This window comes from Planctomycetota bacterium, assembly GCA_016235865.1.
In the GTDB taxonomy this organism is placed as follows: domain Bacteria; phylum Planctomycetota; class MHYJ01; order JACQXL01; family JACQXL01; genus JACRIK01.
The window spans coordinates 57,672-114,447 of sequence record JACRIK010000012.1; the positions used below are offsets into that span (position 1 = coordinate 57,672).

48 protein-coding genes and 5 tRNA genes (1 of these 53 running past the window's edge) are annotated in these 56,776 nt (G+C 49.9%); 25 read left to right on the top strand and 28 right to left on the bottom strand.

Annotated features, from left to right (window positions below; translation table 11 throughout):
* From HZA49_04375 to HZA49_04395, 5 genes are all read left to right on the top strand, one after another.
* Window positions 1-13,369, top strand: partial view of a hypothetical protein gene (locus tag HZA49_04375; GenBank protein MBI5778674.1) — the 3' portion only. It extends 13,346 nt beyond the left edge of the window; the window shows 13,369 of its 26,715 coding nt (coding positions 13,347-26,715); its start codon lies off the left edge, out of view; its stop codon occupies window positions 13,367-13,369.
* Window positions 13,370-13,414: 45 nt separating this feature from the next.
* A complete protein-coding gene (locus HZA49_04380) occupies window positions 13,415-13,660 on the top strand; it encodes a helix-turn-helix domain-containing protein (protein ID MBI5778675.1) in 246 nt (81 codons plus the stop codon).
* Window positions 13,661-14,100: 440 nt separating this feature from the next.
* Window positions 14,101-14,805 carry a hypothetical protein gene (locus HZA49_04385; protein ID MBI5778676.1) on the top strand — a complete coding sequence of 235 codons (705 nt, stop codon included), beginning with the start codon at window positions 14,101-14,103 and terminating at the stop codon, window positions 14,803-14,805.
* Window positions 14,806-14,895: 90 nt separating this feature from the next.
* Window positions 14,896-15,846 (top strand): DNA polymerase III subunit delta, encoded by a 951-nt coding sequence (holA, locus tag HZA49_04390; GenBank protein ID MBI5778677.1) that lies wholly within the window; start codon window positions 14,896-14,898, stop codon window positions 15,844-15,846.
* Window positions 15,847-15,850: 4 nt separating this feature from the next.
* Window positions 15,851-16,072 (top strand): hypothetical protein, encoded by a 222-nt coding sequence (locus HZA49_04395; protein MBI5778678.1) that lies wholly within the window; start codon window positions 15,851-15,853, stop codon window positions 16,070-16,072.
* A 131-nt stretch (window positions 16,073-16,203) separates the two neighbouring features.
* Here the strand turns inward: HZA49_04395 and HZA49_04400 are convergent, their stop codons facing one another.
* The 15 genes from HZA49_04400 to HZA49_04470 all read right to left on the bottom strand — a co-directional run bounded on the left by HZA49_04400 (window position 16,204) and on the right by HZA49_04470 (window position 24,182).
* The gene (locus tag HZA49_04400) at window positions 16,204-16,731 is read right to left on the bottom strand and encodes a 50S ribosomal protein L10 (GenBank protein MBI5778679.1); all 528 of its coding nucleotides are present in this window, start codon (window positions 16,729-16,731) and stop codon (window positions 16,204-16,206) included.
* Window positions 16,732-16,759: 28 nt separating this feature from the next.
* Window positions 16,760-17,491: a 50S ribosomal protein L1 gene (gene rplA / locus HZA49_04405; GenBank protein MBI5778680.1), complete on the bottom strand. Its 732-nt coding sequence runs from the start codon at window positions 17,489-17,491 to the stop codon at window positions 16,760-16,762.
* Entirely contained in the window at window positions 17,475-17,912 is a 438-nt protein-coding gene (gene rplK / locus HZA49_04410; GenBank protein ID MBI5778681.1) for a 50S ribosomal protein L11, read from the bottom strand. Before rplK ends, rplA begins: the two co-directional genes overlap by 17 nt.
* A 92-nt stretch (window positions 17,913-18,004) precedes the next feature.
* A complete protein-coding gene (locus tag HZA49_04415; GenBank protein MBI5778682.1) occupies window positions 18,005-19,069 on the bottom strand; it encodes a M42 family metallopeptidase in 1,065 nt (354 codons plus the stop codon).
* A gap of 21 nt (window positions 19,070-19,090) precedes the next feature.
* Window positions 19,091-19,624: a transcription termination/antitermination factor NusG gene (gene nusG / locus HZA49_04420; protein MBI5778683.1), complete on the bottom strand. Its 534-nt coding sequence runs from the start codon at window positions 19,622-19,624 to the stop codon at window positions 19,091-19,093.
* 112 nt (window positions 19,625-19,736) lie between these two features.
* Complete coding sequence (gene secE, locus HZA49_04425) at window positions 19,737-20,042, bottom strand: preprotein translocase subunit SecE (GenBank protein MBI5778684.1); 306 nt, start codon at window positions 20,040-20,042, stop codon at window positions 19,737-19,739.
* Window positions 20,043-20,273: 231 nt separating this feature from the next.
* Window positions 20,274-20,347: transfer RNA gene (locus HZA49_04430), tRNA-Trp, on the bottom strand.
* Between the two features lie 12 nt (window positions 20,348-20,359).
* A complete protein-coding gene (gene rpmG, locus HZA49_04435; protein MBI5778685.1) occupies window positions 20,360-20,509 on the bottom strand; it encodes a 50S ribosomal protein L33 in 150 nt (49 codons plus the stop codon).
* A gap of 128 nt (window positions 20,510-20,637) precedes the next feature.
* Window positions 20,638-21,846: an elongation factor Tu gene (gene tuf / locus HZA49_04440; protein ID MBI5778686.1), complete on the bottom strand. Its 1,209-nt coding sequence runs from the start codon at window positions 21,844-21,846 to the stop codon at window positions 20,638-20,640.
* A gap of 35 nt (window positions 21,847-21,881) precedes the next feature.
* Window positions 21,882-21,954 (bottom strand) — tRNA-Thr (locus tag HZA49_04445).
* A gap of 365 nt (window positions 21,955-22,319) precedes the next feature.
* Window positions 22,320-22,390: transfer RNA gene (locus HZA49_04450), tRNA-Gly, on the bottom strand.
* Between the two features lie 163 nt (window positions 22,391-22,553).
* Window positions 22,554-22,635, bottom strand: a tRNA-Tyr gene (locus HZA49_04455).
* 169 nt (window positions 22,636-22,804) lie between these two features.
* Window positions 22,805-22,876: transfer RNA gene (locus tag HZA49_04460), tRNA-Thr, on the bottom strand.
* A gap of 52 nt (window positions 22,877-22,928) precedes the next feature.
* Entirely contained in the window at window positions 22,929-23,885 is a 957-nt protein-coding gene (locus HZA49_04465) for a glycosyltransferase family 2 protein (GenBank protein ID MBI5778687.1), read from the bottom strand.
* Between the two features lie 93 nt (window positions 23,886-23,978).
* A complete protein-coding gene (locus tag HZA49_04470; GenBank protein ID MBI5778688.1) occupies window positions 23,979-24,182 on the bottom strand; it encodes a dodecin domain-containing protein in 204 nt (67 codons plus the stop codon).
* Between the two features lie 239 nt (window positions 24,183-24,421).
* Between HZA49_04470 and HZA49_04475 the strand changes: the two genes are divergently transcribed.
* Complete coding sequence (locus HZA49_04475) at window positions 24,422-24,991, top strand: hypothetical protein (protein MBI5778689.1); 570 nt, start codon at window positions 24,422-24,424, stop codon at window positions 24,989-24,991.
* Between the two features lie 64 nt (window positions 24,992-25,055).
* Here the strand turns inward: HZA49_04475 and HZA49_04480 are convergent, their stop codons facing one another.
* From HZA49_04480 to HZA49_04490, 3 genes are all read right to left on the bottom strand, one after another.
* Window positions 25,056-25,430 carry a hypothetical protein gene (locus HZA49_04480; protein ID MBI5778690.1) on the bottom strand — a complete coding sequence of 125 codons (375 nt, stop codon included), beginning with the start codon at window positions 25,428-25,430 and terminating at the stop codon, window positions 25,056-25,058.
* Window positions 25,431-25,661: 231 nt separating this feature from the next.
* Window positions 25,662-27,038 carry a phosphomannomutase/phosphoglucomutase gene (locus HZA49_04485; GenBank protein ID MBI5778691.1) on the bottom strand — a complete coding sequence of 459 codons (1,377 nt, stop codon included), beginning with the start codon at window positions 27,036-27,038 and terminating at the stop codon, window positions 25,662-25,664.
* Between the two features lies 1 nt (window position 27,039).
* Window positions 27,040-27,897 carry an NAD(+)/NADH kinase gene (locus HZA49_04490; protein ID MBI5778692.1) on the bottom strand — a complete coding sequence of 286 codons (858 nt, stop codon included), beginning with the start codon at window positions 27,895-27,897 and terminating at the stop codon, window positions 27,040-27,042.
* 160 nt (window positions 27,898-28,057) lie between these two features.
* Here HZA49_04490 and HZA49_04495 point away from each other — a divergent pair, with 160 nt between their 5' ends.
* The 3 genes from HZA49_04495 (at window position 28,058) to HZA49_04505 (ending at window position 31,561) form a co-directional block, all read left to right on the top strand.
* On the top strand, window positions 28,058-30,550 hold the full coding sequence (locus tag HZA49_04495) for a hypothetical protein (GenBank protein MBI5778693.1): 2,493 nt from the start codon (window positions 28,058-28,060) through the stop codon (window positions 30,548-30,550).
* Between the two features lie 178 nt (window positions 30,551-30,728).
* Entirely contained in the window at window positions 30,729-31,358 is a 630-nt protein-coding gene (locus HZA49_04500; GenBank protein MBI5778694.1) for a hypothetical protein, read from the top strand.
* 50 nt (window positions 31,359-31,408) lie between these two features.
* On the top strand, window positions 31,409-31,561 hold the full coding sequence (locus tag HZA49_04505; GenBank protein MBI5778695.1) for a hypothetical protein: 153 nt from the start codon (window positions 31,409-31,411) through the stop codon (window positions 31,559-31,561).
* Window positions 31,562-32,194: 633 nt separating this feature from the next.
* Here the strand turns inward: HZA49_04505 and HZA49_04510 are convergent.
* The 7 genes from HZA49_04510 to HZA49_04540 all read right to left on the bottom strand — a co-directional run bounded on the left by HZA49_04510 (window position 32,195) and on the right by HZA49_04540 (window position 41,000).
* Window positions 32,195-33,079: a lysophospholipid acyltransferase family protein gene (locus tag HZA49_04510; protein MBI5778696.1), complete on the bottom strand. Its 885-nt coding sequence runs from the start codon at window positions 33,077-33,079 to the stop codon at window positions 32,195-32,197.
* Between the two features lie 38 nt (window positions 33,080-33,117).
* Window positions 33,118-34,500, bottom strand: a complete 1,383-nt coding sequence (locus HZA49_04515) for a HEAT repeat domain-containing protein (GenBank protein ID MBI5778697.1) — start codon at window positions 34,498-34,500, stop codon at window positions 33,118-33,120.
* A gap of 62 nt (window positions 34,501-34,562) precedes the next feature.
* Window positions 34,563-35,714 carry a rod shape-determining protein RodA gene (gene rodA / locus HZA49_04520; protein ID MBI5778698.1) on the bottom strand — a complete coding sequence of 384 codons (1,152 nt, stop codon included), beginning with the start codon at window positions 35,712-35,714 and terminating at the stop codon, window positions 34,563-34,565.
* Window positions 35,715-35,930: 216 nt separating this feature from the next.
* Complete coding sequence (locus HZA49_04525; protein ID MBI5778699.1) at window positions 35,931-37,766, bottom strand: DUF4340 domain-containing protein; 1,836 nt, start codon at window positions 37,764-37,766, stop codon at window positions 35,931-35,933.
* A 66-nt stretch (window positions 37,767-37,832) separates the two neighbouring features.
* Window positions 37,833-39,344 (bottom strand): GldG family protein, encoded by a 1,512-nt coding sequence (locus HZA49_04530; GenBank protein MBI5778700.1) that lies wholly within the window; start codon window positions 39,342-39,344, stop codon window positions 37,833-37,835.
* 13 nt (window positions 39,345-39,357) lie between these two features.
* Entirely contained in the window at window positions 39,358-40,074 is a 717-nt protein-coding gene (locus tag HZA49_04535) for an ABC transporter permease subunit (GenBank protein MBI5778701.1), read from the bottom strand.
* An 8-nt stretch (window positions 40,075-40,082) separates the two neighbouring features.
* A complete protein-coding gene (locus tag HZA49_04540; GenBank protein MBI5778702.1) occupies window positions 40,083-41,000 on the bottom strand; it encodes an ABC transporter ATP-binding protein in 918 nt (305 codons plus the stop codon).
* 231 nt (window positions 41,001-41,231) lie between these two features.
* Between HZA49_04540 and rpsQ the strand changes: the two genes are divergently transcribed.
* The 7 genes from rpsQ to HZA49_04575 are packed head-to-tail and all read left to right on the top strand — an operon-like array spanning window position 41,232 to window position 44,076.
* Window positions 41,232-41,504, top strand: a complete 273-nt coding sequence (gene rpsQ, locus HZA49_04545; protein ID MBI5778703.1) for a 30S ribosomal protein S17 — start codon at window positions 41,232-41,234, stop codon at window positions 41,502-41,504.
* 51 nt (window positions 41,505-41,555) lie between these two features.
* Window positions 41,556-41,921, top strand: a complete 366-nt coding sequence (rplN, locus tag HZA49_04550) for a 50S ribosomal protein L14 (protein ID MBI5778704.1) — start codon at window positions 41,556-41,558, stop codon at window positions 41,919-41,921.
* A 3-nt stretch (window positions 41,922-41,924) separates the two neighbouring features.
* Window positions 41,925-42,245 (top strand): 50S ribosomal protein L24, encoded by a 321-nt coding sequence (locus HZA49_04555; protein ID MBI5778705.1) that lies wholly within the window; start codon window positions 41,925-41,927, stop codon window positions 42,243-42,245.
* A 2-nt stretch (window positions 42,246-42,247) separates the two neighbouring features.
* Complete coding sequence (gene rplE / locus HZA49_04560) at window positions 42,248-42,787, top strand: 50S ribosomal protein L5 (GenBank protein MBI5778706.1); 540 nt, start codon at window positions 42,248-42,250, stop codon at window positions 42,785-42,787.
* A 14-nt stretch (window positions 42,788-42,801) separates the two neighbouring features.
* Window positions 42,802-42,987, top strand: a complete 186-nt coding sequence (locus HZA49_04565; GenBank protein ID MBI5778707.1) for a type Z 30S ribosomal protein S14 — start codon at window positions 42,802-42,804, stop codon at window positions 42,985-42,987.
* A 33-nt stretch (window positions 42,988-43,020) separates the two neighbouring features.
* Window positions 43,021-43,419: a 30S ribosomal protein S8 gene (rpsH, locus tag HZA49_04570; GenBank protein ID MBI5778708.1), complete on the top strand. Its 399-nt coding sequence runs from the start codon at window positions 43,021-43,023 to the stop codon at window positions 43,417-43,419.
* 12 nt (window positions 43,420-43,431) lie between these two features.
* A complete protein-coding gene (locus HZA49_04575; GenBank protein MBI5778709.1) occupies window positions 43,432-44,076 on the top strand; it encodes a site-2 protease family protein in 645 nt (214 codons plus the stop codon).
* Window positions 44,077-44,082: 6 nt separating this feature from the next.
* Here the strand turns inward: HZA49_04575 and hydE are convergent, their stop codons facing one another.
* Window positions 44,083-45,282, bottom strand: coding sequence for a [FeFe] hydrogenase H-cluster radical SAM maturase HydE (gene hydE / locus HZA49_04580; protein ID MBI5778710.1), 1,200 nt, complete (start codon window positions 45,280-45,282; stop codon window positions 44,083-44,085).
* Between the two features lie 115 nt (window positions 45,283-45,397).
* On the opposite strand from hydE, the gene HZA49_04585 reads away from it, so the two are divergent.
* Genes HZA49_04585 through HZA49_04595 form a run of 3 tightly spaced genes read left to right on the top strand, consistent with a single transcriptional unit; the run spans window position 45,398 to window position 48,571 of the window.
* Complete coding sequence (locus HZA49_04585) at window positions 45,398-46,813, top strand: sigma-54-dependent Fis family transcriptional regulator (protein MBI5778711.1); 1,416 nt, start codon at window positions 45,398-45,400, stop codon at window positions 46,811-46,813.
* A 2-nt stretch (window positions 46,814-46,815) separates the two neighbouring features.
* Window positions 46,816-47,952, top strand: a complete 1,137-nt coding sequence (gene dnaX / locus HZA49_04590) for a DNA polymerase III subunit gamma/tau (GenBank protein MBI5778712.1) — start codon at window positions 46,816-46,818, stop codon at window positions 47,950-47,952.
* A gap of 10 nt (window positions 47,953-47,962) precedes the next feature.
* Window positions 47,963-48,571: a hypothetical protein gene (locus HZA49_04595; protein MBI5778713.1), complete on the top strand. Its 609-nt coding sequence runs from the start codon at window positions 47,963-47,965 to the stop codon at window positions 48,569-48,571.
* On the opposite strand, the gene HZA49_04600 is transcribed toward HZA49_04595, so the two are convergent.
* Window positions 48,568-48,879: a hypothetical protein gene (locus HZA49_04600; GenBank protein ID MBI5778714.1), complete on the bottom strand. Its 312-nt coding sequence runs from the start codon at window positions 48,877-48,879 to the stop codon at window positions 48,568-48,570. The two genes, HZA49_04595 and HZA49_04600, sit on opposite strands and share 4 nt — an antisense overlap.
* 78 nt (window positions 48,880-48,957) lie before the next feature.
* Here HZA49_04600 and HZA49_04605 point away from each other — a divergent pair, with 78 nt between their 5' ends.
* From HZA49_04605 to HZA49_04625, 5 genes are all read left to right on the top strand, one after another.
* On the top strand, window positions 48,958-49,779 hold the full coding sequence (locus HZA49_04605; GenBank protein ID MBI5778715.1) for a HEAT repeat domain-containing protein: 822 nt from the start codon (window positions 48,958-48,960) through the stop codon (window positions 49,777-49,779).
* 5 nt (window positions 49,780-49,784) lie between these two features.
* Window positions 49,785-51,185, top strand: coding sequence for a UDP-N-acetylmuramate--L-alanine ligase (gene murC / locus HZA49_04610; protein ID MBI5778716.1), 1,401 nt, complete (start codon window positions 49,785-49,787; stop codon window positions 51,183-51,185).
* Window positions 51,186-51,279: 94 nt separating this feature from the next.
* The gene (gene murB, locus HZA49_04615) at window positions 51,280-52,158 is read left to right on the top strand and encodes a UDP-N-acetylmuramate dehydrogenase (protein MBI5778717.1); all 879 of its coding nucleotides are present in this window, start codon (window positions 51,280-51,282) and stop codon (window positions 52,156-52,158) included.
* Window positions 52,159-52,177: 19 nt separating this feature from the next.
* Window positions 52,178-53,158: a D-alanine--D-alanine ligase gene (locus HZA49_04620; protein MBI5778718.1), complete on the top strand. Its 981-nt coding sequence runs from the start codon at window positions 52,178-52,180 to the stop codon at window positions 53,156-53,158.
* Window positions 53,159-53,319: 161 nt separating this feature from the next.
* A complete protein-coding gene (locus HZA49_04625) occupies window positions 53,320-54,207 on the top strand; it encodes a ParB/RepB/Spo0J family partition protein (protein MBI5778719.1) in 888 nt (295 codons plus the stop codon).
* 661 nt (window positions 54,208-54,868) lie between these two features.
* On the opposite strand, the gene HZA49_04630 is transcribed toward HZA49_04625, so the two are convergent.
* Complete coding sequence (locus tag HZA49_04630; protein ID MBI5778720.1) at window positions 54,869-56,140, bottom strand: RCC1 repeat- and reductase domain-containing protein; 1,272 nt, start codon at window positions 56,138-56,140, stop codon at window positions 54,869-54,871.
* Window positions 56,141-56,523: 383 nt separating this feature from the next.
* Between HZA49_04630 and HZA49_04635 the strand changes: the two genes are divergently transcribed.
* Window positions 56,524-56,691, top strand: a complete 168-nt coding sequence (locus HZA49_04635) for a PLP-dependent transferase (GenBank protein ID MBI5778721.1) — start codon at window positions 56,524-56,526, stop codon at window positions 56,689-56,691.
* The last annotated feature ends 85 nt before the right edge of the window (window positions 56,692-56,776 follow it).

Genomic DNA, 56,776 nt, shown 5'->3' on the forward strand with positions numbered 1-56,776 from the left:
CAATCAGACCTGGGAGACGCTGATAGACAATTATACGGTAGACACAGGCACGACTACCTGGAGTTTTAATAGCAGCGATGTGGCCTGGACTATTCCTGATAAGATATCGCCCAATACCACCACGCCATTAGCCAGGATACGGATAACCGACAAGACCGATTATCCGGCCATTGCCTTGCAGTCAACGGCTGATAACCTGAAGGTTATCGGCAAGGTCAGCCTGACCGTAGCCGGTTCTTCGCCCTGGTTGAACGACCTCTGGTATGTCGGGTCCAGCCAGTATATCACCTGGACCGCCACCGGCACGGTCTCGCCGGTAAATATCTATTACTCGCCTAACGGGATAACCTGGACGCAGATAGGCAGTAACATCGTCTCGGGCAGCGGTTCCCGGGCTTGGAACTGGGACCCGGTCCGGGATGAGGTGGTAGCCGGCTATACCGCCCGAATCAGGGTGACCGACGCCCGGGATGAGGCCATCTCAGGGACATCGCAGGCATTTAAGGTCAGGGGTCTACTGACCCTCAATGCTCCGTCGCCGGGTACGCCTGAAATATACCGGGTCGGGCAGACCAAGAATATCCAGTGGACATCAACTGCCGACTCCATATCATCGGTGGAATTGTATTATGTCAAAGAGGGGACGCCGGTCTTGATAACCACCACGGCATCAGTCAAGGGTTCAAGTAACAGTTATCCGTGGGTGATACCGAACGGCGGCATATCCGAGGATGTCAAGGTCAGGGTCATAGCCGTAATTGACAGCAATGTAAACTCAACCGGTAATGTTTTCTACATAAAGCCGGAGTTGAGTGTCACATCGCCGGGCGGTGCCAGCGGAGAGATTTACACCGTAGGCCAGGCCGTGCCGATAACCTGGACCTGCGTAGGGACACAGCCGGCTGCGGTTAATATATATTATGACAAGAGCGATGAGAATTGGGTGTTGTTATATTCAGGACATGCCAATGTCAGCGGGACCAATACGGCCTCGCCGGCCTGGACGATTACCGATAGTTCTCTGGCGCCGGCGGTCCGGATTCAGGTCAGGCATCCGAGCGACGCGGCGGTTTCAGCCACCTCCACTTATGCGTTTAAGGTCAAGGGTGATTTCACCAATATCAGGTTAGATCCGGCTCCGGGCGCTAATGGCGCCAGGGTCGGCCAGAGCTATGCCATAAAATGGGATAAGGTCGGGCCGGTTGCCAATGTCTATCTCAGGTATTCCAATGATGACTTTAATACGGTTGATAAACCGGTTACCACCGCGGCCATAGCCAATAGCGGTAGTTATTCCTGGACCATACCGGACGACATCGGGCTGAGTTGGAAGGTTCGGGTGATAGATGTCTCGGACAGCGCCGTGTCAAATACCATGGCGGCCGGATTCAAGATAAGGGGCAATTTCATTGTCAGCGACCCGTCCGGCGGCCAATATTGGAGGGTGGATGAGAGCCAACCGGTTACCTGGACCACCAACGGTAATATCTCTCTTGTCGCCATTGATTACAGCAGGGACGGTTCTGCCTGGATAGAGTTAATGACCAAGGATGACAACACGCCTAATGGCACCACCTCGGTTAATATTACCGTGCCTGATGCGATTACCCAGACATTCCAATTAAGGATACGCGACCGGAATGATTCTACGGTTTGGAATCCATCTAACACGCTTAACGTCAGAGGTAAGTTCCTGGTTACCCAGCCGCTGGGCACGGCCATCTGGAAGGTGGGCGAGAACAACGAGATAAAGTGGGAGACCACCGGCTCGGTCCAATCGGTTCGGCTGGATTATTCAGTCATCAGCGGCACGGATAACTATCCGTATGCAATAACGGATTCTACGCCGGCCACCAGTTCGCTCAAGGCAGGTAATGTCTATTACGGCAGTTATATGTGGAACAATCTGCCCAATATCGTGGGTGATTATGTCCGGGTCAGGGTCAAGACCATTGGTTCTGATTGGCAGAATATAGACGCCGAAAGCGCCAACTTCAAGGTCCGGGGCAAGCTGGCTGTGACCTATCCCAATGACAGCGGGATTACCCTGACGGTCGGCACCAAGATTACCGTTACCTGGAATACCATTGGCACCGTCAGTAACGTGGAATTGAGGTATTCCACGGACGGCGGCTCAACTTATCCGAACCTGATTGCCACCGGCATTGCCAATACCGGAAAATATCCGGATGATGGCAGCGGCTGGACGATTCCTAACAACATATCCAAGCAGTGCAAGATACGGGTGGAGTGTATGGACCATCCGGCCGACGACCCCAAGGTGGCCGGCATCAGCGCCAATAACTTCACTATTCGTGGTTTATTGAATGTCACCCAGCCGGCCTCGTCCGATATCTGGCCAGTCGGCCAGACCAAGACCATCATCTGGGATGTGACCGGTTCGGTCGGTAATGTCATAGTAGAATACCGCAAGGTAGATGGGACATGGGAAACCGGTGATACGATTGCCACGGTTGATTGCACCACGCCAACCCAATACAGCGTTAACTGGGTGGTGGATGATGCCATCTCAGCCACGGCCAAGGTGCGGGTCAGGCCGGTTCTTGACCGGGCAGATATCGCCGAATCACAGCCGTTTAAGATTATGGGATTTGTCCAGGTGACCAAGCCGAATACCATTGGCGAAATACTCCGGGTGGGCGATATCTATACCATTAAATGGGCTATCTCAGGCACGATGAATACGGTCAAATTGGAATGGTCAACCAATGGCATTGCCGGTCCCTGGAATTATATTGATACGGTTGGGGCCGGCCTAACCGGCGGCGAATACAACTGGCCGGTTTCTGATACCATTTCAGGTAATGTTTTAATCAGGGTAGCGGATAGCGCCATCCCTGAAGCCAATGACGACTCGCCCCAGGTGTTGATTAAGGGTAAACTCCGGCTTGATGCGCCAAAGGGCAATGAATCTTATCTGCCGATGATTATCGGAAATACATACGGCATTACCTGGACTGCCCAGGGTTCTATTGCCAATATTGTTATAGAATATACGAAGGATTACTCACCCACTGGCACAACAGTGTGGATAACTCCTCCCATTACCACTACTTATTCTAATCCGGGAAGTAATTGTTATTATTGGACACTGCCTCTTGATACAGAGACCACGAGCAACGCCCGTATCCGAGTCCGCAATATTGCCGATATGAGCGATATCTATTCTGAATTGATGAGCACCTCGTCATTCCGTATCAGGGGTAACCTGGAAGTAACCGAGCCCATCAGCGGAACGGTCTATGTGGTAAATGCGCCGCTTGACATCAAGTGGAATAAGAGCGTCGGCATTACCCAGGTTAAACTGGAATGGTATGACCCGATTAATTTACAGTGGAATACTATCGGCGCGCCGCCCATAGACGCCGGCGGCGGCAATACCTACGGTAGTTATGCCTGGAACGCCCCGGACTGCATCTCAGGCGATGTTAAAATCAGAATCTCCGACTGGGCAGATCCGACCACTATTGACGAGGGCGATAAATTCCGCATCAAAGGTAATCTTGTGGTTGGGGCGCCGAACGGCAACGAGCAGTGGACCGTCGGCACCACCAAGCAGATTACCTGGACTATGACCGGTTCTATCCAGAACGTCAATATCTATTATGATGTCACCAGCGCCTTTACCGCGCCGGTTAAGATTAATGCCTTGCCGGTTAACGCCTCGCTACTGAGTTATGACTGGGTGGTGACCAATGCTATTTCTGCCAATGTCTGGGTCAAGATTACCGATGCGGGTTATGAGACCGGCACCTATGATATCAGTAATAATCCGTTTATGATTAAGGGCGCCCTGGTACTGAATTCGCCGGTAGGCGGGGAAGAATGGATAGTCGGCGAGAAGAGATTCATTACCTGGACCGCCACCGGCACCATACCGTTCGTGGAATTGAAATACTCTATTGATGGCGGTTTGGATAATTATCCGTACGTAATTACTTCATCAGCTCCTTCCGGTTTAGGCACATACGGATATGAATGGACCATACCTCAGGTGAACTTAAGCGTGGCTAATCAGATGAAGGTCAGGGTGTTGGATGCCCGGCCGGCCTTTAGTTCTATCGTGTACAATCCGCCGTTGGATGATTTTAAGATCAAGGGTGATTTTACGGTCGGTTCGCCGGCCAACGGCGATATCCGCCTGGTCGGCATAGAAACACCCATTACCTGGACCTGGGTGGGTTATATACCCAATGTGAAACTGGAGTATTCAACCGATGCGGCGCACACTATTTGGAATACTATTATTACCTCAACCGCCAACAGCGGCTCGTATAACTGGCTCACCCCCGGCAATACCGGCGACCTGTCAGGCACGGTCCAGATTCGTGTCAGCAATGCCGCTGATTCCGATGTTAAGAAAACCTCAACCGGCGATTTCCGCATCCGGGATAGGTTTGATATTACCTATCCGGAAGGTTCAGCTACGCAGGTGGCCGAGCAGACCAACCAGCCAATCAGTTGGACTTCTGTCTCTCCGGCTGGCAAGTTAATCAATGTCCGGCTCCAGTGGTCACGGGATGATTTCTCCAGCGATATTAATGACATTATCGTTAGCACTGCTAACGATGGTTATCATCTCTGGACCATTCCGTCTAACATAAGTTCTGCGGTAAAGGTGCGGGTCTATAGCGTGGATGATCCGCCGATAGTCGGAGATGACGGCGCCTCGGCCAAGTCACAACCTGCCTTTAAGATAAAGGGTAATTTGGAGCTAACTAACCCGGCAGGCAATATTAACTGGTATGTCCAAGACCCGCAGACCATCCAGTGGAATACCTATGGATTGATTGAACAGGTCAAGGTGGAATACTCAATAGATGACGGTATCTCTTATCCTTATGTGATTACGGCGTCGCATCCGGCCGGAGTCGGCAGCGGTTCCTGTCCCTGGAGCGTCCAGGACCATTATACGGATAAGTTACGTATCAAGGTAACTGATGTTTCGTCATATACCACAGACCTTGACCTGAAGATTTATAACGAATCGCCGGCCTATACCACCACGGCGATGAATAAAATCAGGAGCAAGATTGACGCTGTAGGCGTTCCGGCTATAGCTATGATTGACAACTGGTATAATATCACCTGGACCAGGACCGGGTCAATCCCGACCGTCAAGATAGAATACTTCAAGGGCGCCACCGCTACCGAGATTACGCCTTCCACGGACGGCATGACCAATACCTATTCCTGGCAGGTGCCCAATGATATCTATTATGGCGCCTTTATCCGGGTGTCCGATACCCGGGACTACAATGTCAGGAAGGATTCGGCGTCATTTGATATCAAGGGTTCTATCACGGTCGGCTCGCCGGTTACCGGCACGGCCTGGGTAGCTCTTTCCACTCAGCCCATTACCTGGAGCTGGACCGGCGCCATCGGAGAGGTCCAGATTGAATATTCCACTGATGATTTTACCTTGGACGAAAATAGATTTACGATAACCACCTGCCCGAATACCGGCAGTTACGGCTGGTCCGTGCCGGATAGGATTGTCTATTCACCGACCCTCAAGGTTCGGGTCAGGAATACAGCCGACCTGTCCGTAGCCAGCAAATCCGGTGGTTTCAAGATTCGCGGCGCCTTCCCGACCATCATCTCGCCGGTCGGAACGGATATCTGGGAGGCCAGCAGCAGCCACACTATTTCCTGGACTACCACCGGGTCCATCAATAATGTTGATCTCTTATATAGCACCGATGACTTTGGCTCTGCGATTACGCCCATTAGTATAGGTTTGTTAAATACCGGCAGTTATTCATGGGGTGTGCCGAATATTGTCTCAAATAATGTCAAGATTCGTATCCGCGATACCAATGACCCGACCCTGGTTTACAAGGATATGGCCGACCCGTTTGATGTCGTTGCCCGAATCCAGGTGACCAAGCCGTTGCTTAATGATATTTATCGGACCGGCGAGCTATATCAGATAAAGTGGAGAATCTGGGGTCTGGTGCCCGATATCCAGATACAAATATCGACCGATGTGGCTCATACAACCTGGGATACCCTTTCGGGTATGCCGATAAGCAACACCTCATCATCTGACGGAAGTGTTGAGGGTGTCTATAACTGGACTGTTCCGATGAACAAGATGTCGGAGAATGTCCTGCTCAGGGTTCAGGACAGCCGTTATCCCACCCTGGTCTACGGCGAGTCCGCCGGATTCAAGATTAAAGGGTCTATTAAGATTACGGCGCCTATTCTTAATGACGAATATATCGTTTATAAGGCCGGGACTTACGAGACCAAGCATAATATCACCTGGGTGGTGTCAGGTACCGGCGTGGGCGATGTTAAACTTCAGTATTTCATGCCCGGCGAGTATCCGGCATCACCGACCGACATTACCACCTTTGCCGCCTCGCAGGGGACCAATAACTACCAGTGGCAGGTCCCGGATAGAATCGCCTCCGGCGTCCGGGTCAGGGTAATCCAGGCGAACGATGTTCTGACTGTTGATGATTCCCAGACCTTCTACATAAAAGGCAAGTTCTGGATGACCGAACTGCCCAAGACGCTTTATACGGTCGGTGAGGGTTTAACCATAAGTTGGACTTGGACCGGCGGTATCGCCAATGTCAAGATAGAATACTCCAAGGATAACTTTGTTGCTCACTTCGGGGAAATCCGTCCGTCAGAATCCAACAGCGGTTCGTATTCCTGGCAGGTGCCCAATGATATCACCACGGCCGAGATAGTAAAACTCAGGGTCTCATCGGCCGCCGATCCGAATACCAATGATACTACGGATACTCCGTTCAAGATCAAGGGCAGTTTCCCGGCGGTCTGGCCGACCGAATCCAACCTGACCGTATATAAGGGCGAGTCCAAGACCATCACCTGGACCACCAACGGCACCATGGACCTGGTAAAGTTGGAGTATTCCACCGATGGCGGAACTACCTGGATTTTACCTGAGATAATAAATAACCTCTCTAACGAGAATTTCTATGCCTGGACTGTGGCGGATGCTATTACCACCACAGCCAGGATTAAAGTCAGTTATGCTGAGGATACCACGCCTTCATCGCCGTTTGGTATTTCTCCTGTAAACTTCAAGATAATGGGTAAGGTTACGGTTGACCAACCCTCGCCGGTGACCCTGACCTGGGTGGTTGGCACGACTCCAAAGATACAGTGGACTACCACCGGAACAATACCAAGGGTTAAAATAGAATATTCAGAAGATGACTTCCAGTCGGATATAAACACGATTACAGAGATGGATTGTGGTCCTCAGGGGAATTATGAGTATAATTGGAATATTCCGATTACTCATACCCTCAGGGCGCATTCCAACTGGAAGGTCCGTATCTCTGATACCAGATATCCCAACGTGGTTAGTAAGTCAGTCAACGGTTTCAAACTCCGGGGCGACTTTGCCTGGCTCAATCCTTTGGGCAATGAGATATGGAGTGTGGGTGAGGATAGAACCATCTCCTGGACCACTACCGGTTTAATCAACAATGTCAAGGTGGAATACACTAGGGACAACTGGGTTAACACCTTTAATGTGCTTGGCGTCGATTCCACAATGCCAAATAATGTTAATGGGAACACCAATTACACCTGGTCTGTTCCTGATTTCATCACCAGTGATATCAGGGTGAAACTAAGAGTGTCTGACGGCAATGATCCGACGGTTTATAAGGTTTCCCCTGTGATATTGCCTAATACCGGGACATTAAAGATTCGTGGTATGTTATCCGTGACCGCGCCGGTTGCCGGAAACACCTGGATGTATAACACCAGCCGGCTTATTCGTTGGGATTCGCTGGGTTCTATCGCCGGTGTTAAGATTGAATACTCTAATGATAATGGCTTTAACTGGACTGAGGAGACAGTTACCACAAATACCAGCGGTTCTAACCTGTATTCCTGGTTAGTTCCGGATGTCATCGTGCCTGACTTCAGGTGCCTGGTCCGGGTAGTTGACATCAATGATACGGCCGTGTCTTCCACTTCAGGCGCCTTTAAGATACGCGGTGACTTTAGTATCAGCCAGCCCATCAGCACCACAATCGCCGCAGTCTATGATGCCGCTTATAATCCGACTCCTCTTAGTATTATCTGGAATCGCATTGGCTCTATCAATTATGCCGGGCTGTATTATTCTACAGATGGTTTTGCCGGTTTTACTCCGCCCACGCCCACGGCTAATACCGGGGTTATTACCACCAGCGCCGACGCTGCACTGGGCAACTATTCCTGGCGTGTACCTGATAAAATATCTTCCAACGTCAGGGTTCGTATCTATGACTCGGCTGATAATACCGTCTATAAGGAATCACAGACATTCAAGATTAAGGGTGATTTCATCATCAATTCACCCAAGGCCAGCTATGAGTGGCTGGTCTATGACGCGGTCAAGCATCCGATTACCTATCCGATTACCTGGAATACGGTTGGAACCATCTCCAGGGTAAATCTTGAATACTGGTCTACCTTGTTGGATAATTGGGCGCCTATTTACCCGGACTACAACAATACCGGCAGTTATAACTGGCAGGTTGAGAATGATATTTCTTATGACACCGAGGCATTTGATGTAAAAGTGCGTATAAGCCACATTGATGACCCAACATCCTATAAAAACTCAGAGGGCTTTAAGATACGTTCCAGAATTCAGGTGACTGACCCGATTACCAACACGGCCTGGATTGTGACCAAGCAATGCCCGATTACCTGGACCACCACCGGCACGGTTCCGCTGGTTCGGATTGACTACCTGAGCGCCATTACCGGCGGTTGGGTTAATATTGTAAATAACGAGCCCAATGACGGCGCTTATGACTGGACCGTTCCCAACGATATCACTCAGGATTTCTCCACCCAGGTTAGGGTCCTTGATACCAGGGACACCTCCATTATTTCCCCCACGTATTACTCCCAACTGTCGCCGGGATTTAAGATTAGGGGCGAATTCACGGTCCAGCAACCCAATAGCGGACTGGAGCAATGGGATGTCGGCACGAGTTATCCGATTACCTGGACCCAGTTGGGCACGATTCCCAATGTCAAGCTGGAATATACCCAGAACGGGCTCTGGACCGATACCTTGCCTATAATTGCCGCGCTCAGCAACACCGGCACCTATAACTGGACTATACCCAATAAGATTACCCCGGCCACCTCGACGGTCAAGGTCAGAATCTCCGATACCCGCGACTCCACGGTCTATGACGATTCCAACAACGGATTCAAGATTCGCGGCCGGTTCAATGTTACCTATCCTAATGCCTCGGGTATCCAACTGGATGTCGGCACGCCTTATACCATCACCTGGACCACGGACGGGACTGTGCCGGATGTCAAACTGGAATACTCCAAGGATAACTTTGCTTCGGATATCCATACGATTATTACCACAACGCCAAACGGCAATTCTTATGTCTGGACCGTGCCTAATGACATCACGCCGGCCACCTCCACGGTCCGGGTCAGGGTGGCTGATGTGCGCGACTACGACGCCAGGGACGATTCTAATAACCCCTTCAAGATTCGGGCCAAGTTCACCGTGGCCTCGCCCAATGCCACAGACACCTGGACCAGGGGCGAGACCAGGCCGATTTCCTGGACCAATACCGGCACTGTGCCTGATGTTAAAATTGAATACTCCACGGATAACTTCGCCTCGGCCATCACCACCATTATGCCGATTCTGGTTAACGGGACCGGCTCAGGCGCCGTCTATAACTGGACTGTGCCTGATGACATCACCTCGCCGAACTTTACGGTCAAGGTTCGTATTTCTGATACCCGCGACTATGAGGCCCGGGATGACTCGGACAACGCCATAAAGATAAAGGGTAACTTTATCGTGGGGTATCCCAACGGCGCTGAACAGCTGAAGGTGGGCCAGAATTGCACCATCACCTGGACCACTATCGGCACTATACCCACAGTCAGACTGGAATATTTCTATAACAGCACCTGGACCGCTATAGCCCCGTCTGTGGTCAACACCGGCTCATATACCTGGCCGGTGCCGGATAAGATAACCCTGCCGCCTTCGGACTACAGCGTTTTAATCAGGGTGTCCGATACCCGCGACCCGGACGTGACCCTGGATAGCTCGGACAACCCCTTTAAGATTAAGGCGGATATGGTTGTGGTTTATCCCAACGGCGATGAGAATCTGTTGGTTGGTACCGATGAGCCGATTACCTGGACCGTGGTCGGGACCGTGCCCAATGTCCGGCTGGAATACTCAATGGACGACTTCTTAGACCCGGCCAAGACCGTGACCATCACCACGCTGGCGAATATCAGCGGGACCAATACCTACACCTGGCGTGTGCCTGACGACATCTCGGCCGGTAAGATTACCAGGGTCAGGGTGGTGGATACCCGTGATGCGCCGGCCTATCCGCCGGCCTTGACCGGCTCTTGCGATACCTCCGACTCCGGCTTCAGGATTAAGGGCTGGTTTGATATCACCTCCCCGGCGCTTAATGACGCTTATATTGTGGGCCGCCAGCAACCCATCACCTGGACCACCTTCGGCACCATGCCCACGGTTAAACTGGAATATTCACTGGATAACTTCAGCAGTGTTATTACCACTATTGACCCGGCCATCCCGGGCATCACCGGGACCAATGTCTATTTATGGACCGTGCCCGATGACATTGTGGCGATAGCCGACGGCGTCAGGGTCAGGGTAACGACTGTAGTTCCCGATGACCCGGAGATTAACGATGTATCGCCTGGATTCAAGATTAAGGCCGATATCCGGGTTATCTCGCCGGACGGCGGCGAAAGATGGGTCACCAACCGGACCGAAACCATCTCCTGGGCCATTACCGGCACGGTGCAACTCGTCAATATATACGTCTCTACGGACAGTTTCGTCAGCAATATCTACGCCGTTGCTACCAACACGCCGAACACCGGTTCTTACTTATGGCAGATACCTGATTTCGGCGGCTTAGAGGACCAGAGCAAGGTCAGAATCTGCGATAGCCGCGATTTAGAGGTCTATGGCCAGAGCCCGGCGGTCTTTAGGATTGATTACTACTATATCACCTTTAATGTGTTGGATGCGGTGACTAATGAGCCGATGAAGACAATGACATATCAGGACCCGACTCGCAGTTTAACGATGTACCCGGTAAGCTCCGGTGTTTCCATCCCTTATGCTTATAGCACCAATCACAACTCCATATTTACCAAGATGGGATATCTGGATACCGGCGTGGACAATTGGGATGCCAATGCCGATAGGATATTCACCATTAAAATGGAGGGTTCGGTAGTCCATTCCTGGCAGATACCGGTTGATTTTAAGTATAATCCGGCCAACAATACCCTGGTTGCTACCTCCTGGTTTATGAGAGATGGTTTAATGATGCCGGTATACAGTCCGGAAGGCGACCGGCTCTTGACCAATCTGCGCCTTGATATCTATGATGAGACCGCGAACCTGGTCCAGGCGTTGGAATCAGATGCAGCCAGAGATGACGGGGTCTTTATCATCAACTGGGCCAATACCAATTTACAGGAAAACACCACCTACTGGGCCAAGGCGGAAATCACCTATTCAGGTTCGCCTTATCGTTCGGCCCTGACCTATAATATCAATATCCCGGCCAAACTGCAGGCCATCCAGCAGGCCACCGCCGGATTGGGTACCCAGATGACTGCCGTGGTCAGCAACACTGCCGCGACCAAGACCACTACCGACAGCATAAAGAGCGATACCGAGAACATCCGCAATTCGGTCCAGTCACTGGGCCTGGTCCCTGAAATGACCGAGAATCTGGCCAAGATCAGCGAGGACCTGTCCGGAAATGTCGGCGACATCAAAAAGATGGTCCGCGATGAAATAACCGGCCAGTTTAAGCGGGGCACCTTGAGCGAAATCATTACCCGCTATACCGTGGTTAAGTCAGGCGATACGGTGCCTATCAGGTACCGCGTCCTGGGCAAAGGGCTGACGCCGGTCATGGATGTATACAATAACAATAATAAACTGGTTAAAAGCGCATGGATGGCTGAGAAGATTACTACTTCGGATGATACCGAAGGCGGTATCTATGAAGCATTGCTTAAATTTGAGACCTCCTGGCTGACCGGCGAGTTTACGGTGATTTGTTCCGAATCGACCACCAAGGCCATGGATAGCATGGTGATTACGGTCATCACCACCTCGCTGGAAGAAATCGGCAGCGCCTCGAATTCCCTGATGGGCACGATTAATCAGAATAAAGACCTCAAACCCAAACTCGATTCAATAAACGGCCAGCTCAATTCTATTCTCGCTTCGGTCAGCACTATTCCCAAGTCAGCGGCCGAGGGCAAGATTGACTCCAATATGCTTAACCAGATTAACGGCGGGGTTGGCGATATCCTCAAGAAACTCAGGGACTTTGCCGGCTCACAGGGTTATAACTTCGATACCATCGTCCAGACCGTCACCACTGCCCAGGAAGGCAGCATCAAAGAGGTGCTCAATAAAATAGCGGCATTAGATGCGCTCCAGAGAGTCAGCAACCAGATACTGGAACGCACCGCCCAGAAGTATGTCATAGACGTCCATTATGAATGGGGCTCTATCAAGATAAAGATAATGGTGGCTAACAAGAGCGACGAGCCGCAGCAGATAGAGGTGATTTCATACCTGCCGCCGGAATTGAGGCCCGAAAATGTCCTGGAGAAGGGCGATTTTAAGGTCGAATATGACCCGGAAAAAGGCGTATGTTTTGCCGCGCTGCCGGTTTCTCCGACACTGGGCGCGAGAGAAATACGGACGTATGAAATCACCGTCGAAGACGTCTGGGTCATCCGTGAAGAGGGAGATGATGGACTCCAGAAGAGAGAACAGGACACCAGAACCTACTTTGAGAAACTGAAAAAGGGATCACCCGCCTATGCGCTCGGCAGTGGTTTGGTGGAGAAGATAGCGGATATACTAACTGATATTAGAGATCTGCAGGGCTCTAAAAATAAGATAACAGTAGAAAGATATATCTCTAACTATCACGATAACAAAGAGAAACTTATCAAGGTTGATAAATATATAGATGCCTTGAGGAAGCTGGTTTATCCGGAACTGGCTGAAAATGGGTCGCCATTCAGTCTGGCCGGCCTGGGCAAGCTGGGCGCCGGAAAGGGCATGCTGGGCGGCGGTGAATCAGACAAGACCCTGGGTATTACCGCCGAGAAATCCTGGCTGGTGATTCTGATAGTCCTGGCCTTCTTAGGTATACTCTCGGTGGTCTTCTTCTTCATCTGGCAGTCGCATCTCAAGAAGTCACGGGTCTCGCCCGAACTGACCAATATCAGTCCGGAATCGGTCCTGATGCCGGAGGTCGGGAAATCAGGGGAAGAGCGAAGGTAGGGGATTTACCCCCACACCAATACATTGGTATGGGGGTGTACTACTATGCCATATCCGCACCAATTTATTAAACTCACACCGGAAGAGAAAAAGAAGGTCTCGTTTTGGCTGGAACGTTATGCCCTAATCGGCCGGTATAACAAACGCCGGCGCCTCCAGATTCTTTATCTATCAGACCAGCAGATTGGGTTTAAGCGGATTGCCCAACGGCTTAAATACCATTACGATACCGTCAGATGGAACATCTACCTCTATAGAAAACAGGGGTTAAAACCTTTCATTCCGGAATAGCCATTCACACCTTCAGTAATTGATGCCCCTTATCTTTCAATGACTTAGGGCAAGATACCCCTATACCCCCCTGGATAGAGCCCCTCTCTGAGGGCGATAGAGGTCCTCTCTGAGGGCTATAGACCACCTCTGGCGAGGCGGGAGAGATTCTCTCTGAGGGCCATAGACCACCTCTGGCGAGGCGATAGATGTTATCTCTGGGGGCTCTACCTCACCACTGGCGAGGTGGTAGATGTTATCTCTGGGGGCTATACCTCACCTCTGGCGAGGCGATAGGGGTTATCTCTGGGGGCTATACCTCACCTCTGGCGAGGCGATAGGGGTTATCTCTGGGGGCTATACCTCACCACTGGTGAGGCGATAGAGGTTAGAGGGCGAGGCAATGCCACCTCTTATTTTTCTTGTATGGCTTATAGAGGAATGGTATATTCATCTATACTATGAGCGACAATAAATGTTCAGATCCGTTTTGTTCCCATCACCATTCCGAGATGCCGCCCCAAGGGCGGTTTAAGTGGATATTAAAGGAACTCCTGCATCACCTGCCTTTTTCCGTCCTCAGCGCCCTCGTCGGCATCGCCATTATCGCCGGCCTGACTATGGCGGGCAAGGTCCGGCATCTGGTCAATATTTTCCATCTCTTTCACCCGACCCATCTTCTCCTGAGCGCCGTTGCCACCACCGCTATGTTTAGGAGATTGTCAGCACGAAAATTATCTTCATTTTCCACGCTCCACGCTATACGCTACACGCTCTACGCCTCCTTTGTCGGGTTTACCGGCAGCGTGGTCCTGTGTTCCCTGAGCGATATTGTCCTGCCGTATCTGTGCGGCAACCTGTTCGGCGGCAATATGGCCTGGCACTTCTGCCTGGCCGAGCACTCGATGCTCGTCCTGCCCTTTGTATTTATCGGAATCCTGATTGGTTTCTGGAGCGGTGTCTATGTCCGCTATAGCACCTTTTTATCCCATTCCGGGCACGTCCTGGTCAGCACCATGGCTACGCTTCTTTATCTGGTTGCCTTTGGCATGTCTGACTGGCTGGCCAACTTCGGGATTGTGTTATTGATTACGGTATTCTCGGTGCTGATACCCTGTTGTCTGAGCGATATCGTGTATCCGATGCTGTTTATCAGGAGAAGGTAAGATAAGGAAATGAACTTATAGCGTTTGGTGTTATGCGCTTTGTGTCTTCATTAAGACGCTCTACGCTCTACGCTCTACGCTTAACGCACTATGTTATTTGCAGAATTTCTCAAACAGATAAAGTCCTGTTCGGCGGAGCCGCAGCGGAGTCCCGATTATTTCGGGGCTCAGACAGTGCCACCGCTTTATATCTTCACCGGCCCGGCCAAACAAGTGGCGGAACTCAAGGAAAAGGGACTGGGGATATTATCCCGGTTGCTAACTGGCGTTGAAGTGGGCGAGTCAGTCAGGCGCTTTGATACGGCTAATTTCAATGAGCCGGAGTTCTGGACCGAACTCTATGCCGTGCCTTTTCTCAACAAAAGCCGTCTGGTTCTGTTAAGCGCGGCCGACAAAACCGACTTTATCAATAAGATGGAAAAACCATTGTCTGATTACCTTTCCGGACAGACCTTCTTTACCCGGCTGGTGATATTCGCCGATAAATGCGCGGGGTTTTCGGCCCCCTTTAGCCGCCTTTTGGATAAGAAGGGTTGGATTATTGAATGCGAGCCGATTAGGGAAGAGAATCTGCCGGGCTGGATTGCCAGCCAGTTGAATATCTATAACAAGAAGATTTCATTGTCCGCGGCCGGATTGCTGGCGGAAAAGACCGGCAATGACCTGGCCCGGATAGACGCCGTCCTGAAAAAGCTGGTCCTTTTCCATAAGGATGACGGGATAATTTCTGCCGAATCAATACGTGATTTTGTTGACACCGAGAAGGACTTTGATATAAAGGAGTTGAGCAATGCCATTATTAACCGGCAGCCGGATCTGGCGCTTAAGGTCGCCAATCAACTGTTGAGGAAAGGGGAGTCGGTTAACAGGATTCTGGGGTTTTTGCGCGGGGCCTTTGCCTATAACGCCAGATACCGGAATAACAACGCCCTGCTGTTATCGCGCTATAATAAATTGTTAGCCGCCGACCTGGCCATAAAGACCGGCCGGCTCCCGGAAGACCTGGCCTTGCAGACACTGGTAGTGAAATTAAGCAGATAGTTATATGGTAGGTTTTTGTATTCATTGCGGAGCCAGCACGCCGAACGAATTCGTGGTTGTCAACGGCGAGACTCTGCCGAGTCCTTATGTCCGCTGTTCCTATTGCGGCAAGATGGCCGGTATCAGGGATAAGATGGAAGATGACCACATCTGGCTGGAAGTGCTGGAAAAAACAGGCGAAGTAGCCGTCAAGGACGGTAAAATCGCCTCATCCCAAATCGCATAGCAACGTTACTTCTTATAATCGGCTGGAGCGCAACGGCTTACCGGCTCTTATCACGTTCATAAGACCTTAGATGCGAGGTGAGAGCCGATTGGAATCATGCTTTGGCAATTCCCATTATTTCTGACGGGAAGTTATGTGCGGGGCTTGGCAGCGTATTGATTCAATGCCCTCGGGAATTTGGCAATCAATTCTGAAAGGCCCCGGGCTAATCTGGTGGTCGGCGACTTGAAGGCGCCGGCTAAATGAGCCAGTAATACCTCCCGGGAAGGCAACAGGGCCAGTTTCTTTACCTCTCCGACGCTAATGGCCTTGCCTTCGGCATAACCGCCTTTGATTTCCGGCAGCTTGTTCTTGGCGGTCCAGCTGACTAACCGCTTGGCCGTGCCGATACTGTCGACTTCGTTGGAATAAACCAGGGCAATCGGGACATTCATAAACGGGCTGAACCGGTCAAACTGGACGCCTTTCTTTGTGGCCACTTTCCTGAGCAGGGTGTTCTTTACCACATTGACATTTATTTTGCTTTCCTTGAGGAATGAGCGGAATTTGTTCAGCTCGCTGGCCTTCATGCCGCGGTAATCGACCAGGAAGCAATGGTCTATGGAATCGTACCGGCCTGACAATTCTTTTACTACTTTAGTCTTCAGTTTCTTGGACATAACTTTTTCCCCTATCTTTTTACCCGGATTATTTAATCTTTATTGCCAGTCCCGGTCCCATGGTTGATGATATCGTAATACTCCTGATAAAATCACCCTTAACGCCGGCCGGCCGGTGCGATTTAATATGTTCTACGGCCGTATTGATATTTACTTCTAAATCCGGGGGCGAAAAAGACACCTTGCCCACCGGCATATGGATATTACCGTCGGCATCGGTCCGGTATTCGGTTTTTCCCGCCTTGAATTCCTTCACGGCCACCTTGATTTCATCGGTGACGGTCCCGGTCTTGGGCGACGGCATCTTGCCGGCCGGGCCGAGCACTTTGCCGAGTTTGCTGACCTGTTTCATCAGGTTGGGCGGCGCGATGGCCACGTCAAAATCGGTCCAACCGCCTTCTATTTTCTTGATTAGTTCGTCAAGCCCGACTTCATCGGCTCCGGCCGCCCGGGCTTCCTCCGCCTCTTTGCCGGCCGCAAAGACTATAACCTTACGGGTCCTGCCGATGCCCTTGGGAAAACTCAACGAGCCGCGCATGGCCTGCTCGCTTTTCTTGGTATCAATGCCCAAACGGATAGCCACTTCCACGGTGGCGTCGAATTTCACCGGCGGCAGGGACTTTAAGGTGGTTACCGCTTCGGGTATGGTATAGAATTTCTTCTTGCCCTCTGTTTTCGGCTTGCCTGTTTCAGCGGTCGGGGCTTTGACCCCGGTCAGCTGGGCGGTTATTTTCTGGTATCGTTTACTTCTTTTCTTCATCTGCTACCTCAATTCCCATATTCCGGGCTGTGCCCTCTATTATTTTTACCGCCTTATCCAGGTCAGTGGTATTAAGGTCCTTGATTTTGGTCTTGGCAATCTCGCGGACCTGTTGTTTGCTTACCTTGCCGACCTTGACTTTATTCGGTTCGCCCGACCCCTGAGCCAACCCGGCCGCCTTTTTAAGCAGGACCGAGGCCGGCGGCGTCTTCATTATAAAATCAAAGGAACGGTCTTTGTATATTGTAATTACCACCGGGGTAACGATTCCCTGGTTGTTCTTGGTCAAGGCATTAAAGCGGGTGACAAATTCACCGATATTAACGCCGTGCTGTCCCAACGCCGGTCCGACCGGCGGGGCAGGGGTGGCTTGGCCACCCGGGCATTGTAACTTCACCACCGCTTTTACTTCTTTCGCCATAAGATTAATCCTTCCTTAAATACACAATACCAACCCGGTATTACCATCAAAGGTTTCCCACTATAATAATTTCTGTTACTGATGTAAAGAAATTACGGTATAAAACTGATATTCGGAGTTAATTTAAGGGTAAACGCCGCCAGTAATTTTGAGGTATTTTCCAGGTCGGATAACGCAATCACCTCTATCGGAGTGTGCATATAACGGTTCGGAACGCTGACCAGTCCGGCCGCCACGCCGCTTTTGTTCATCTGGATGGCGTTAGCGTCGGTTCCGGTGGCGCCCGGCGCGGCCTCAATCTGGCAGGAGATTTTATTGCTCTTGGCCGTATTGGTTAGTATCTCAAAAACCATCGGATTGATATTCGGCCCGCGCGAGATGACCGGTCCGGAGCCCAGTTTTATATCGCCGATTCTTTTGGGATTGGAATCCGGATGGTCCGTCGCGAAGGTAACGTCGATGGCAATGCCGACGTCCGGGCTGATGCCGTAGGCGCTGGTCCGGGCGCCCCGGATGCCGATTTCTTCCTGGACGGTCGAGACCCCGAAAACCGCGGCCTTCGGGCGCTGCCTGGAGATTAATCTTAATGTTTCAGCCACCACAAAGGCGCCCATCTTATCGTCAAAACCGCGGGCCACGATCAGGTCGTTCTTGAGATTCTCAAACCCGACCGCGAAGGTTATCGGATCGCCGATATCGATTATTTTCTCCACCTCGGCCTTATTCTTGGCGCCGATATCAAGCCAGAGAGAATAAATCTTGGGACTGCCGGCTGATTTGCGTTCCTCTTCCTCCATCAGGTGGATGGCTTTCTTGCCGACCACGCCCAAAACGGGGCCTTTCTTGGTATGGATGTGAAATCTCTGGCCCGGCAGGATGCCGGTGTCAATGCCGCCGATGGCGCCGAAATAGATGTAGCCTTTGTCGTCAATATAGCGCACCATCAGGCCGATTTCATCGCAATGCCCGCTGAACATCAGGCGCGGCTTGCCCTTGGGATTGATGACCGCGATGGCGTTGCCGTGCACGTCCTTCTTTATCTCGTCAACAAAGGGGCGGACGTATTTGCACCAGATTTCCTGGGTCGGTTGTTCGTAGCCGGACGGGCTCGGGGAATTAACCAGTTCCTTCAGGAAATTCAGCGATTTTGATTCCATAGGATAAACTCCTTCGGATGCTTAAATCGATTCAATCTGCCAGTAACCTAATTCCACTGAGGTCGGGCGGTTGAATACGATAATATTTACTTTTACCATTCCTTTTGAGGGGATAATCTCGTCCACTACGCCTTCAAAGGTCTCAAACGGCCCCTCTTTGATTTTGACGTTCTCGCCTTTCTTGAACTTGATTTTTATGTCCGCTTCCGCGCCGGAAGATGTCGTGGCGTCGCCGAGCAGGATTTGTTCTATTTCCGGCGCCTTTACCGGCGTGGGGTTACGGTCGCCCAGGAAATTTGTCACGCCCGGCGTTTCCTTGACGAATAGCCAGACCTGTTCGCTCATATCCGTTTCCACGAAGACGTAGCCGGGATATTTTTTACGCTCAACCACCTTTTTCTGCTTGCCCCTGAGTTCCGTTATTCGTTCCTTGGGCACCAGCACCTTGAAAATGGTAGATTCCATCCCTTTTGATTTAATCCGTTCTTCCAAGGCATTTCTGGTAAATTCTTCTTTATTTGTCGGTGTTATAACCACATACCAATTCTTAGCCACGGATGACCTCTTTCTTTGTATGGCGCCAGATGCGCCGTTATCAATGCACTATCTGTCGGGATAATTCCTCAACGATATGCTGTTTGCCCGGGACATAACTTATGTGCCGGGTTTATTGCAGATAGATCAGTTTCATAATTTGCGTGAGCAGCCTATCGACGATAAATATAAACATGCCGATCACGACGACCGAAACAATAACGGCAATCGAAGACCCCCAGTATTCATTCTTGGGAGGCCAGGAAACCTTCTTGAGTTCAAATTCGGTTTCAATCAGGAAATCAGCCGGTTTAGGGCCATTGATGACGAAACGGTTTATAATAATGACGACCAGAATAAACAATGTCACAGAGATAAGGGTTCCTATCGTAATATTCACCTCGAAAAACGGGATGGTATATAAGGCGTCACTGCCCATCAGTTGCTGGACGGTATAGCCCCAGAAGGTCTTTTGGGGCGGTATCGTGGTTATATTTTCAGGCGGGATATAATAGAAAAGCGAGACGCACCCGAACAGGGTAAAGAGGGTAGCCATGGCCCAGGTGACAAAGCGGATTATCAGGCCTTCTCTTTCTTTGTAAGTAATCAGTTTCATAATTTATATCAATCCGGGATATTATTCTCCGACCGTTTCCTGGCAGGGGGGAAACAGGTCTGGAGGGACTCGAACCCCCAACATACGGTTTTGGAAACCGTCGCTCTACCAATTGGAGCTACAGACCTATAGTAATCCAATTATTTCTTTTTCTCTTTATGGGGCGTATGAGCCCGGCAAATACGGCAGAATTTCTTCAACTCGAGCTTTGCCTGTTTCTTCGTATTCTTGCTGGTGCGGTAATACCGGTTGCCGCACTTGGTACACTCAAGAAAAATCCATTCCCTCATTTTATCAGCACCAATCTTTCCATGTTATAATGTAAACACTACCGCACAACGGCAATAATGGAACAAGATAATCGTATTTATGTGTGTGCATCAGTTCCGCTTAGGCATCTAATTGACCACAACATAACTTATTGCAGAATCTTGGTAACCACACCGGCGCCAACCGTCTTGCCGCCTTCACGGATGGCAAAACGCTGTTTCTCTTCCATTGCCACAGGCGTAATCAATTCCACGGTCAGGCGGCTATTGTCCCCGGGCATCACCATTTCCACGCCCTGGGGCAGTGTGACCGCGCCGGTGACATCGGTTGTCCTGAAGAAGAACTGGGGCCTGTAACCGGTGAAGAACGGCGTATGCCGGCCGCCTTCATCCTTGGACAGGATATAAACTTCGCCTTCAAACTTCACGTGCGGCGTGACTGTGCCCGGCGTACAAAGAACCATACCTCTTTCCAGTTCGTCTTTCTCCACGCCTCTTAAGAGCACGCCGACGTTGTCGCCGGTAATGCCTTCGTCCAGCAGCTTGTTGAACATTTCCACGCCGGTAACCACGCTCTTCTTGATTTCCTTGGTGAAACCGATGATGTCAACCGGGTCATTGACTTTAATCCGGCCTCTTTCAATACGGCCGGTGCCGACGGTGCCGCGGCCCTTGATGCTGAATACGTCTTCGATCTGCATCAGGAAAGGTTTATCTACCTCGCGAACCGGTTCCGGAATAAACTCATCAATGGCGTCCATCAATTTCCAGATAGAACCGCACCACTGGCATTCTCTCTTGGCGCACATGCATTCCAGCGCCTTTAAGGCCGCGCCTCTGATAATCGGGGTCTTGTCGCCCGGGAAATTATATTTGTTTAACAGGTCCCTGATCTCCACTTCCACGATATCAAGCAGTTCCGGGTCTTCAACCAAGTCTGTTTTCGACAGGAAGACCACCATGGCCGGAACCTGCACCTGGCGGGCCAGCAGAACGTGTTCGCGGGTCTGGGGCATCGGGCCGTCCACGCCGGAGACGACCAGGATAGCGCCATCCATCTGGGCGGCGCCGGTAATCATGTTCTTGATGTAGTCCGCATGGCCCGGGCAGTCGATATGGGCATAATGCCGCTTGGCTGTGGCATATTCCACGTGGGCGACCATAATGGTCAGAATCTTGGTTTCGCCTCTTTGCTCGCCGCCCTTGGCAATCTCCGCATATGACCGGGCGTTAGACAGCTTATGCTTGGCCAGAATGTTGGTTATCGTGCTGGTTAAAATGGTCTTCCCGTGGTCAATATGCCCGATAGTTCCCACGTTCAAGTGGGGTTTAGTCCTGTCAAATTTTTCCTTTGCCATAAATTGCTCCTTTTCTCTTTATTGTTTTCTTTCTTAGCTGTTGATGGGATTTGCACCCATGACCTCGTCCTTACCAAGGACGTGCTCTACTGGCTGAGCTACAACAGCACACTATTAGACGCCCGCATTTAGCCGGCAGGCAGTCTGGAATTTTTTATATTATTACAATATTGTTTCAACTGTCAAGGAAATAACGGATTTTTGTAAAATTATCTCGCCTGGTATTCCGCATCGGCGGGATAAGAAACTGCCCCTCTGGGGTTCCCCCGATGTCCATCGGGGCGGGGTCGAGGGATAACAACCATAGGTCTAACAGTTTCTAAGCGGGCGATGGGGTAGGTTTACCCTGATGGTTCCGATATAACATCGGAACCAGAAGGGGACCCACATTATCAGCGCTTTGCATCAACGACCCTTCGTGTTACTCAGGGTCTAACTGCCAGTAAGTCGCTTCGCTCAAACTGGCAGATAAGAGCGGGCGATGGGAATCGAACCCACATTACCAGCTTGGAAGGCTGGGACTTTACCATTAAGCTACGCCCGCATTATGGGCTGTTAACCAGCCCGTATCCGAATGGTTGCGTGATGGCGTTACAGCCTGTTATGCCCCGATGTCCATCGGGGCGTAAGCCGTAGTACTCCCGACAAATACTGTCGGGATATAAGAAATTCTAATCCCGACATTCGTCGGGAAAGAGTTTCTAATATGGGCAGGGAGGGATTCGAACCCCCGAAGGCATCGCCAACAGATTTACAGTCTGTCCCCTTTAACCACTTGGGTACCTGCCCCGTTAGAAGCCATGGCGCCTACGGCGTCAGATGGTCACCTTTGGCGACTTGCTTCTAACGGGGCCTGCCCAAGATTTCTTGCTGTGATGGTTCCAATTACAGCAAATATGTCCCGCCATTTAGCGGGATAACTGCCACTAACTCACTACGTTCCTAAGTGGCAGTAAAAAGCTAGCCGTGGGATTCGAACCCACAACCTCCGGTTTACAAAACCGGGGCTCTACCATTGAGCTAGGCTAGCCCAATAGAGCACCCGATGATAATAATTTCTGGTTCGCTTGTCCAATAATCTGTTATTTATTTTGGCTGATATACCGGAGTGTCATCTTCTCCGTGCAGAATCTCAAGTGCCAGAATGCGAGTAAGGCATATAACCGGGCGTTTCCCCTGAAACGCCGCGCCAGGCCGATAGTTAAAATCGTCAGGAGCAGATTCGCAATCAATCCCAAAACTATCCTGACCGGCTTTACCAGGCGTAAGAGCGCATAAGACAGGATATTATGGCGCTTACGGAAGAATTTATATAAGGAATTAAGGTATTCTATCTTGGCCGGTATCAGCACCAGTTTCTTGCTCTCGCCCTGCAAGTGCCGGACCGCGGCCTCTGGCAGGAAACAGGTCCGCCAGCCTTTTTGGCGCATCCGAAAGCACCAGTCGGTTTCCTCCAGGAATAAGAAGTAGTCCTCATCCAGCAGCCCGGTATCTGCTATGGCTTTTTGCCGGACCAGCATGGCCGCGCCGATTACGGATTCCACCTCGCGCGGCGCGGTATCGGCCTGCTTCTTGCTCGGGTATTTCTTCGGGAGGATAATCCTGAGCAATCCCTTGCCGAGCGTCTCGCTCAAGATAGACGGGAAATTATCAAATGAATTCTGGCGTGAGCCGTCCGGATTCAGGAGCTGGCCGGCGACTACGGCGCATTCGGGATGCGACTCCAGGAACCCGACGGTCTTTTTCAGGTAATCAGTTCCCAAAACCGCATCGCTGTTCAATATCAGGTGGTATTGGCTGTCTTTGGCTGAGCTCAGTCCCTGATTGACCGCTTTGGCAAATCCGTAATTCTGTTTGTTGCGGATGAGAATGACATCTCGGTAGGCCTGCTGGACCGCATCAGCGCTGCCGTCTGAAGAGCCGTTGTCAATCACCACCATCCGGCCATCCATCTCTCTGGCCTGCGACAGGGCCGCTCCGATGCATTTCAGGAGATGTTCCCTGGTGTTGTAATTGACTATGATGATAGAAACCGTCACGGAAATAAGTAATTCGGTAGACAGTAGTCAGTAGGGCAGTGGACAGCAGCCAGTTACTGTCTACTGTTTACTGCCTACTGTTCACGTCAGGGATTAATCTTCCAGGATGAATGTTACATTCATATGGACGCGGTATTCAACTATCTTGCCGTTTTCCACCTTGCAGTTCAGCTTGGTCAGTTCCAGGCCGGTGATGCCGCGCAGGGTCTTGTTGGCCCGTCTCAGGCCTTCCTGCATGGCTTCTTCAATGCCCTTGGCTGAAGATGACACGATTTGGGTTACTCTTGCTACTGCCATAATTTCCTCTCCTTTTCCTTATGGGGGCGTCAGCCCCGCACTTACTTTAATATTAGTAATGTCGTTTAATTAAGTTATCTGCAATCTTACCGATACGGGTATTTATACTCTAAAGTAAGTGCGGGGTCAATAAAATATTCAAATAATTATTGACCCGGCTGGAAACGCTTGCTATAGTTATTGGCAGATTACCGTTCTTGGGACAGCATCATTGAAAACTTAACAGAAAGGAAAATATTATGATTACCAATTACCAGTCCTTGGCCGAGGGTTTTGCCAAAAAGGTCCTGGGCGCCAATAAACCCATCCCGGGTTTTTACGACAGCGGACTGGAATACTTTAACTTTGACGCCTTATGGGATGACAATAAGGTTAAGGACAGTGTCATCACCGCCCTCAGGGATTTTATGGCCCGCGAGGTCGTCGACTTGAACAAGGTGACCAAGATTCTGGGCACGGATACGGTTACGGTGAACTATTCATTCGGCACGCTGCCCATTGTCAGCACGGTGGCCCATCTGCTCAAGAAGGACCTGGTGATCTGGAGCGAGCGGGGCGACCTGGCCCGGAATGCGCCCAAGGTATTCGGCAAAATATCCGCTAATGACGAAGTGCTGATTGTCCACGACCTGCTGCGCGAGACCGTCATTGCCAAGGCCATCCTGGATACCCTGGTGGCGGCTTCCAAATGCCGGATAAAAGGCGTGGTGGTTCTGGTGAATGCCGCAAACAAGAAGTCATTAAGCGAGATGGGTTACACTAAGATTGCCTATCCGGTGCCTATTTATTCTTTTGTTTGTCCGGCCTAAAAAATATTACCCAGCACCTGCCTTTTCGGACGGATGCTGGGTAAGTTATCCTTATTGTCAACGACTACTTTGTGGTTTTCTTATGGCCGCCATCCCAGGTATGGTTGAAATGGGTTTCCATCTTCTTCATGTTTTCTTCCATCAAATTCCAATACTGCTGTTGTCCCTGCTTTGCCCTGGTCATCCAATCAGCCATTAATTTCTGGCCCTCGTCTTGGGCCACCGAGCCCTGTTTCATCAGGGTGTCCAGTGTCTTCTCATACATGTCCCATGATGTCTTCATCACCTGCATAGTGGTGTTGGTGTAATCCTTGGCCAGATTAAGAACCGTTTGCGCCATTTTCTGTTGGTCAAACATCCTCGTTACTCCTTTCATACCTTCATTGAGGTAGTTAAGTATTTCTTCGGCCATTTTCTCATGGCCATAAAGCCCGTCCATTATTATCACCTCCCTCAGTGTGGACAAAATGTTCACATACTGATTATTATCTGTGCCCGAAGATTCCGAACGCTCCGATGCTAACGAACCCGAAGGGATCGCGTACTGCGAACGGAGCGCCCCTCATCCCCGCAGGGCATCAGGACGCAAAAACCAGTTAGCGCATTATATATTAAAACCCGGATTTGTCAAGTAGAAATCTGATATTTTTGGCAGATTGCCTACATTTATTTAGCGTTTCAGTATTTTCTCTATGGCCCGGCGGGCGGATGTTAACTTGCGCGCCGTGTCGGCTTCAATATTCAGCCGCAATAGAGGTTCGGTATTAGACGGCCTGAGGTTGAACCACCAATCATCATACTCGACGGTCACGCCGTCCAGATAATCTATCTTGCCGTCCGAGAATCTCTGTACCGCTTCAGCCATTTTTTCAGACTTGTCCGCCACGGTGAAATTTAGTTCCCCGGAATGGAAATATTTCCTGAGCGGCTTGATAATCTTGGAGACGGGCTTGCTGTTTCCGCTGATAAGATTGATGAGATGGACAAAGGTCAGCAGGGCCGAATCGGCAAAGTAGTTGTCCCGGTAATAATAATGGCCCGAGAGTTCTCCGCCAAAGGCGGCATTGTGCTGTCTCATCGTGGCCTTGATAAAGGCGTGCCCGACCCGCTCCCGGACCGGCCGGCCGCCCAGCCTGGCAATCTGTTCCTGGACCATCCGGCTGGAACGCAGGTCGTAGACGATATTCTCTTTTTTATGATTCTTGAGGATTTCCCCGGCAATCAGGATTGTCACCAGGTCATTGGGAATTCGTTGGGCATGCTCATCCAGGAATATCACCCGGTCGCCGTCGCCGTCAAAGGCCACGCCCAAGCCCGCCTTTGTTTTCCGGATAGCCAGCTTCAGGTCCCGGATATTTTCGTCCTCCATCGGATTGGGGTCGTGATTGGGGAACCGGCCGTCCGGTTCAAAGCATAGCGGAATAATTTCCAGGTTTGGTCGGCGGTTGAAAATCTCTTTAAATATCGGCCCGACGCTGCCGTTGGTAAAATCCACCGCTATCCTCAGCGGCCGGCGGCCGGTGTTGATAAATCGCCTGATGAATTTTATATAGTCCGGGACGATACTGAGGCTGTTTAAGGGGGGGAGGGTCTGGGTTTTAGGCGAAGCATATTGACCAGCCAGTTTCTCGATATCCTTTAATCCGGTGGTCTCGGACAGGGCCATGGCCTGTTCGCGGCATATCTTGAAACCGTTATATTCCGGCGGGTTATGCGAGGCGGTGACCATGACGCTGCCGTCGAATCTGTAGAACCCGCCGGCAAAATAGGACATGGGCGTGGTGACCACGCCGATATCGGTTACCTCGGCGCCGCCGGCCAAAAGTCCTTGGATGAGACTCCGGGACAGGGCGGGCGAGGAAATCCGGACATCCCGGCCCACAACTATCTTACACACCCCCTTTCCTCTCTTGATAGAGGGGAGTGAAACATGTTTCTTGAGGCGTTTGATAAATTGAGCTGTGGCCCATCCGATAGCCCGGGCCTGGGCTTCATCCAGTTCTTTGGGGTATTTGCCGCGGATATCGTAGGCCTTAAAGATGCTCATGCTATTTAATTGTGTATCTCTGCGAATGCGGCTGCCCGCCCCAGTGGAGTTTTTCCCGCAGGGTCTCGTAGAAACTGCGCTGGCCTGACCGGACCAGCCGGAAGGCAGCTCTTGATTTCTTAAGGGTTATCCGGTCGGACTGGTGCAGGTACATTGAGACCTGTCCGTCCACGGTCAGGATGATTTCATGCCCGCTGCCGTCCGCCAGCTGGAGCTCGACGGTCGAATCAGGCGGCAGGACCAGGGTCCTCATGCTTAAGGTATGGGCGCAGATCGGGGTGATGATAAGCGACTGCGTTTCGGGTGAGACCAGCGGGCCGCCGGCCGAGAGCGAATAGGCGGTCGAGCCGACCGGCGTTGAGATAATCACGCCATCGGCCCCGAAGACCGTAATCTCCTTACCGTCGATAAACAACCGGAAATAGACCATTCGGGAGATGCTGCCTCGGGTGACGACCACGTCATTGAGCGCGATAAACGGACCTTCCTTCTTGTTGCCCCGGTTTATCAGGCAGTCCAGCATCATTAATGACGAGGTCTTCAGCCGCCGGGTGATAATCTGGCTGAATGATTCCTTTAGTTCTTCCAGCGAATACTCGGCCAGGAATCCGAATTTGCCCAGGTTGACGCCGATGACCGGGATGGGGTTATTATGCAGCCGGCGGGCCGTGGACAGTATGGAGCCGTCGCCGCCCAGGACGATAATCAGGTCGGCCCGGGCCTTGCTTAAATCAAGCCGGTTGGTCAGGTCCACCGCCGCTATCTTCACCTGCTGTTTATTGAGCCAGGGCTGGAGTTCGTTTACGACGTTATTGATGTGTTCCTTCTTGCGGTCGCCGATCAGGATTACTCTTTTCATCGGCACTTTAGATACTAAAAACCTTGCCCGGGGTCAATATTTTCCTGTATAATTGCCTTTACCACAAAGGACACTAAGCGCACAAAGTAATAGTGGTTAATAAGGAATAACCCGGAGTAATTCTTTGTGGCCTTTGTGCTCTTTGTGGTAAGTATTCTTTATGAACTGGTTATTAGAAAAACTGCTCGGCATAGACAAAACCGTCTCGGCCAACGGTGACTGGCATATTGTCTGGCGTTCGGCGCCGGATGCCTGGCTGCTGTTCCTGATTATCATCCCGGCCGTGCTGCTCTTCACCTACCTTATCTATCGCAAGGAACGGACCACCACCACAACCCGGAGCAAGTTCTTCCTGTCCGCTCTGCGCTCGGCAATTATCCTGATAGTTCTGCTGATGCTCTTCCAGCCCGCGGCGGTGGTGGAAAAACCCATTACCCGGGAATCGACCTTGGCCGTGCTCATAGACGACTCGTTGAGCATGAATCTCAAGGACCGGTATTCGGTTGATGCCGAGGTCCGCCAGCTGATGCGCTTAACCAGCGGCATTTCAGCCACCACCGCAACCTCGCTCAGGGAAATGGGGCGCATTGAAATTGTTAACGCCATCCTGTCCAATCAGAAAATCGGCATCATCGCCAAACTGCAGGACAAGTCCAAACTGAAACTCTACACATTTTCGGCCGGGCTTAAGCCGCTGGCCAACGGCTCAGGTGATTTAAAGGTGAGTGCCACTGGCGACGGAACCGCGCTCGGCAATGCCTTGGGTGATTTGGTCAATGATTTGGGCGGCCACGCCCTGGGCGGCGTAGTTCTGATTTCGGACGGCCAGAATAATCTGGGCCGGGAACCGATTGAGGCCGTCAATTCATTAAAGCAATCCGGCCGGGCATTCCCGATATACACGGTCCTGGCCGGCACGGCCGATAAGCACAAGGATATCGAGCTGTCCGAACTGTCCGCGCCCCAGGTCGGCTTGGTCCTGAATGACGTGGCGTTCAACTTTACCATCAAAGGCATTGGCCTGGCGGAAAACCAGAACATCAAGATTACACTGTCCGAACGCAAGGCCGGTGAAACCCAATCTAATATAGTCGCCGAAGAGACCGTTAAATTAGTATCGCCTGACCGATTCCCTATGAGTATTAAGTATAAACCGTCGAGGGTCGGCGATTATATCTATGAAATCAGGACGCCGCTGCTGGACGGAGAAACCATAGAAGAGAACAACTTTCTGGAGCACTATCTCAAGGTGGTGGACAACACCATCCGGGTGCTGTATGTCGATACCTATCCGCGCTGGGAATACCGCCGTCTCAAAAATGCCCTGATTCGGGACCGGACCGCCAAGGCCTCGATGTTCCTGGTCTCGGCAGACCCTGATTTCCCGCAGGATTCGTCAAACGGCGTCACGCCGCTGGCGGAATTCCCGACCGAGCCCAAAGACCTGTTCAATTACGACGTGATTATCTGGGGCGACGTCAATCCCGAATACCTGGTCAGCGGCCACACCACCGATGACAAACTCCTGGCCAATGTCAGGCGCTTTGTGGAGGAGATGGGCGGGGGCCTGGCCTTTATCTGCGGCGAGCGGTTCAATCCCAATAGTTTCCGCAAGACCGCCTTTGCGGACCTGATGCCATTGATAATGGAAGACAGCGATTATATGACCCAGGGCAGGTTCAGCGGTAATATCACCGAGTCATTCCGGCTTAAACTGACGCCGGAAGGACTGGCTGACCCGATAATTCGCCTGGAAGATAATCCGGCTGATAACAACCGGCTCTGGGAGACCATGCCCGGATTTTACTGGTATCACCCGTTCAAGAAGGCCAAACCGGCCGCCCGGGTTTTGGCTACCCATCCGATGGTGGCGAGTAAATCCGGCTTGAGGCCGATAATGGCCACCCAGTATTACGGCGCGGGCCGGGTATTCTTAAGCGCCACGGACGAGACCTGGCGCTGGTGCTCGGTTATGCCCATCGGGAAACAGGCCAATAACGAAAAATACTTCTACGGATTCTGGAGCAATGTCCTGCGTTTCCTGCGGGGCGGGCGGCTGCTCGGTTCAAGGCGGGTCCAACTCAGCACGGACAGGCCCGGCTATGCCCCGGGCGAGCAGGTCAAAATCACGGCTAAATTATACGACCCGGAATTCAAACCGCTCAAACAGCCGTCGTATACGGTTTCACTTTCTGTTATTCCTGCGAAAGCAGGAATCCAGGAGTCAACATCAGAACAAGCGGTCACCCTCAACGCCATCCCGGACAAAGAAGGGCAGTATGAAGGCGTGTTCACGCCGGCCAGTCCCGGGTTTTATAAGATAGTCCCATCTTCACTTCCTCTCCCCAGGGGGGAGAGGGTAGGTGAGGGGGAAACTGGCGAGGTGGTATTCTCGGTTCATTACGCCCGGCGGGAATATGAAAAACCACTGCCCAATCCGGAACTGCTCCAGAATATTGCCAAGGCCACGGACGGGGCCTTCCTGAAACTTACCGAGATAGGCCAACTGCCGGCTATTGTTAAGCCCATCAGCGATGTTATCTACAGCGAGACCAAGGAAGACGACATCTGGGACAAACCCTTTATCTTTATCTTATTCCTATTGATAATCTCCGTAGAATGGATAATTCGTAAGTTAGTGGGGCTGATTTAGAGCCAGTTAGGAGCAAAGCGACTTTACTGGCTCTTATCCCGTAGTGAAACGGAGGGGCAAACTGTTTATATTCATATTATTCCTGCTCATCATCTCGGCGGAGTGGGTAATAAGGAAGCTGGTGGGGCTGATATAAGCCACAGATTACACAGATTGTACGGATGCGAGTAATAAATTAATGGAAATAGAGATTGTTAATAATTCAAGCCATAGATTTGTCGATGGGATAGCCAATAAAATAAGTAAATGCTTTAATACCCATCCGTTTATAAATAATACTTTTGCACTTCCGGAGCGCATTAAAATCGTGCTGTCAATAGTGTCAATAGAAGATTGTCGTAAAACTGGTATAGATCATAGTAGTTATCTAAAAACGGGAATAGTTGAGATTATATTTAACGAAATAAACTTGTATTTAGAGGAGGACTTGCATTTGCCAGCAGGTAACGTAAAATCATTTAATAACAATCAAGTAAATCCAGATATGGATAAAATAATTTATCACGAATTAGGTCATTTTATAGATGCAAGATTAAATCCCGCATTTGGATATGATGATAATTTACGTCCGAAAGAAGACAGGATTAAATGGATTCATTATGATATTTGGAATGGTTATATCGATGGACGTTTAGGCCTTATTGCGCCATCTTCTTTAGAAGAACGCCAAAAAGATGCTGAAAAGATGAATAGAATAGAACCATGCTATATAACGCGAGCATGGAATGGTGAATTTGCTACTTATGAAAGTATTACTAAAACAGCGCAAGAAATTAATGCAAGTAAGTGGATGGTTCCTGGGATATAATGCTGAATTACCTTAGTGTCTTAGTGCTTCTGTGGTGAATATGATTATATATGAAAGACAAACCTGATAATTTATCTCCGCACTCTGAGAAATTTGATAAGCGCGAAGTCCGGGAAATACCGCTGGATTGCATCATCACCAACCGCTACCAGCCCCGGAGTACCGTGACACCTACCAGGCCATTTACCCCTCTAAATATCTGATTTTTCCAATGCTTTTTTGCGAAAACAGCCTAATTTAGGCTAAAAGTGACAATTTTTGTCACAAAACAGGGGGAGGGGGGATTCCCCATACTACCCCCCTATACCCCCCTACCCTCTACCCCCTCCAGGCTAGACTGCAGATTACAGGTGGCTTGACTGCTATTTACAGGCGGTTAGACTGTAGATTACAGGCGGTTAAACTGCTGTTTACAGGCGGTTAGACTGTAGATTACAGGCGGTTAAACTGTTATTTACAGGCGGTTAGACTGTAGATTACACTCGGCTCGACTGCTATTTACAGGCGGCCGGACTGTAGATTACACTCGGCTAAACTGCTATTTACAGGCGATTAGACTGTAGATTACACTGGACTATCCTGCTATCTACACCGAATTACCCGTATATCCACATCAAACTTTTTAAGTCGAAATCTTACCATCAAAAAAAAATATCAAGATTTTTTTATTTCCTTTAACTCATTTATATGTAGGGCTTGTAAAATCCGGGCCTGAAAGCCACCGCTGGAGATAAGTCGAAAACGCCGTCTTTCATCCCCTTATAAGGTCGGGATTAGTTCGCTCTCGCGGTCACTGCGGTGTTCTTAGTACTCTTCGTGTACTTTGTGGTAGAAACTTATTTTCCTGTTTTCCACCTTCTATGCATCCAAATCCACTGGTCCGGATATTGGCGGATATACCTTTCCAGGACATTGGTATAGGCCTGGGTGTTATAGCGGATGGTTTCTTCCTGGGTATCCTTTTCCACAAATGGTATGGCCGGTTCAACAAAGACCTTATGCGTGCCGTCGGGCTGTCTTATAATGAAGGAGGGCACGACCGGGGCATCATAGCGCTGGGCTAATACCGCCAGTCCGGGCGTGGTCCAGCATGGCCTACCGAAGAAGTCAACCAGTATCCCATCACTCTTGTGGGTGTGCTGGTCCAGGATAAAGCCCATTATCTCGTTGCGTTTCAGGGCGTTGATAATCTCCTTGATTGACCCCTCGCGGTAGAGCTGGACGATATTCTTTTCGGCCCGCGAGGCCAGCCAGAACCGGTTCAGGAATTCTATCCTGAGATGCTTGGTAATCAGGTTGACCTTGTAGCCCTTTAAGGAATAGCCCGAGGCGACCAAATCCCAGTTGCCGATATGCGCGGTCAGGACGAATGCGCCTTTGTTAAGTTTCAGGGCGTTGTCCAGATGCTCTAATCCGGACCATTTGATGTAGGTATCCATATTGTCTTTGGTCAGGGCCGGCAGGCGCAGGAATTCTATGGCGTTCCGGCCCATGTGACGGGCCATGGAGCGGGCAATGAGGGCGGGGGAATATCGTAGAGCGTGGAGCGTAGAGCGTGGAGCGTGGAGCGTTGCGAACGCCTGGCGCAGATTGTCCAGGGTAATCCGGCGCCGGGATGGGAAGAGGTAATGGAACAGCAGGCCCAGCACCTCGCCGCTCTTCAGGGCCAATGACAGGGGCAGCAGCCGGGCGAACAGTGAGAGCAGTTTTAGTAATAGCATAATAAGTATAAACAACAGGATTTAACTGATTTAACCGATTACTTTTGTTTCGCCTTTTCGATCTCCTCATCCGATACGCCGAGTTGTTTTAGGGTTTTTTCTGCGGCCTGGCGGACCCATTGGTCACAATCAATAAGAAGTTCTTTTAAGCAGAAGATTGATTCCTTATCCTTAAGTTCACCAGTTGCATAAACTGCGGCTCGGCGTATCCATTCATCATCATTTTGGAGGAATTTCCTTATTTGAGGGATTGATTCATTGTCATGCAGTTTACCAAGTGCGGATATATATATTGGCGTTACAAGTCTATCTGCTTGGCTATTATTTAGCATCTTGCGTATCTCTGGGATAGATTCCTTGTCGTCTAATTCAGCCAAGGCGCTAATGGCTGAGTATCTTACCCAACTGTTTGTATCTGCAAGCATCTTGCGGATGCTCGGAATGGATTCCTTATCGTCTAATACTCCAAGGGCATGAGCCGCAGACTCACGCACCATGTGATCCGCTGTGTCGTAAAGTAATTTTCGTATTTCAGGGATAGATTCCTTGTCGGCAAATTTACCGAGTATAGAAGCAGTAGACATACGATTTGTAGGAACTTCATCGCTTAGCAGTTTCCGTAAATAGGGGGCGTATTCTTTAGCGTTCAACTCTTCAATAGCCATAAGAACAGCCCACCTGGTATCGGGGTCTTTATCGGCCACAAGTTTTTCTATCTCCGGAATTGCTTCCTGGCCCATCAGTTTTATTGTTGATTCAATGGCAAATTGGCGTATACCGAAATTTTCAGATTTATAGAGTTCTTTTATTTGGGGCAGTGATTCCTTGTCTTTTAGAATAACCAGAGTATCTATTGCCGTATAAATCAAATCCTTTTCCTGAAGCATTTTGCGTATTTCAGGTATGGATTCCTTGTCGTCTAATTTCGCCAGCGCCCAAGCTGCGGTGCAACGCGTTTCTTTTCTAATAAGCGCCTTGCGTATTTCCGGGATAGATTCTTTATTCTTAAGTTCTGAAAGGGACCTAATCGCTTCGCAGCGGACCTTTAGATCTTTATCTTTGAGAAGTCCTCGAATCTGCGGGACAGACGCGCTGTCTTTTAGTTTTGTGACAAAATAAAGGGATTCTAAACGCACTTTTGGGTCTTCGTCATCCAGGAACTTACGTATTTCGGGTAATGATTCGGTATCATTTGCCAGGCGTAAAAGGTCGATAGCTTCAGAGCGCGTCTCCTTATTGTCCAGCCATTTCCGTATTCTTGGAAGAATGTCTTTATTGCCGTCCAGTACGCTAAAATAAAAATATTGCGAAAGATACGGCACCATATCGTTATTTTGCCTTTGCGGAGGATGTGATATAATGAGTATTGAGCTAATCACGGCGCAGGCGATGCCGATGACAACTAAAATAGTTCTGTTCATAAGGTAACCCCTCCGCTTCGCTACGGGATAAGGGGCTCTAATTCACTTCGTTCAAAGAGCCCCTAAAAGTCACGAGACGAGAAGGTCGGTATCTGTTTTGACCTAATATTTACGATAAACCCTAAAGCGATAAAGGTCGAGGTCAGCGACGAACCGCCATAGGATAATAACGGCAGGGTAATGCCGGTTATTGGCGCGAGACCTATGGTCATGCTGACATTGACCAGCACCTGGGTGATTAAATAAGCCGTGATGCCGACGATAATCAGCCGGCCGTAGGGCTCCCGGGTGGTGCCGGCAAAGAACAATGCCGAGGCAAAGAGCATAAAATAGAGGAGCAGGACGATAGTGGCTCCGACAAATCCCCATTTCTCGGCAATGATGGTGAAGATGAAGTCGGTATGCCGGGCCGGGACAAAGACGGACGGCGCCTCGCCCTCATCGCCCCAGCTGGCGCCGACCAGCCCGCCGGTGCCGACCGCAATACGCGACTGGAGCAGGTGATAGCCGTCCGCGGTCGGGGATTTGGATGGGTTCAGGAACACCTGGACCCGTGATTTCTGGTAGTCCTTCATCAGGAAGAAATAGGCGAACGGGACAAACATCATGCCGATTAAAACGGTGATGAGCAGGTATTTTACCCGTGCCCCGGCCACATAGACCATGACGAACAGGATGGGCAGGAAGACAAAGGCCGTGCCCAGGTCGGGCTGGACCAGTATCAGCATCATGGGCGCCAGGGCCAGGACAAAGGGAATGAACATGCCGGTCAGCCGGGCCACATTGGTTTTGTGCATCAGGTATTGGGCCAAGACCAGGACGGTGATGATTTTCATGTATTCCGAGGGCTGGAATGCGAACGGGCCCATGTGGATCCAGCGCTTGGAGCCGTAAACGGCGATGCCCAGGCCCATGATTCCGATTATCATAATCAGCAGGATGATGTAAAATACGTAAGAGTAGGTGCGGAAGTTGTAATAATTCGATTTCAGAATCAGGATGAAGAGCAGCAGGCCGAGCAGGGCAAAGAGCAGTTGCTTAATCGGCTGGTAGGAAAGCAGTTGGGACAGGGTGGTCCGGGACAGGATTGACCCGGTTTCGAACAGTCCGCTGGGCTTGCCTGAGACGCTGCCGATGGCCACAATGCCGATGAGCGTCAGGAGCGCCATCGGGATGATGATGAGATATACCTCGGATGTTAATCGGGTTTTCATAATAATGCTTCACCACAAAGGGCACAAAGACCACAAAGAAGTATGCCTGGGCCTTATTATGCTCTGTGGAAAGAAAATAATATACTGAAAATAGGGGAGTGTGTCAAAAGATAAGTAAAATGATTAGTTGTCGTAAAGAGAAGTGGAAAGAGTTGTTCCTTTGTGTTCTTTTGGCGCCATAAGGGCGCCATGGCGCTTCGGCGCCAGTGGCGATATTTATTTGGGCGGTTCGATTATCTTGCGCACTGCCTCGATCAGGCTGGATGCCACCTTGAAGACAATCACGTCATCGGCGAATCTGGCGTAATAGTGGTCCTCGGCCTTTTTGCCGATATGGACGGTCTTGCCTGAGAATTCCTTATCCTTGTCGGACCAGACCAGGGTGACGCTGGCCTCGGGCTTGTCCAAGCCATAGGCAGTCAGGTCGGGTGAGAAATTCAGGTCAGCCACAAATTCCGATGCGCTCATGTGGCAGAATTCCAGCATCAGGGTATTGAGCTCCGATGCCTGTTCCATTGTCTTCTGCTCCGGGGCAATCATGGTCCAATTCTGCGGTTGGGTCTGTTCGTAGGTCGAGGCGTGCTTGCCAATGCTGATGGAGATCTTCTTGACCTTGTCTGAATTGACATCCATGAGCGATTTTCGGCGGAACAGGGTTGAGCCCTGTTTCAGGTATTCATAAATGGAATTGCTCAGCGCCACGACCCGCGGGCTGTCCGGTTTCTTGAGATACGTATAGGGCAGTCCCTGGGCCACGCCGAGTAAGGTCCGGTTTTCCCCGGTCATTGAGGCGAATCCCAGGATAATCTCAATGCCGGCGAACGGCTCGGCCAGGGCAAAGGCCGACAAGTCGGTTGCCGTGTCAGCCGTGAATTGCTCTATCTGGTAATTGTTCAGCTTGTCTATGAAACTGTCCACATCAGCCGGCGCCTGGCCGGTGGTCGTTATGGCCGGATACACGAACTGCCATTTCTTGTCGCCGGTATTCTTGTCCATGTTGACTACGGTGGTTTGGCTGGATTTTATTTCTATCCGGTTGATATCCGAGGCAGTCAGGTTGAATACCTTCTTATTGCGCAGCGTCTCCAGCGGCAGGTTGATGGCGTCATAGGCGCTTTTTTCGATGGTGAAAATCGTCTGGGTGCCTAACTTGGCGGCGACGAACCGGTCCTTTTCCCGCTCCCGGCCGACCAGCAGGGTTTCTGATTTATTGGGGTCTTTGGGGTCAGGCACGACTAATCTCAGTGCCGGCTTGTCCAACCCGTAGGCCGTTAAATCGGTTTCGTTATCAGCCACAAAGGCGGCGATTGAGAGTGTGCCCAGCTGGGTCAGGATGTCGCGGACCTTGTTCTGGTCGGCCTGGTCCGCCACCGGCTGGGTTATCTGCCATTCGTTTCCGGATTTCTGTAATTCCACGGTTGCTTCCGGGCGGATAAACCTGAGGCTGGCCATATCATAGGTGCTGGCATCAAATATCCGCTTGTGCCGGAAATCCGCCACCGGTTTGTTAATCAGTTCGGCGAATGAGTGGGGGACCACGTAGATGCTTTTATCGCCTTCGATTGAGGCATAGACGCCGACATTCAGGGGCGTGGCGACGCCTAATTTGACCAGGTAATTCTTGGCCTTGGTTGTGAAGGAAATGGTGATTATCGGATAATCCAGGCCGTAGGGTTCCAATTTGGCGGTTTCTTTGAGCGTGTCCTTCTTTTCCAGTCCGGCTAATTGCCCGGCAATATTATCCAGCACCGACCGGTCCGCCCGGGTGTTTACCGGCTGGGTCATGAGCCATTCCTTATCAGTCGTTTTGGTGCAGATAATGGCTATCCGGGTCGGGGTAGTCGGGGTCAGGGCGTTCATTAGGGTTAACTGCGCGGCATTGGGCGCATTGATTTCTATATTTGAGATGTCATCCGCTTTCAGGAACCCGAATATCTTTTTGCTGGCGGCTTCCCGTTCGTCCGTAGTGGATATTGTTTTATCAATAAAGAATATGTATCCGGCGATTAAAATGGCGATGATAAGAAGAATGTAAGTGGTTTTGGTTTTCATGGTTACACAGATTACACTGATTTCCGCAGATTACACAGAGAATATTAATCTGTGAAATCTGTGGCTTTATTTCCTTCTGATAAGCCACATGGCGATGCCGAAGGCCGCGCCGATAGCCGGGACCATTAATAAACTAAACCAGAACAGGAAGGCCAGCCGGCCCGGGGTTAGTTTAACGCTCCGGTCTTCAACCTTTTTGGGCTCAATAGTGATAAATACCTCTTGTCCGGTCAGCCATTTGACGGAGTTAAGAGCCAGGTCCACCCGGCCAAAGCCCATTATGGGATTGCTGCCGTCAATCAGTTTGTTTTGGATCATACCAGAATTGCCGATGACTACCAGCCGGGTTTCCTTGTCGGTCTCTTTTTTGGTCACGGCCACGCCCAGGCTGATGGGGCCTCTGCGGTCTGAATCCTTATTAAACGCTGGTTGCTTGCCTTTAGCCAGGTCTTCTATATTGGTCTCCAGCCAGGAGTTGCCGGATGATTTCAGCAGGTCTGTGGCGATAGTCGGCGAGATGGATTCCACGGCCCGGGCGCCGGGCAGGATGGATGCCTCGCCTCTCATCTTGTTGGTAATCGGATGATTGCCGTAGGTCTCGGCCGCAATGCAGGAAATATCCTTCATACCCAGAATCACGGCGCACTTTTCAGCGTCAAGCACAATGCCGTCCGATATCCTGACGTTCCACTCAGCCAGTAATTCAGTCAGGCCGGTATCAGCCAGTGGGTCAACGGTGATTAAGGCCCGGCCGCCGTTTTTGAGGTAGTTGCTTATCAGGTTACGCTCCGGCGCGGAAACCGGGGCCTTCGGACCCAGGATAATCAAGGCGCTGCAATTCCGTGGTATCTCGGTTGTTTCCAGGAGATTGAGTTTCTTGGTTTCGATATTTTCCTCCTGGAGATAACGTTGGACAAAGGTGCTAAAGCCCTCGGGCGACTGGTTAGCGATATCGCCTTCGTTATGGCCCATGGTGAAATAAACGGTTATTTTCTGAGTCTTGACCATGGTCATGATGGCCGAGGTGAGTCTTTCCTCGCCTTTGAATGACTTGATTCCGCCGGGCTGGCCGTATTGGCCGTATTCCGTTTCATAGGTCTCCGTCAGATTGACGGTTTTCTTGGTGTCGCCTGAAAGCAGAAGAATATCGTTATAGGATAGAGTTTCTAATTTGTATTCCTTTTGGATGGCGTCAACCCGGCTGGGATTTACAATGACGTTGACGATTTCCAGCGTTATCATGCCTTTGGAATAGATTTTGTATTCCTCCAGCAGGTCGGCGATTATGCGTTGCGCATCATACATGGCCCGGTCCCGGGGCTGGCCAAAAAAGGTGTATATAGTCAGCGGCGCTTTGAGCTGTCCGATGAGTTCTTTGCTCTTGTCCGAAAGCGAATATTCATTGCTGAAGGTACAGTCATGCCGGTAGAACTGCCGGCTGGAGACATAATTAACGCCGGCCAGGATGGCCAGGGCCACCAGGATCATGACCAGGACATTGAGCCAGGTCAGGGCCTTCTGTTTTTTGCCCCATCCTTCGGTTGGGCTGTTTGTCATTTTGGTTTCGTCATTACTCATAATAATTTGGGGTCTATCTCCATCTCCTTGATTCTAATGTCCGGACGGTCAGGAACAGGAAGAACACCACTATGCTCAGGCAGTAGACCACGTCGCGGCTGTCAATCATTCCCTTGCCGAATGATTCAAAGTGTTTGATAAATCCAATAAATTCAAATACATCTTTTATGGATTGCTGACTGAAAAAACTACCGGCATAGCCGATAACCCAGCCGATAATCAGTATCACGAAAGTAATAATCACAGCCACAATCTGGTTGGACGTCAGGGATGACACCCAGAGTCCAATACTCAGGAAAACGCCGGTCATGCAGACCAGTCCGATATAACTGGAGATAATCGGGCCGTAATCCGGATTGCCCCAGATAGCCAGTAATATGACATAAGCCACGGTCGGCGCTATTAGGGCCAGGAAGAATACCAGTGCTGAGAGGTACTTGGACACCACCACCTCAGTCTCGGTCACCGGCGCGGTCATCAGGGTTTCCAGTGTGCCGCTTCTTTTCTCCTCGGCCAGCAATCTCATGGTAATCATGGTGGAGAGGATCATGCTGATGAATCCCAGAAAGCCCAGAATGTCCCGCATGATGGCGGTATCAGCCGTGGACCTGAGCGCCGTATAGAAGAAATAACCGGAGAATACCAGGAAGGCGGTCATAATCACATAGGCCAGAGGCGAGAGGAAGTAGGCCGCCAATTCCCGCCTGGACAATGTTATTATATTCTTCATTATATATATTATTCTTTTGCGGTTATCTGGATAAACTTATCTTCCAGGGTGGTCCGCTCGGTTTTGAATTCGCGCAGTATCCACTTATTTTCCGCAATCTTATTATAGACGTTTTCCCTGATGTCCTGGTCGCCGGCTAATGCGATATCCACCGAGCACCAGGTATCCTTCTCGCTGCAGGCGACATCCCGGACCCCGGCTAATTGTGTTAAGGCGTTCTTTATGTCATTCGGATTTCCGCGTACCTCTAATTTAATTTTCTGTTCCTTGACCAGGTTGGCCAGACTGTCCATGGCCGCAATCCGGCCGTGGTGGATGATAATCACCCGGTTGCATATCATTTCTACTTCGGGCAGGATATGGGTGGAGATGACCACGGTATGTTCCTTACCCAGGTCCTTCATCAGTTCCCGGGTCTGCTTAATCTGGTGCGGGTCCAGTCCGATGGTCGGCTCGTCCAGAATCAGGATGGGCGGATTATGGATGATGGCGTCGGCCAGCCCGACCCGTTGTTTCTGCCCTTTGGAAAGATAGCCGATGACCTTATGCTCAAACTCCTTGACCCGGCATTTTTCCATGACCTCGGTTAATCTGGCGGTCCGGGTGGCGGCCGGCACGCCTTTTAACTTGGCTCTGAAATTAAGGTATTCCCTGACCCGCATCTCCGGATAGAAGGGTACGCTTTCGGGCAGGTAGCCGATTTGCCTGCGCGCCTCGAGTGAATTGCGGACCACGTCAAAACCTCCGATGGAGGCCTTGCCGTCGGTCGGAGCCAGATACGAAGTGAGAATCCGCATGGTCGTGGTCTTGCCGGCGCCGTTCGGGCCCAGAAATCCCACGATTTCGCCTTTGGCGACCGAGAAGGAGATTTGATCAACGGCGGTGAACCCGCCGAACTTCTTGGTCAGACCTTCTACTGTTATCATATATTTTATTGAAGCAGATAATTTAAAGTACCGGGCAATATAACAAATCGGTTTTTTAAGTCAAGAAATTGCGGGAGTTTTTTAGGTTATGGAAAATGAAAATACTGACCGAAAACTGAATATACGGAAATTTATGAATTTTATATAAATTATTTGACAAATCGCTCAGTTATTATAAATTGATAAATCCTTTGCTTTTTGAAGGAGATGACTAAACAAATGAAAGAGAAAATGGAAGAGAAGACAAGAAGTACACTAAACGGCATCGTAATCAAAAATAACTCGGCCAAGACCATTACGGTGTCTTTTAAGAGACTGGTTAAATATCCCAAGTATGGTAAGTATCTCCACCGGGCCTCGACTTATAAGGTGCACGACGAGAAGAACCAGGCCCAGGTGGGCGACGAGGTGGAGATTATGGAATCACGGCCGTTCAGCAAAACCAAGCGCTGGTGCCTGGTAAAAGTTACCAAGAAGGCCCCGGTTAAGGAAGCTGCGGTATAGCGGTTCGGTTTAGCTCACCGTTCTGAGTTTACCGAAGGGCAGGATTTGCTTATGATAATGATGAAAACCCGGCTGCAAGTGGCGGATAATACCGGAGCTAAGATAGTCAGTTGCATTCAGGTCTTGGGCAGCAGCCACCGGCGTTATGGTTACGTTGGCGATATCATTATCTGTAACGTCAAGAAGGTCCTGACTACCGGCGATATCAAAAAGGGTGATATCGTGCGCGGGGTAATCGTCCGGACCAGGCAGCCGATGCACCGGCCGGACGGCACCTATGTCCGTTTTGACCGCAATGCTCTGGTTATCATAGATGACGCCAATAACCCCAAGGGCACCCGGGTGTTCGGTGTGGTGCCGCGCGAATTGAGGCAGAATTTTATGAAGATAATTTCTTTAGCCACGGAGGTGGTCTAAAATATGTTCGTTAAGAAGAATGATTTGGTCAAGGTGATTTCCGGTGAAAGCCGCGGCAAGACCGGCAAGATTATCAGGGTGTTCGCGAAGACCGAGCGGGTGGTGGTCCAGGGCGTGAACCTGCGCTGGAAACACATGAAACGCAGCCAGCAATATCCGCACGGCGCCAGAATCCAGAAGGAATTATCCATTCATGTCTCCAAGGTAAAGGTTGTCTGTCCCCAGTGCAATAAACCCACCAAGGTTGGCTATAAAATCACCGATTCGGGTGTCAAAAACCGTATCTGCAGAAAATGCACTCAGCCGATAGGGGAAACCGCTTAATTATGAATCGTTTATTTGAGAAGTATAAAAACGAAGTGGTGCCGATGCTGATAAATGAGGTGCCGCATAAGAATAAAATGGCCGTGCCGCGCCTGGAGAAGATAGTGGTTAATATGGGCGTGGGCAAGGTTATAGAGGAGAAGGACCGGCTGGAAGCGGTGGCCAAGGACTTGGCTATTATTACCGGACAGAAACCGGTGTTGACCAAGGCCCGGGTGAGCGTTTCCGGATTCAAGCTCCGTAAGGGCGAACTCATCGGCTGCAAGGTGACCCTGCGCCGGGATATGATGTATACCTTCCTGGATAAGCTGACCAGCATCGTCATCCCCAGGCAGCGTGATTTCCGGGGCTATTCCAAAAAGGCGTTCGATAAGAGCGGCAATTATAATATGGGCGTAAGCGAGCAATCGCTGTTTCCGGAGATTGCCATTGATAACGTTAAATTCGTCCAGGGCATGGATATTACCATGGTAATAAAGAGTCCGTCCGTGGAATTGTCGTATAAGATGCTTAAGGCGATGGGATTCCCGTTTAAGGATTAAGAAAGGATGCTACTTTGGCTCGTAAGTGTTTGATAAATAAACAGAAGGCGGAACCTAAATTCAAGGTCCGGAAATATAACCGTTGCCAGCTCTGCGGCAGGCGGCACGCCTATTACCGCAAGTTTCGGATGTGCCGGATTTGCTTCAGGAACCTGGCCTGGGAAGGTAAATTACCGGGCGTGAAAAAGGCGAGCTGGTAGAGCCGGTCTGCCGGAATATGTAGGAGAATATTAATGATTGTTACTGACCCGATTGCTGATATGCTGACCCGCATCCGTAATGCGAATAGAAACCGGATGCCATCCGTGGAAGTGCCGACTTCCAAAGAGAAGAAAGCCATTGCGGAAGTCCTTAAGGAAAACGGTTATATCAAGGATTATAAGTTCATTGAAGATAAGACCCAGGGCACGCTTAAGATTTACCTGAAATACACGGTGGACGACGAGGCGGTGATTAACAACCTCAAGCGCATCAGCAAGCCGGGCCGGCGCGTCTATAGGAAGGTTGATAAGATGGAACGGGTGCTGGACGGCTTGGGCATCGCCATTGTCTCAACGCCTAAGGGTATCCTGACTGACCACGAATGCCGCAAGCTCAAGGTGGGCGGCGAGGTGCTCTGCCATATCTGGTAAAACTTATTACCGATGTCTGCTGAAACACTATTGTATTTCATTCCATTTTGGACGATACTTGCCTTTTCGGTAATTATTCATGAATGTGCCCATGCCATCGCGGCTTATAAATTGGGCGATCCGACTGCTTATTTGGCCGGTCGCATAACGCTGAATCCTATCAAGCATATTGATATCATCTGGACAATAGTGATTCCATTGGTCACATATTTTGGGGGTGGTTTTATCTTCGGCGGCGCCAAACCTGTTCCTATTAACCCTTATAATTTCAGAGATGCCAATAAGGGAATGATGATTAGTAGTTTGGCGGGGCCGCTCTCTAACTTTTCTTTAGCAGTTATTGGTTTTTTTGGGTTTTTCTTGTCAGTAAAAATATTGCCGTTGACAGGTTTCTTTAGGGAGTTGAATTGGAATATTTTTATGATGATAGTAATTATAAATGTTCTTTTGGGAATATTTAATTTGATACCGATACCGCCATTAGATGGTTCCAGAGTTCTGAGATATTTCCTGCCTTGGCATATGAAAGAAGGTTTTGATCGGATTGAGCAGTTCGGATTTATTATTGTGATAATTTTTGTAATGAGTGGCGGAACGGCATTTATCGGAAAGATATTATATTGGGTAACGACATTATTGAATTATGTCGCGAGTTAGCTTGTTTTACACTCCGATATCCGTGGGTGCGCGGCCCAGTTCATACAGTAGTTTCAACACGGAATCTATCCTGGTTGTGACTTCATCATCTGTGCCGGCCCGGTCCGGATAGATTTCATACATCCTGCGGTATTTGATGGGCGTGATATTTATCATCAGCGAATTGGCGCCGGCCATCAGGCCTTCCCGGGCGCCTTTTTCCTTGTCCAGCGTTTCCAGGGCTGTGGTGACCAGAATCTTGGCGTCCGGGAACATCAATCTGGCCCGGGCAATGGCATTGAGCATCATGGACAGCTTGGGCTTGGGGTTTTTGCCCATTGGGGTCTGCGGGTGCGGAATAAAAGGCCCGAATGAGAACATTCCGGTTTCGCCGATAGACGGATTGGCGCCCAGAGAACCGGTTAGTTTGATATTCTCCAGTATGTCCTTGCTCTTCTGGCCGGGCAGGCCGACCAGGAATCCGGTGATGATTAGATAGCCTATTTCCTTGAGTTTCTTTATCAGGTCAACCCGGGCGTCCAGTTGCGCGCCGGGCTTGAGTTCGGAATAGACTTTTTTATTGCAGGTTTCAAAGCGCATCAGCACGCCGCGTGCGCCCAGGTCATAGAGCCGTTTGTACAGGTCAACGCTTCGTTCACCGATGCTCAGGAATATCAGGGTCGGGAATTTCTCCCTGATTTCCTTTACAATGGTATAGAGTTTATCGTCGTCATACCAGTAATCCTCGCCGGACTGCAGGACCAGCGCCTTGAAACCCAGTTTATTGACCGCGTAATCGACGCTGGCCAGGATTTCTTCGATAGTCATCCGGTACCGTTTAACAGCCTGGTTGCTCTTGCGGATGCCGCAATAGAGGCAGTCTTTCGTGCAGTAGTTGGAGAATTCCAGTATCCCGTGGACGCAGCAGGAATTGCCCTGGTATTTCTGCCGGGTGGCATTGGCCCGCTCGTAAATGGTCTTGGGGTTATTGGCCAGTTTCTTGTCGGTTTCCTGGAGCTTAAAGAAGAGTTCCTGCCAGTCCTTGAGGATATCCAGCGCCTCCGGCTCCGGGACCTGGGTGATAATGAATCCGCCCTGGGCATAGACATAGTCGCCTAAGTTTACATCGACCAGGTCGGTATAGGCCTGTTTCTGCTCGCCGTAATAATCCACCGTGGCGGTCTTGCCTTTCAGCTCAATTATCTTCCCGGGTATTGCATAACACATAGAAAAGCCATTTAATACTTTCCGGCTGATATAATCAAGAAAAATACCTATGATTAGCCAATCTCAACAATATTCTCTTGACTTGGCGCGAGATGTTTGATAAATGCTATATTCTATGGAAAACAAAGGCAGAAGACTGGTGGTGGATGATGAAGAAAGCATTTGCACGGTTCTGGCTTCCACCTTAAAAAGGGAGGGCTATGAGGTCGTTACCGCCACCAGCGCCTCGGAAGGCACGGCCCATTTCCGGAACGCATTTTCCAGCCGCCCGTTTGACACGATTCTTCAGGATATCCGGATGCCCGGCATTTCCGGCCTGGATTTAATCAGACAGTTCCAGGAGATAGATCCTTCGGTGATTATCCTGATGATAACGGCGCTGACCGATTTCCAGACCGCGATTGAGGCCATGCGCCGCGGCGCCTATGACTTCATCAAGAAACCGTTTGATAACGAGATTGATATCAAGCCGGCGGTCGAACGGGCGATGCAACTGCGGCGGCTCCACCAGAATCACAAGGAATCGCCCGAGACATTTAATTATTTCAAGATTATCGGGACCACGTCCCAGATGAAAGAAATATATGGCCTGGTGCGCCGGGTGGCCGCTACGGACAGCACGGTTCTGATACAAGGCGAAAGCGGCACGGGCAAGGAGCTGATTGCCCGTTCCATTCATAACCAATCCAGCCGATTTTCGGAATCGTTCCTGAGCGTAAATTGCGGCGCCTTCTCGGAGAATCTCCTGGAGAGCGAACTCTTCGGGCATGTCAAGGGTTCTTTCACCAGCGCCATTGCCGATAAGAAAGGTCTTCTGGAAGTGGCTAATAAAGGCACTTTTTTCCTGGATGAGGTTTCGGAACTCTCGACCGCCTTGCAGGTCAAGCTGCTGCGGGTGATTGAGACCAGGGAATTTATGCCGGTCGGAAGCACGGAGCATAAGCGGGCTGACGCCCGTTTTATTGCCGCCACTAACACCGATTTGCAGGAACAGGTCAAGAACGGTAATTTCCGCGAGGATTTATTCTACCGGCTTAATGTAATTTCCATTATGCTGCCGCCGCTCCGGGAACGCAAAGACGATATCCCGCTGTTGGTCGGTTATTTCCTGGCCAAATACAATAAGCTGATGAAGAAGGATATCAAAGGGCTGGCGGACGATGTGATGGAATCATTGATTGGTTATTCCTGGCCCGGCAATATCAGGGAGCTGGAGAATGTCATCCAGCGCGGCATGGCGCTGACCGAAGGGGCGATGATAACCTCGGCCAACCTTAATCTGATGCCGGTGGCGCGTGGCAAGGCAACACCGGTTGCTGGTAAGGAAAAGCCGGGTTCTGGCGATGCGGTTATGCATGCGCTCTCGGCCGGCGGTGTAAACCTGAGGCAGAAGATAGAGGATATGGAGCGTAATTATATCAAGGCGGCATTGCAGCAGGGAAAATGGAATCAGAGCGTGGCCGCCAGATTATTGGGTTTGAATATCAGGACTTTGCGGTATAAGCTAAAGAAACACAAGTTAGATAAATAATTATGCCTAATTCATATACGGTGATAGCCCGCCGTTACCGGCCGCAGGTTTTTGATGAGGTTATCGGACAGGAATATATTACCACCACCCTGAAAAACGCCCTGACCGAGAATAAAGTGGCGCATGCTTATATCTTTGCCGGCACCCGCGGGGTGGGTAAGACATCGCTGGCCCGGATATTTGCCAAAGCGCTTAACTGCAAGGATGGACCGACCGCCGCGCCCTGCAACAAGTGCGAGTTCTGCAAATCCATCGCCGAGGGTAGTGACCCTGATGTGATAGAGATTGACGCGGCTTCCCAGACCGGCATAGACGATATCCGCCTGCTTCAGGAGAGCATTGGTTATATTCCGCTCCGGGCGAAATACAAACTCTATATTATGGACGAGGCCCATCAATTATCCAAGAATGCCTTTAATGCGCTGCTTAAGACCATTGAAGAACCGCCGCCGCACGTGAAATTTATCTTCGCCACCACCGACCCGAATAAGCTTCCGGATACCATACTTTCCAGGTGCCAGCGCTTTAATTTCCGGCCCATTCCCGGTAAAAAGATATATGAGCAGTTGGCTAAGATTTGCGATACCGAGAAGTTTACCTGCAAACCGGAAATTATCACGGCCATTGCCAAGCTGGCCCATGGCTCTATGCGCGACGCCCAGAGCTTGCTGGACCTGGCCATATCGTCCTACAGCGATAAGGCCACTGTTTCCGACCTGGGGTTTCTTTCCGACGCCGCCTCTTTTGACATGGTATTCAAATTATCAGATGCCATAGCGAAATATAAGCTGGATGAGGTCGTTTCTGTTATTGAAGTGGTATTCAAAGAAGGCAAGGATACTAATGCCTTTATTGAGCAGATGGTGGAACACTTCTGGCATCTCATCCTGATTCAGATATCTTCCGCCCGGATAGACCTTTTGGAAGAAGAGATTATCGAGAATAAAGAACGCCTGAAAGAGCAGGCGAAGGGGTTCAGGGTGGATGCGCTGATTGATTTTATTTCTATTCTCCTGGAAACCAAACGGAACATAAAAGAAACGGTCAATAACCGCCTGCATCTGGAGTTTGTTTGCCTTAAACTGGCCAAGTTGCTTAAGGAGCAGTCAGAAAGGCCGCAGGGCGGAGTTAAGCGGTAATATAGTCGCTATGAATACTAATGACACCTTGCCGCCTTTAGACGAATTTACGCCGGCCCGTCCCGAACCGCCAAGCCGGGAAGGTAATGATGCTTCATTGTTAGATGAGCAGGGTAAAAGGGGGCTTTGGAACCAGATACTGGCGCAGATAAGAATTCTCCATCCGGTCAAGGTCTACCCTTATATCAAAGAGGGGCAGTTCATCAGTGTTGACAACGAGGAAATTGTAATCGGTTTCCCCAAAATTTACAACTTCCACCGGAGCCGGCTGGAAGATGTCAATGTAAAAGAAGAAGTGGAGCGGATAGCCGCAAAGGTGAGTGGCTTGAAGATAAGCGTTGTTTTGGTGACCGTTGGCGGTAACGGCTCTGACGGCGAGATAAGCAGAGAACCGCTTATTCCGATCGGAGAGTCCGCAGAAATAACCGCAAAAACCGCTTCGGTTTCATCAAATCAGGCGGATAAAAAAACTGGTGGTATTTCCGCTAATCCTAAATCTACCAGCTGTCTTGCGGGCGATGATGAAAGGCGATTGAGGGAAAAAGTCCTGCAGGATGAACGGGTCAGAAAGATACTGGAGGTATTTGAGGGTAAGCTGGTCAAGGTTAAGAAATCTTAATGATGGTGGCCGTTAAAATGGAACCCGCATTTCTTATGGGGCATGATCAAATCGCGGTCTTTTATGTCCTTCGGGTTTATCGGGAATGTCTTGCAGACATTGCTGCGCAAATCGTAGATTTTACAATGGAGCGTGCCGTTATCCCCTTTAAGGGCCGGGCATTTGAACATTATGGCGCAACAGGCGCCGCAGCGCCGGCATTCGCCTTCGCGGACGGACAGGGCCACTCTGGTTTTATTGGGCCTTAAATAGACCAGGAACATCCGCCTGATTTTTCCCCAGGCCAGAACTATTTGCTTCTTCGGCATCGCCTTACTTTATAAGTGTGACATAAAAAAGCAAGAAAACTTGATATTATTTATGAGAAATGTTAAGGTTATAACTACATGAAGAAACTATTGATTGTTCTGGGTTTTGTATTCATTTTCAGCGTGATGGCTCACGCAGAGGATGGTTTGCCTGATTTGATCTGGATTCTGACCAGTCATAAGGACCCGGAGATGCGTGCGGATGCCGCCACCATACTCGGAAGCAGCAAGGGCAAGTCTGCTGTAAAACCCCTGATAGATGCGCTGGCTGATGAGAGCGAGAGCGTTCGGGTTGCTGCGCATAAGTCGCTGGTGAAAATCACCAAGCAGGACCTGCCGCTGGAAGCCGACAAATGGCTTGAATGGTGGGATAAATCAGGCAGCCATATCTACGAGAATATCGTCGCCGGAAGCCAGGAAATGGTGAAACTCAAGTCATATCTCAACGTGGCTTTTATTGTCATGATTTTGGAGCTGGTTTTCATCATTCTTTTTATCATCGTCTTCAGCTTTATGGGCGGGGCCAAGATAAAGGAGATGAAGGAAATCAACCGACGGGCTGAGAGTTACATTGCCGATGCGGACGGCGTTTCCCGGCGGTTTGAACAGCTCATCGAGGATACCGAACGCCGGCGGAATGAAATGAACCTGTATTTCGACAAACTCCGCAACGATATCACTCTTTTCGTTGGCAAGCTTAGGGAAGACAATCAGAGCGAGATTGAACGTTTTGCCGACCTGATTAACCAGAATCTTGAGCACTCGCTGCGCGAAGCCAGCCGGACCCTCAGGGAAAAATCCGAGGCGGAATTACGACAGACCCTGACCCTGCTCAAAGATGATTTGGGGAATTTGGTCCGGAAAACCGTAGCTGAGCAATTAAAGCAGAATAAGGTCTAATTCTAATGACGAACCTGCCGCCACCCAAAAGCCATATTCACCTGATTGGCATCGGCGGGACGGGTTTGAGCAGTATCGCTTATTACCTGTCATCCAGAGGTTATAAAATTACCGGCTCAGAACTCCAGCATAATCCGGCGACCGATTGGCTCAAAAGTAAAGGCATCAAGGTGTTATCAAGCCATCAGGCATCAAATATCTCCGGTGATACCAAACTCGTTGTCAAATCTGCTGCGGTCAAAGATAATAATCCTGAGATTAAAGAGGCGGCGCGCCTGAAGATACCGGTTATCAAATATGCCCAGGCGCTCGGGCTCCTGATGGCTGAGAAGACCGGCATTGCCGTCAGTGGCACGCACGGCAAGACCACCACCACCTCGTTAATCTCGTATCTGTTGGCTAAAGCAAAGCTTAGCCCCTCATTTATGGTGGGCGGGGTGCTCCGTGACTTTGAGAGCGGGTCTGTCTTTGGCAAGGGCCGGCACTTTGTGGCTGAGGCCTGTGAATACGACCGCTCGTTCCATCACCTGCCGGCTAAAATCAAGGTTATTAATAATATTGAGCCGGACCACATGGATTATTACAAGACCTGGGCGAAACTGGTGGAATCGTTCCGGCAATTCATCGCCACCACGCCTCGAGACGGATTTGTTATTGCCAATATGGCTAACCCCGGGGTGAGAGAATGTCTTCGTATGAAGATAGATGCCTCTGTTATAGCATTCGGCGACAAGCCATTCCATAGCCCGAAGGGCGTAGGATGGTATCCCAAGAATATCCGGGTTGTCAATGATAGGTGGCACTTTGAGGCCTGGCATAATGGCCTAAAATATGGCGACTTCATTAATTCTCTGCCGGGTGAACATAATATCCTTAATGCCATAGTGGCTATAATTGTGGCTGATATTCTTAAGGTGAATAAAAATGTTATTCGTAAGGCGTTGGCCGGATTCAAGGGCGTGCACCGCAGGTTTGAGATAGTCGGCCGGGTCAAAGGCCGGCTGGTGATTGACGATTATGGCCATCATCCGACCGAACTGAAAACCGTGGTTGACACGGCCCGGGAATTATTTCCGGAGCGCCGGAGATGGCTCATCTTCCAGCCGCATCTTTACAGCCGGACCAAGCTATTCCTCAATGACTTTGCCAGGGTATTATCCGGGGGTGAAATCGTGCTGATACCGCCTATTTATGCGGCCCGGGATGTCACGCCGGCCCAGCGGGTCACCTCTTCTGAAGAATTGGTTAAGCGGGTTATCCATTACGGCGGTCGCGCTAAGTATCTGCCGGATTTCTCCAGCACCGTAAAATATCTCAAGGAAAATACCATTCCAAACGATTTAATTATCACGGTCGGGGCGGGGGATGTTTGGGAGATAGGTCGGGAATTTATCAAGAGTATTTAACAAAATGAATAGCGAGATTGCTTCGGAACTCCGTTCCTCGCAATGACGTCATTGCGAGCGAGTCCGCAGGGCGAGCGTGGCAATCTTATTTAATATGAAACTAAATCTGCAAAAAATATTCGCTCCATATAAGGATATTGTCCGCTATAATGAGCCGATGTCTAAACACACCTCATTCCATATCGGCGGCCGAGCCGAGGTGTTTATTACGCCCAAGAATCTGTCTCAACTGAGCCAGATTTACAGATTATGCTGTCAGAAAAGGATTCCGATACATATCCTTGGTAGAGGGACCAACCTTTTAGTTAATGATAGGGGAGTTAAAGGCGTTGTCCTGAAACCGGACTGGATGAACCTCGAACGAAAGGGAACTAAGATAACCGTATCTCCGGACTATCCATTAGCTCGGCTGGTGCAGAAGAGCGCTAAAATGGGTTTGAGCGGATTAGAACCCTTAGTTGGCATTCCCGGCTCAGTCGCAGGGGCAGTGGTGATGAATGCCGGCGGTAAATACGGTCAGATGGCCGATATTGTAAAATCAGTCAAGGTCATTGCTAAAGACGGCCGGATTAAAACCGTCAATAGAATTAGATTTGCTTATCGTTGGTCTAACCTTAAGGGAAGATTAATTGCTGAGGTGACGTTGCAACTTAAAACCGTAAACTCCGCAATGATTCGTAGCCGTATCAGGGCTATACTAAATGAGAAGCGGCAGACTCAGCCGCTGGCTGATTGGAGCGCGGGTTGCGTATTTACTAATCCCAATAATTATAGCGCCGGGGCATTGATAGACCGAGCTGGATTAAAGGGATTGAGTATCGGCGGCGCTAAAATATCTGCCAAGCACGCTAATTTTATTGTCAATACCGGCAAGGCAAAAGCCGAAGATGTCGTTAAACTAATTAATATTATCAAAAGAACGGTTCATAAGAAGGTCGGGGTTAACCTTGAATTAGAAATAGAAAGATGGTAAGGCGCGTATGAAACCACAGATGAACACAGATAAACCCAGATTGTTATTATTCCGACAGAAGAAATTAAGAATCGGCGTCCTATTGGGCGGATTCTCATCCGAGCGAAAGGTATCGCTCAAATCCGGCCGGGCTGTGGTCAAGGCATTAAAGGGTTTAGGACATCCGGTTAAGGTCATAGACGTCCGGAGCCCAAATATCATTAAGTCACTCAAAGACATCGATTTTGCCTTTATCGTCCTGCACGGTAAATTCGGCGAGGATGGCACGCTCCAGCGCATCCTGGAAAAACAACATATTCCTTATACCGGCCCAAGGCCAAAGGCATCCCAGGCCGCCTTTGATAAGGCCATTACCAAGAAGATATTGACTCGGCATAAGATTCCCACGGCCCCGTATTGCATAATGCGGAATGCGGAGTGCGGAATGCGAAATTATAATTCCGAATTCCGAATTCCGAATTCCTCATTTCTTGGCTATCCTCTTGTAGTGAAGCCCTGCCGCGAGGGTTCAAGTGTGGGTATCTCTATTGCCCACAATGATAGAGAACTTAAAGCCGGTCTGAAAGAGGCGGCAAAATACGACTCGACAATTATCTTGGAGCAATTCATCAAGGGGCGGGAGGTGACGGTCGGAATCCTAGGCCAGACGCCTCTGCCTTTGGTTGAGGTCAGGCCCAAACAGGGATTCTACTCATTCAAGGCCAAGTATCAGGACAAGACGACTGAATATATCGTCAAGCCGCGATTCCCGGCAAAGGTAGTCCGGAAAATCCAGCAGACCGCATTAAGGGCATATCGGGCATTGGGCTGTTCCGGGCTTTCCAGGGTTGACCTGATATATTCAAAGGAAAAGGGTCCGTTTGTCCTGGAGATAAACACCATACCTGGAATGACCGAGCGGAGTTTGTTACCCAAGGCCGCCCGGGCCGTCGGCATTGAATTTCCCCAACTCTGCGAGCGGATAGTTGAACAGACATTAACCACAAAGGGCACAAAGTGAATATTGTCACCCTGAACCGATTCGCTCTTCGCCGAATCGCCCTGAGCAGAGCGAAGGGGCTCACGGTAAACTCCGTGAAGGGTCTACTTCCGAAGAGATTCTTCGGTCGCTACGCTCGCTCAGAATGACACCTTTAGGTGTTTTGTGGCTAAAGGTATTTTATGAATAAACCGAATGGGGATTTGAACCACGAAAAAGTAAGCGGCGAGGTAGTGCAAATCCCGCTGGAGAAAATCATCCCCAACCGTTACCAGCCGCGTAAGACCATAGAAAAGGAATCACTACAGGAACTGATTGACTCCATCAGCACGCACGGGGTTCTGCAACCTATAGTTGTAAGACGTGACCCTAAACGGCCGGATACCTATGAAATTATGATGGGCGAGCGGAGGTTCAGGTCTTGCCAGGCGCTTAAATTGCAGACCATCCCGGCCATCATCACCGAGGCGGACGACCAGCGGATGATGGAGTGCGCTCTCGTAGAAAACACCCACCGCAAGGACCTAAACCCCATAGAGCGCGCCCAGGCGTATAAACTACTGGCTGATACATTCAACCTGACCCAGGAAGATGTGGCAAAAAGGGTCGGCGCAGACCGCACTACGGTCAGCCATTTTATCCGCCTGCTTGGCCTGCCGCAGGAAATCCAGGACGATGTCAGCCGCCAACCGCATCTGCTCGGGCACGCCAAGGCCATTTTAGCCCTGCCGGATTCCACCCGGCGTCTGGCCATCTGGAAACGGGTCAGGAACGAAGACCTTTCTGTCCGGCACGTGCGCATCATAGTGGACGCCTATCTGCACCCCAGAGGGATTAGCGTCTCTCCTGGTTCCAGGGCGCCACAGTATCGGGAATTCCATCCGGGAAACGACCCTGAACTCCGTGAGCCCTATGAACGTCTCTTCAAGAAAATGCCGCCTAATGTTGAGGTGCGTATTAACTACGGCCAAGTCGGAGAACAATTCATCTTCGGCTCGGTTTCTGTCAATTGTCACAATAAAGAAGACCTCCTGCGCATCCTGAAGATAATTTCAGGGGGAGGGGTATAGTAACAGGGTGGGGGAGGTGTAGGCCACCCATAGTATGGGTGCTCTACACCCCCCATATAGATACTCTACACCCCGTATATGGATAATCTACACCCGGCGTATGGATAATCTACACCCGGCATATAGATAATCTACACCCGGCATATGGATAATCCACACCCGGCATATGGATAATCTACACCCGGCATATGGGTAATCTACACCCGGCATATGGATAATCTACACCCCGCATATGGACAATCTACACCCCATATATGGATAATCTACACCCGGCATATGGGTAATCTACACCTGGCGTATGGATAATCTATACCTCTACCTGCCAATAGGGTTAGCCGGGAATGTGCTACGTAGCACATTAGAGACAGTTAGCCCGTAAGGGCGTTACTGTCTCTTATCCCGAGGAACGAGGGCTTTTATGCCTGCCTTATTTTAACTTAAGTATCGTAATTAAATGGGTTGCGGTAAAACCAGCCCGAACGACCATGGTCGTCCGGTCGGGCGGGTATGCCTATTTGGGCTGGGGTATGAGGGGGGTAATATGGTGCTTGGCCAAACTAGAGTTCAAATTAGTGGTCTATCCCGCTTATCCCCCGCTTATCGCCGCTTATATCGCTTATAAAGGAGTTATGCAACTGGTATGCGTCGCAAGAGCATGCTCTTAATGTAATAGATTAATGTTTTTTACTTGAACTGGTGTTAGTTGTTTATTTACCGTGCCATCACCTATCTGGCCTGCATCATTATTGCCCCAAGCCCAAACTGTTCCATCCTTCTTAACAGCAACCGTATGTGCGGCACCCGCACCGATAGCAATCATAGTTTTAAGCTCCTTTACCTGAATCGGGAAAGATTTATCTAATATTGAACCATCTCCTAACTGACCATATAAGTTCCAACCCCATGTCCAAACTGTCCCATCGTTTGTTAGAATAACTGAATGAAAACCACCTGCACAAATTGTAATGACATTTGTAAAATAACTATTATCACTAAAGCCACTTTTTATCTGAACAGGAAAATCCTTGTCATAATAATCCCCGTTACCCAACCTTTTTCCCCAAGCCCAAACTGTTCCATCATTTTTAAGAGCAACCGTATGAGCCGTACCTTCAGCAACAGCAATAACGTTATCAAGATAATATGCTTCTGTTGGGGAAGGGCCATCAGACGGTAGATTCTTTTCGAATGGTCCATAATCAGCACGCTCCCATGCCAAAGACATAAAATATGCTTTTTCTAAAGTAACTGTATGCTCTGCATCTGCAGCAATAGCAATTATATCCTGTAGGTTTTCTGTAAAGTTTTTTACCTGAACAGGAAAAAGACTATTAAGGTCAGAATTACTACCTAATTGAATGGATGTTTTTTTTCCCCACGCCCAGATTGTTCCGTCTTTCTTAAGTGCAGCCGTATGTTTCTTGCATGCGGCGATGGCAACTACATCTTTGAGGTAATCAGCACCTGAGTTGTCTTTCACTTGCACTGGGATATTCCTGCTAGTGAAAGTGCCATCACCTAATTGACCCGTCTCATTATTCCCCCATGTCCAAACTGTCCCATCAGATTTTAGTGCAACCGCATGTGAATCACCAGCAGCAACAGCAACTATGTTTGTTAAATAATTTGTTTTTTCATTTCCTCTGACTTGAACCGGAGTCGTTCGCTGAGTATTGGTACCATCCCCTAATTCACCGTCAAAATTACTTCCCCAAGTCCAAACCGCCCCATCAGATTTCAATGCGACAGTATGTTTATACCCGGCCCTGACCACTGGTGTAACAACAAATGTAAGATTAGATTGTTCCGTAGGTGTAGTTGATGGTGCATTAGATGCACAACAAATAGTACCAAACAAGATGTTAAATAATACTATCACACTGATAATAAAATTTTTTACCGCCCACATAAATGACTTAACTTTTTTATTCATTCCTGAATATTTTCATTAGTGAAAAGTAAAATCACATTACTTCTATCATTTTAATATATTATCTTACCATCCTTACCGAGCCAGGGACGAGTCATATCGAACACGGGGGAGAACACGGGGGACAGACCACATATTTTCTTTCCCTTTATCTATAAGGGTTTCGTGATACACTTTTCTAAAAATAGCCGTTTTGGCGATCAGGATAATCAATACTGGTAAACTCTTGAGGTAGCCGAAATATAGTAAATATTGTATGGGATGTCAAGTGAAATCCGCTGGCCTCTCGTTATATCTTTTTAGTGTAGATTTATTGACTTTTTGCTTCATATCTAACATATTTGTGTGATTCGTGTTCGTATTTCTTATAGAAAGTGCAGTGATTTATGAAGCTCGAGACCAAGGCAATACATTCAGGCAACAAGTCGGATAGCGCGACCGGAGCCATAACCACGCCGATTTACCAGACCTCTACCTTTCAGCAGGAGGCAGAAGTCCTCGTGGGACAGAGAGCTTGTCCAAAAACTAGCTCTATCTTTCTATACAAATCATAGGTTTTTGTTATCATAATGTCAAGAAGTCTGCCTATCGGCAGGCAGGGAGGTGAAAATCATGCCATCTAGACCTTATGACCAGAAT

Bases quoted from the DNA above. Each gene is read 5' to 3' on its own strand.
- HZA49_04635 (MBI5778721.1), top strand. From the start codon at position 56,524: ATGAAGCTCGAGACCAAGGCAATACATTCAGGCAACAAGTCGGATAGC.
- HZA49_04400 (MBI5778679.1), bottom strand. From the start codon at position 16,731: ATGTCCAAGAAACTGAAGACTAAAGTAGTAAAAGAATTGTCAGGCCGG.
- HZA49_04505 (MBI5778695.1), top strand. From the start codon at position 31,409: ATGAAAGACAAACCTGATAATTTATCTCCGCACTCTGAGAAATTTGAT.
- HZA49_04535 (MBI5778701.1), bottom strand. From the start codon at position 40,074: ATGAAGAATATAATAACATTGTCCAGGCGGGAATTGGCGGCCTACTTC.
- HZA49_04475 (MBI5778689.1), top strand. From the start codon at position 24,422: ATGATTACCAATTACCAGTCCTTGGCCGAGGGTTTTGCCAAAAAGGTC.
- murC (MBI5778716.1), top strand. From the start codon at position 49,785: ATGACGAACCTGCCGCCACCCAAAAGCCATATTCACCTGATTGGCATC.
- tuf (MBI5778686.1), bottom strand. From the start codon at position 21,846: ATGGCAAAGGAAAAATTTGACAGGACTAAACCCCACTTGAACGTGGGA.
- rpsH (MBI5778708.1), top strand. From the start codon at position 43,021: ATGATTGTTACTGACCCGATTGCTGATATGCTGACCCGCATCCGTAAT.
- HZA49_04495 (MBI5778693.1), top strand. From the start codon at position 28,058: ATGAACTGGTTATTAGAAAAACTGCTCGGCATAGACAAAACCGTCTCG.
- HZA49_04385 (MBI5778676.1), top strand. From the start codon at position 14,101: ATGAGCGACAATAAATGTTCAGATCCGTTTTGTTCCCATCACCATTCC.
- rpmG (MBI5778685.1), bottom strand. From the start codon at position 20,509: ATGAGGGAATGGATTTTTCTTGAGTGTACCAAGTGCGGCAACCGGTAT.
- HZA49_04555 (MBI5778705.1), top strand. From the start codon at position 41,925: ATGTTCGTTAAGAAGAATGATTTGGTCAAGGTGATTTCCGGTGAAAGC.
- rplA (MBI5778680.1), bottom strand. From the start codon at position 17,491: ATGAAGAAAAGAAGTAAACGATACCAGAAAATAACCGCCCAGCTGACC.
- HZA49_04500 (MBI5778694.1), top strand. From the start codon at position 30,729: ATGGAAATAGAGATTGTTAATAATTCAAGCCATAGATTTGTCGATGGG.
- HZA49_04490 (MBI5778692.1), bottom strand. From the start codon at position 27,897: ATGAAAAGAGTAATCCTGATCGGCGACCGCAAGAAGGAACACATCAAT.
- HZA49_04595 (MBI5778713.1), top strand. From the start codon at position 47,963: ATGAATACTAATGACACCTTGCCGCCTTTAGACGAATTTACGCCGGCC.
- dnaX (MBI5778712.1), top strand. From the start codon at position 46,816: ATGCCTAATTCATATACGGTGATAGCCCGCCGTTACCGGCCGCAGGTT.
- HZA49_04470 (MBI5778688.1), bottom strand. From the start codon at position 24,182: ATGGCAGTAGCAAGAGTAACCCAAATCGTGTCATCTTCAGCCAAGGGC.
- HZA49_04415 (MBI5778682.1), bottom strand. From the start codon at position 19,069: ATGGAATCAAAATCGCTGAATTTCCTGAAGGAACTGGTTAATTCCCCG.
- HZA49_04630 (MBI5778720.1), bottom strand. From the start codon at position 56,140: ATGAATAAAAAAGTTAAGTCATTTATGTGGGCGGTAAAAAATTTTATT.
- HZA49_04485 (MBI5778691.1), bottom strand. From the start codon at position 27,038: ATGAGCATCTTTAAGGCCTACGATATCCGCGGCAAATACCCCAAAGAA.
- HZA49_04540 (MBI5778702.1), bottom strand. From the start codon at position 41,000: ATGATAACAGTAGAAGGTCTGACCAAGAAGTTCGGCGGGTTCACCGCC.
- rplK (MBI5778681.1), bottom strand. From the start codon at position 17,912: ATGGCGAAAGAAGTAAAAGCGGTGGTGAAGTTACAATGCCCGGGTGGC.
- HZA49_04620 (MBI5778718.1), top strand. From the start codon at position 52,178: ATGAACACAGATAAACCCAGATTGTTATTATTCCGACAGAAGAAATTA.
- hydE (MBI5778710.1), bottom strand. From the start codon at position 45,282: ATGTGTTATGCAATACCCGGGAAGATAATTGAGCTGAAAGGCAAGACC.
- HZA49_04480 (MBI5778690.1), bottom strand. From the start codon at position 25,430: ATGGACGGGCTTTATGGCCATGAGAAAATGGCCGAAGAAATACTTAAC.
- HZA49_04585 (MBI5778711.1), top strand. From the start codon at position 45,398: ATGGAAAACAAAGGCAGAAGACTGGTGGTGGATGATGAAGAAAGCATT.
- rplE (MBI5778706.1), top strand. From the start codon at position 42,248: ATGAATCGTTTATTTGAGAAGTATAAAAACGAAGTGGTGCCGATGCTG.
- HZA49_04625 (MBI5778719.1), top strand. From the start codon at position 53,320: ATGAATAAACCGAATGGGGATTTGAACCACGAAAAAGTAAGCGGCGAG.
- HZA49_04510 (MBI5778696.1), bottom strand. From the start codon at position 33,079: ATGCTATTACTAAAACTGCTCTCACTGTTCGCCCGGCTGCTGCCCCTG.
- HZA49_04605 (MBI5778715.1), top strand. From the start codon at position 48,958: ATGAAGAAACTATTGATTGTTCTGGGTTTTGTATTCATTTTCAGCGTG.
- HZA49_04575 (MBI5778709.1), top strand. From the start codon at position 43,432: ATGTCTGCTGAAACACTATTGTATTTCATTCCATTTTGGACGATACTT.
- secE (MBI5778684.1), bottom strand. From the start codon at position 20,042: ATGGGCAGTGACGCCTTATATACCATCCCGTTTTTCGAGGTGAATATT.
- holA (MBI5778677.1), top strand. From the start codon at position 14,896: ATGTTATTTGCAGAATTTCTCAAACAGATAAAGTCCTGTTCGGCGGAG.
- murB (MBI5778717.1), top strand. From the start codon at position 51,280: ATGAAACTAAATCTGCAAAAAATATTCGCTCCATATAAGGATATTGTC.
- HZA49_04525 (MBI5778699.1), bottom strand. From the start codon at position 37,766: ATGAAAACCAAAACCACTTACATTCTTCTTATCATCGCCATTTTAATC.
- rodA (MBI5778698.1), bottom strand. From the start codon at position 35,714: ATGAAAACCCGATTAACATCCGAGGTATATCTCATCATCATCCCGATG.
- HZA49_04380 (MBI5778675.1), top strand. From the start codon at position 13,415: ATGCCATATCCGCACCAATTTATTAAACTCACACCGGAAGAGAAAAAG.
- rplN (MBI5778704.1), top strand. From the start codon at position 41,556: ATGATAATGATGAAAACCCGGCTGCAAGTGGCGGATAATACCGGAGCT.
- HZA49_04395 (MBI5778678.1), top strand. From the start codon at position 15,851: ATGGTAGGTTTTTGTATTCATTGCGGAGCCAGCACGCCGAACGAATTC.
- HZA49_04600 (MBI5778714.1), bottom strand. From the start codon at position 48,879: ATGCCGAAGAAGCAAATAGTTCTGGCCTGGGGAAAAATCAGGCGGATG.
- HZA49_04530 (MBI5778700.1), bottom strand. From the start codon at position 39,344: ATGAGTAATGACGAAACCAAAATGACAAACAGCCCAACCGAAGGATGG.
- rpsQ (MBI5778703.1), top strand. From the start codon at position 41,232: ATGGAAGAGAAGACAAGAAGTACACTAAACGGCATCGTAATCAAAAAT.
- HZA49_04515 (MBI5778697.1), bottom strand. From the start codon at position 34,500: ATGAACAGAACTATTTTAGTTGTCATCGGCATCGCCTGCGCCGTGATT.